General features: G+C 41.4%; 55 protein-coding genes (2 of these 55 only partly in view). 29 read left to right on the top strand and 26 right to left on the bottom strand.

From position 1 onward, the window contains the following. The 3 genes in view from ACLOAU_RS02825 to ACLOAU_RS02815 are tightly spaced (at most 10 nt apart) and all read left to right on the top strand, a layout consistent with a single transcriptional unit that may run on beyond the window. Positions 1–228 carry the final stretch of a hypothetical protein gene (locus tag ACLOAU_RS02825; protein WP_427860315.1) on the top strand. 519 nt of this gene lie to the left of the window's left edge, so 228 of the gene's 747 nt are visible here — the last part of the coding sequence; its start codon lies beyond the left edge, outside the window; it ends in the stop codon at positions 226–228. 10 nt (positions 229–238) lie between these two features. Further along, entirely contained in the window at positions 239–718 is a 480-nt protein-coding gene (locus ACLOAU_RS02820; protein ID WP_427860314.1) for a ribonuclease H-like YkuK family protein, read from the top strand. Then, on the top strand, positions 715–1,785 hold the full coding sequence (locus tag ACLOAU_RS02815; RefSeq protein ID WP_427860313.1) for an AAA family ATPase: 1,071 nt from the start codon (positions 715–717) through the stop codon (positions 1,783–1,785). The genes ACLOAU_RS02820 and ACLOAU_RS02815 overlap by 4 nt, the downstream gene beginning before the upstream one ends. Before the next feature lie 216 nt (positions 1,786–2,001). Here the strand turns inward: ACLOAU_RS02815 and ACLOAU_RS02810 are convergent, their stop codons facing one another. After that, a complete protein-coding gene (locus ACLOAU_RS02810) occupies positions 2,002–3,027 on the bottom strand; it encodes a helix-turn-helix transcriptional regulator (protein ID WP_427860312.1) in 1,026 nt (341 codons plus the stop codon). Positions 3,028–3,902: 875 nt separating this feature from the next. On the opposite strand from ACLOAU_RS02810, the gene ACLOAU_RS02805 reads away from it, so the two are divergent. The 4 genes from ACLOAU_RS02805 (at position 3,903) to ACLOAU_RS02790 (ending at position 8,661) form a co-directional block, all read left to right on the top strand. Then, the gene (locus tag ACLOAU_RS02805; RefSeq protein WP_427860311.1) at positions 3,903–5,003 is read left to right on the top strand and encodes a slipin family protein; all 1,101 of its coding nucleotides are present in this window, start codon (positions 3,903–3,905) and stop codon (positions 5,001–5,003) included. A gap of 140 nt (positions 5,004–5,143) precedes the next feature. Further along, positions 5,144–5,911: a nucleotidyltransferase domain-containing protein gene (locus ACLOAU_RS02800; protein WP_427860310.1), complete on the top strand. Its 768-nt coding sequence runs from the start codon at positions 5,144–5,146 to the stop codon at positions 5,909–5,911. Next, the gene (locus ACLOAU_RS02795; RefSeq protein WP_427860309.1) at positions 5,883–6,944 is read left to right on the top strand and encodes a nucleotidyltransferase domain-containing protein; all 1,062 of its coding nucleotides are present in this window, start codon (positions 5,883–5,885) and stop codon (positions 6,942–6,944) included. Before ACLOAU_RS02800 ends, ACLOAU_RS02795 begins: the two co-directional genes overlap by 29 nt. A gap of 265 nt (positions 6,945–7,209) precedes the next feature. Further along, complete coding sequence (locus tag ACLOAU_RS02790; protein WP_427860308.1) at positions 7,210–8,661, top strand: RtcB family protein; 1,452 nt, start codon at positions 7,210–7,212, stop codon at positions 8,659–8,661. Positions 8,662–8,987: 326 nt separating this feature from the next. Here ACLOAU_RS02790 and ACLOAU_RS02785 read toward each other — a convergent pair whose 3' ends face one another. The 7 genes from ACLOAU_RS02785 to ACLOAU_RS02755 form a co-directional block, all read right to left on the bottom strand. After that, positions 8,988–11,399: a TonB-dependent receptor gene (locus ACLOAU_RS02785; RefSeq protein ID WP_427860307.1), complete on the bottom strand. Its 2,412-nt coding sequence runs from the start codon at positions 11,397–11,399 to the stop codon at positions 8,988–8,990. A gap of 95 nt (positions 11,400–11,494) precedes the next feature. Continuing rightward, the gene (locus tag ACLOAU_RS02780; RefSeq protein ID WP_427860306.1) at positions 11,495–11,833 is read right to left on the bottom strand and encodes a PepSY-like domain-containing protein; all 339 of its coding nucleotides are present in this window, start codon (positions 11,831–11,833) and stop codon (positions 11,495–11,497) included. A 67-nt stretch (positions 11,834–11,900) separates the two neighbouring features. Next, entirely contained in the window at positions 11,901–12,638 is a 738-nt protein-coding gene (locus ACLOAU_RS02775) for a COG4705 family protein (protein WP_427860305.1), read from the bottom strand. A gap of 55 nt (positions 12,639–12,693) precedes the next feature. After that, positions 12,694–13,377, bottom strand: a complete 684-nt coding sequence (locus tag ACLOAU_RS02770; protein WP_427860304.1) for a phosphatase PAP2 family protein — start codon at positions 13,375–13,377, stop codon at positions 12,694–12,696. 84 nt (positions 13,378–13,461) lie between these two features. After that, the gene (locus ACLOAU_RS02765) at positions 13,462–15,447 is read right to left on the bottom strand and encodes an LTA synthase family protein (RefSeq protein WP_427860303.1); all 1,986 of its coding nucleotides are present in this window, start codon (positions 15,445–15,447) and stop codon (positions 13,462–13,464) included. Positions 15,448–15,558: 111 nt separating this feature from the next. Continuing rightward, positions 15,559–16,845 carry a sensor histidine kinase gene (locus ACLOAU_RS02760; RefSeq protein ID WP_427860302.1) on the bottom strand — a complete coding sequence of 429 codons (1,287 nt, stop codon included), beginning with the start codon at positions 16,843–16,845 and terminating at the stop codon, positions 15,559–15,561. Continuing rightward, positions 16,842–17,516 (bottom strand): response regulator transcription factor, encoded by a 675-nt coding sequence (locus ACLOAU_RS02755; RefSeq protein WP_427860301.1) that lies wholly within the window; start codon positions 17,514–17,516, stop codon positions 16,842–16,844. Before ACLOAU_RS02755 ends, ACLOAU_RS02760 begins: the two co-directional genes overlap by 4 nt. Before the next feature lie 309 nt (positions 17,517–17,825). Here ACLOAU_RS02755 and ACLOAU_RS02750 point away from each other — a divergent pair, with 309 nt between their 5' ends. Then, complete coding sequence (locus ACLOAU_RS02750; protein WP_427860300.1) at positions 17,826–18,233, top strand: PAS domain-containing protein; 408 nt, start codon at positions 17,826–17,828, stop codon at positions 18,231–18,233. A gap of 158 nt (positions 18,234–18,391) precedes the next feature. Here ACLOAU_RS02750 and ACLOAU_RS02745 read toward each other — a convergent pair whose 3' ends face one another. Then, complete coding sequence (locus ACLOAU_RS02745) at positions 18,392–19,519, bottom strand: hypothetical protein (protein WP_427860299.1); 1,128 nt, start codon at positions 19,517–19,519, stop codon at positions 18,392–18,394. 292 nt (positions 19,520–19,811) lie between these two features. Between ACLOAU_RS02745 and ACLOAU_RS02740 the strand changes: the two genes are divergently transcribed. The 9 genes from ACLOAU_RS02740 (at position 19,812) to ACLOAU_RS02700 (ending at position 27,813) form a co-directional block, all read left to right on the top strand. After that, complete coding sequence (locus tag ACLOAU_RS02740) at positions 19,812–20,804, top strand: SDR family NAD(P)-dependent oxidoreductase (protein WP_427860297.1); 993 nt, start codon at positions 19,812–19,814, stop codon at positions 20,802–20,804. 23 nt (positions 20,805–20,827) lie between these two features. Then, positions 20,828–21,556, top strand: coding sequence for an SDR family NAD(P)-dependent oxidoreductase (locus ACLOAU_RS02735; protein ID WP_427860296.1), 729 nt, complete (start codon positions 20,828–20,830; stop codon positions 21,554–21,556). Then, entirely contained in the window at positions 21,540–22,484 is a 945-nt protein-coding gene (locus ACLOAU_RS02730; RefSeq protein WP_427860295.1) for a helix-turn-helix domain-containing protein, read from the top strand. The genes ACLOAU_RS02735 and ACLOAU_RS02730 overlap by 17 nt, the downstream gene beginning before the upstream one ends. Before the next feature lie 207 nt (positions 22,485–22,691). Then, positions 22,692–23,099 carry a VOC family protein gene (locus tag ACLOAU_RS02725; RefSeq protein ID WP_427860294.1) on the top strand — a complete coding sequence of 136 codons (408 nt, stop codon included), beginning with the start codon at positions 22,692–22,694 and terminating at the stop codon, positions 23,097–23,099. Between the two features lie 447 nt (positions 23,100–23,546). Next, positions 23,547–24,845, top strand: a complete 1,299-nt coding sequence (locus tag ACLOAU_RS02720; protein ID WP_427860293.1) for a spondin domain-containing protein — start codon at positions 23,547–23,549, stop codon at positions 24,843–24,845. Between the two features lie 43 nt (positions 24,846–24,888). Next, positions 24,889–25,578, top strand: a complete 690-nt coding sequence (locus ACLOAU_RS02715; RefSeq protein ID WP_427860292.1) for a peroxiredoxin-like family protein — start codon at positions 24,889–24,891, stop codon at positions 25,576–25,578. Between the two features lie 5 nt (positions 25,579–25,583). Further along, entirely contained in the window at positions 25,584–26,069 is a 486-nt protein-coding gene (locus tag ACLOAU_RS02710) for a thioredoxin family protein (RefSeq protein WP_427860291.1), read from the top strand. A gap of 115 nt (positions 26,070–26,184) precedes the next feature. Then, positions 26,185–27,027, top strand: a complete 843-nt coding sequence (locus ACLOAU_RS02705; RefSeq protein ID WP_427860290.1) for an AraC family transcriptional regulator — start codon at positions 26,185–26,187, stop codon at positions 27,025–27,027. A 486-nt stretch (positions 27,028–27,513) separates the two neighbouring features. Next, the gene (locus ACLOAU_RS02700; RefSeq protein ID WP_427860289.1) at positions 27,514–27,813 is read left to right on the top strand and encodes a hypothetical protein; all 300 of its coding nucleotides are present in this window, start codon (positions 27,514–27,516) and stop codon (positions 27,811–27,813) included. 385 nt (positions 27,814–28,198) lie between these two features. On the opposite strand, the gene ACLOAU_RS02695 is transcribed toward ACLOAU_RS02700, so the two are convergent. From ACLOAU_RS02695 to ACLOAU_RS02650, 10 genes are all read right to left on the bottom strand, one after another. After that, positions 28,199–28,585 carry a VOC family protein gene (locus ACLOAU_RS02695; RefSeq protein WP_427860288.1) on the bottom strand — a complete coding sequence of 129 codons (387 nt, stop codon included), beginning with the start codon at positions 28,583–28,585 and terminating at the stop codon, positions 28,199–28,201. A gap of 24 nt (positions 28,586–28,609) precedes the next feature. Then, positions 28,610–29,374, bottom strand: coding sequence for a DUF6597 domain-containing transcriptional factor (locus ACLOAU_RS02690; protein ID WP_427860287.1), 765 nt, complete (start codon positions 29,372–29,374; stop codon positions 28,610–28,612). Positions 29,375–29,764: 390 nt separating this feature from the next. Next, complete coding sequence (locus ACLOAU_RS02685) at positions 29,765–30,595, bottom strand: hypothetical protein (RefSeq protein WP_427860286.1); 831 nt, start codon at positions 30,593–30,595, stop codon at positions 29,765–29,767. Between the two features lie 52 nt (positions 30,596–30,647). Beyond that, positions 30,648–31,157, bottom strand: a complete 510-nt coding sequence (locus ACLOAU_RS02680) for a hypothetical protein (protein ID WP_427860285.1) — start codon at positions 31,155–31,157, stop codon at positions 30,648–30,650. A gap of 18 nt (positions 31,158–31,175) precedes the next feature. After that, the gene (locus tag ACLOAU_RS02675) at positions 31,176–31,721 is read right to left on the bottom strand and encodes a hypothetical protein (protein ID WP_427860284.1); all 546 of its coding nucleotides are present in this window, start codon (positions 31,719–31,721) and stop codon (positions 31,176–31,178) included. 45 nt (positions 31,722–31,766) lie between these two features. Beyond that, a complete protein-coding gene (locus tag ACLOAU_RS02670) occupies positions 31,767–32,234 on the bottom strand; it encodes a hypothetical protein (protein WP_427860283.1) in 468 nt (155 codons plus the stop codon). A 20-nt stretch (positions 32,235–32,254) separates the two neighbouring features. Beyond that, positions 32,255–33,019: a hypothetical protein gene (locus tag ACLOAU_RS02665; RefSeq protein WP_427860282.1), complete on the bottom strand. Its 765-nt coding sequence runs from the start codon at positions 33,017–33,019 to the stop codon at positions 32,255–32,257. Between the two features lie 40 nt (positions 33,020–33,059). Then, positions 33,060–33,854 (bottom strand): hypothetical protein, encoded by a 795-nt coding sequence (locus ACLOAU_RS02660; protein ID WP_427860281.1) that lies wholly within the window; start codon positions 33,852–33,854, stop codon positions 33,060–33,062. Positions 33,855–33,971: 117 nt separating this feature from the next. Beyond that, complete coding sequence (locus tag ACLOAU_RS02655; RefSeq protein WP_427860280.1) at positions 33,972–36,101, bottom strand: tetratricopeptide repeat-containing sensor histidine kinase; 2,130 nt, start codon at positions 36,099–36,101, stop codon at positions 33,972–33,974. Continuing rightward, positions 36,101–36,817, bottom strand: a complete 717-nt coding sequence (locus ACLOAU_RS02650; protein ID WP_427860279.1) for a LytR/AlgR family response regulator transcription factor — start codon at positions 36,815–36,817, stop codon at positions 36,101–36,103. The genes ACLOAU_RS02655 and ACLOAU_RS02650 overlap by 1 nt, the downstream gene beginning before the upstream one ends. Before the next feature lie 685 nt (positions 36,818–37,502). Here ACLOAU_RS02650 and ACLOAU_RS02645 point away from each other — a divergent pair. After that, positions 37,503–37,910, top strand: a complete 408-nt coding sequence (locus ACLOAU_RS02645) for a transposase (RefSeq protein ID WP_427862671.1) — start codon at positions 37,503–37,505, stop codon at positions 37,908–37,910. Positions 37,911–38,381: 471 nt separating this feature from the next. Further along, positions 38,382–39,857: an aminotransferase-like domain-containing protein gene (locus ACLOAU_RS02640; RefSeq protein WP_427860278.1), complete on the top strand. Its 1,476-nt coding sequence runs from the start codon at positions 38,382–38,384 to the stop codon at positions 39,855–39,857. Between the two features lie 72 nt (positions 39,858–39,929). On the opposite strand, the gene ACLOAU_RS02635 is transcribed toward ACLOAU_RS02640, so the two are convergent. Further along, positions 39,930–40,673, bottom strand: coding sequence for an SDR family oxidoreductase (locus tag ACLOAU_RS02635; protein ID WP_427860277.1), 744 nt, complete (start codon positions 40,671–40,673; stop codon positions 39,930–39,932). 975 nt (positions 40,674–41,648) lie between these two features. On the opposite strand from ACLOAU_RS02635, the gene ACLOAU_RS02630 reads away from it, so the two are divergent. The 10 genes from ACLOAU_RS02630 to ACLOAU_RS02585 all read left to right on the top strand — a co-directional run bounded on the left by ACLOAU_RS02630 (position 41,649) and on the right by ACLOAU_RS02585 (position 49,883). Continuing rightward, positions 41,649–42,575: a helix-turn-helix domain-containing protein gene (locus tag ACLOAU_RS02630; protein WP_427860276.1), complete on the top strand. Its 927-nt coding sequence runs from the start codon at positions 41,649–41,651 to the stop codon at positions 42,573–42,575. 116 nt (positions 42,576–42,691) lie between these two features. Next, the gene (locus tag ACLOAU_RS02625; RefSeq protein ID WP_427860275.1) at positions 42,692–43,465 is read left to right on the top strand and encodes an SDR family NAD(P)-dependent oxidoreductase; all 774 of its coding nucleotides are present in this window, start codon (positions 42,692–42,694) and stop codon (positions 43,463–43,465) included. Positions 43,466–43,589: 124 nt separating this feature from the next. Further along, the gene (locus tag ACLOAU_RS02620) at positions 43,590–44,330 is read left to right on the top strand and encodes an SDR family oxidoreductase (RefSeq protein WP_427860274.1); all 741 of its coding nucleotides are present in this window, start codon (positions 43,590–43,592) and stop codon (positions 44,328–44,330) included. A 43-nt stretch (positions 44,331–44,373) separates the two neighbouring features. After that, positions 44,374–45,126 (top strand): SDR family oxidoreductase, encoded by a 753-nt coding sequence (locus tag ACLOAU_RS02615; protein WP_427860273.1) that lies wholly within the window; start codon positions 44,374–44,376, stop codon positions 45,124–45,126. 106 nt (positions 45,127–45,232) lie between these two features. After that, the gene (locus ACLOAU_RS02610; RefSeq protein ID WP_427860272.1) at positions 45,233–45,556 is read left to right on the top strand and encodes a hypothetical protein; all 324 of its coding nucleotides are present in this window, start codon (positions 45,233–45,235) and stop codon (positions 45,554–45,556) included. A gap of 36 nt (positions 45,557–45,592) precedes the next feature. Then, on the top strand, positions 45,593–46,315 hold the full coding sequence (locus tag ACLOAU_RS02605) for an SDR family oxidoreductase (RefSeq protein WP_427860271.1): 723 nt from the start codon (positions 45,593–45,595) through the stop codon (positions 46,313–46,315). Positions 46,316–46,443: 128 nt separating this feature from the next. Beyond that, complete coding sequence (locus tag ACLOAU_RS02600) at positions 46,444–47,280, top strand: SDR family oxidoreductase (RefSeq protein ID WP_427860270.1); 837 nt, start codon at positions 46,444–46,446, stop codon at positions 47,278–47,280. Between the two features lie 22 nt (positions 47,281–47,302). Beyond that, positions 47,303–48,109: an SDR family oxidoreductase gene (locus tag ACLOAU_RS02595; RefSeq protein ID WP_427860269.1), complete on the top strand. Its 807-nt coding sequence runs from the start codon at positions 47,303–47,305 to the stop codon at positions 48,107–48,109. Positions 48,110–48,157: 48 nt separating this feature from the next. Beyond that, positions 48,158–48,934 carry an alpha/beta fold hydrolase gene (locus tag ACLOAU_RS02590; RefSeq protein ID WP_427860268.1) on the top strand — a complete coding sequence of 259 codons (777 nt, stop codon included), beginning with the start codon at positions 48,158–48,160 and terminating at the stop codon, positions 48,932–48,934. 34 nt (positions 48,935–48,968) lie between these two features. Then, on the top strand, positions 48,969–49,883 hold the full coding sequence (locus tag ACLOAU_RS02585; protein ID WP_427860266.1) for a helix-turn-helix domain-containing protein: 915 nt from the start codon (positions 48,969–48,971) through the stop codon (positions 49,881–49,883). Positions 49,884–49,902: 19 nt separating this feature from the next. Here ACLOAU_RS02585 and ACLOAU_RS02580 read toward each other — a convergent pair whose 3' ends face one another. From ACLOAU_RS02580 to gwsS, 6 genes are all read right to left on the bottom strand, one after another. Then, a complete protein-coding gene (locus tag ACLOAU_RS02580; protein WP_427860265.1) occupies positions 49,903–50,097 on the bottom strand; it encodes a hypothetical protein in 195 nt (64 codons plus the stop codon). 102 nt (positions 50,098–50,199) lie between these two features. Further along, positions 50,200–51,045: a DUF6597 domain-containing transcriptional factor gene (locus ACLOAU_RS02575; protein ID WP_427860264.1), complete on the bottom strand. Its 846-nt coding sequence runs from the start codon at positions 51,043–51,045 to the stop codon at positions 50,200–50,202. A 182-nt stretch (positions 51,046–51,227) separates the two neighbouring features. Next, positions 51,228–52,481, bottom strand: coding sequence for a hypothetical protein (locus tag ACLOAU_RS02570; RefSeq protein WP_427860263.1), 1,254 nt, complete (start codon positions 52,479–52,481; stop codon positions 51,228–51,230). Between the two features lie 153 nt (positions 52,482–52,634). Beyond that, complete coding sequence (locus ACLOAU_RS02565) at positions 52,635–55,457, bottom strand: lantibiotic dehydratase (protein WP_427860262.1); 2,823 nt, start codon at positions 55,455–55,457, stop codon at positions 52,635–52,637. A gap of 295 nt (positions 55,458–55,752) precedes the next feature. Further along, positions 55,753–56,817 (bottom strand): hypothetical protein, encoded by a 1,065-nt coding sequence (locus ACLOAU_RS02560; protein WP_427860261.1) that lies wholly within the window; start codon positions 56,815–56,817, stop codon positions 55,753–55,755. 2 nt (positions 56,818–56,819) lie between these two features. Further along, on the bottom strand, positions 56,820–57,671 hold the 3' portion of the coding sequence (gene gwsS, locus ACLOAU_RS02555; protein WP_427860260.1) for a grasp-with-spasm system SPASM domain peptide maturase. The gene runs 219 nt beyond the window's last position; the window shows 852 of its 1,071 coding nt (coding positions 220–1,071); its start codon lies off the right edge, out of view; its stop codon occupies positions 56,820–56,822.

The following is a 57,671-nucleotide window of genomic DNA, read 5'->3' as shown; positions in this document are numbered from 1 at the left end:
AATATGATCGATAAACGAAGAAAGCTGGACACTGCATTGGAGGCTGAAATAGATTCGATCGATCGATACATGACAACAAGACATCTATACCCCTACCTGGTCAGGCTGGAAAAAGGCAGGTTTAAGTACAAAGAATGGAAACGGGAACCCAAAGCTCAATATATCCGGTTCATACGGAAGCATTCTACTCATGAATGGTTAAATATGATCGAAACAGGAATGATTTAATACTAAAAACATGAAACAGCAATGGCGTACATTAAACGGAACAAGATTGCAGCTTTCTATTAAAGAGGCTGTAAAGCACCGGCTGGCGCTGGAAACGGCTGCCGGTCATGAAATAAAAGTATGTATAGGTACAGACAGCCAGGTTAAAGGCGGTGAAACCGACTTTGCCACTGTAATTGTATTTATCAGAAAAGGGAACGGAGGATTTATGTTCGTTCGCTCCGAAAAGACCAGTTACAAAATGAGCGTTAAGGAACGGATGTTATCTGAAGTCATGAAGAGTATGGAGACTGCTTTTGACTTGTGTGACGTTTTCACGGCATACAATACAGCGTTAGAAGTACATGCCGACATCAATACTGATCCGGCCTTTAAAAGTAATGATGCATTAAAAGAAGCAATGGGCTACATAGCAGGACAGGGTTTTACATTCCGTGCAAAACCAAATGCGTTTGCCAGCACCAGTTGCGCCAATAAAATTGTACAATGAGACCAACAGAACAAAAAATAATGAACCTGAATGGCATCTTTGACGGAAGCCAGATAGACACACGCGTACTGTATATGCACGAGTTCAGCCATATACCCAGCACACACTACATGCATCAGGTAGACGGAGCCAAGGCTTTCTCTAAAGTAAAAGAATTGCTCATGGCATATACGACTCAGATATACCAGCAACATTGGTTTAAAAGAGCTAAAGGAAACTATCAATACAGTAAAGCTGTCTTCCTGTTAAATAATGCCTGTATCGTAGAACTCGATGATAGCTATTGCGAGATATTGCATGATGGCAACCAGGATGAGTTGATCATGAAACTTACTACTTTATTGAAAAATTTCCAGGAGCGTAACAAAAGACAGCCCCTGGAGATCAACCTTGTTATTCAGCAGGGAAGCCGTATGTTCTTAAGAGAAATGGAAATAAAGAAGACCCGGTTAGATTTGAACCTGTTTTACGAAGATGAATTTAAAGCAGTAGATGCGACTATAGTGAAGCGCCTGAGGAATAAAAAAGACAAAGGTATTGTGCTATTACACGGTTTACCTGGCACCGGTAAAACCACCTACCTGCGACACCTGGTTGGGAAAATAAAAAAGCGGGTGTTGTTTCTTTCTCCATCTGTTGCCGGCAATATTACTAATCCGGATTTTATTGAACTATTGGTCGATAACCCGGAAACGGTACTTATTATAGAAGATGCAGAGCAGATCATTACGAGCAGGAAATATAGCAGTAACAGTGCGGTATCCAACCTCCTGAATGTATCAGATGGTCTTCTGGCTGACTTTCTCAACGTACAGATCATTTGCACGTTTAACAGCTCTTTATCGGCTATAGACAGCGCGTTATTAAGAAAAGGAAGGTTGATCGCCCAGTATGAGTTTGGAAAGCTGGGCATCAATAAAGCACATGTGTTAAGCAAGCATTTAGGGTTCGACACACTGATCAATGAGCCGATGACCATCGCAGAGATCGCCAACCAGCATACGGCAGCCGAACCAATTGAAGATAAAAAGGTAATTGGATTTAGAATGAGTGGCTCAAAAGCGTAATTAAAGATATGATGAGGCATTGCTGATTAAGGGCCACGAATGCACAAATGTGGTTTTGAAGTTACCTTCTGAACCACAGGTTTAAAGAGTTTTCAAACCTTTGTAGCAATTACTTATTTAATAATTTGGATAGTCTGAATAATGATCTTTTGTTTTGATTGCTAATATTTTTAAAGCGTATTTGTGTATTTGTGGCATTTTAATTCGGGCTACTGATCATTCGTTGGTTTCTGCAAAATAGTTATCATACAGCGATCTTACCTTCTTCTTGATTCGCTGAACAAAAAAACGGGGAGTCAGAACAGTAAGACCTTCACCAAAGCCGATCAGTTCCCGCTCCAATTCAAAATTGGGGATCACGGTGATGGAAAAGACGACGCCATCTTTGGTTTCCTCCACAATAGTTTGAGACGAATGAATCGGTTTGGTTTTGATATAGGGCGCCTGAACAGCGTTTGCTAAAAAAGTAATATCGATAGGGTTGTCGCCTATGTTACGGGTTACACCAATGATATCTTTAAAGTACTCCTGTGGATGAAAGCTGCGGTGTATGCGATAGGGCTCATCAGGCAGTAAAGTGATGGCTTGTATCCTGTCTAGTGCAAAAATAGCGATCTCTTTACCCTTCCGGTTCATAGCCAGCAGGAACCAGCGGTTACGGTATTCTTTTAATAAATAAGGATACAGTACTATATCCGCTGCCTGCCGGGCTTTGAAGGACTGATAAGTAAGCTTCAATGTTTGTTTATTGATAATCGCTTTATGCAGGGGATCTAACCAGTCAATGCCGGTAAGCTGTTCATTTTTCTCAAAATCGATAACAGCATGTTGATCGTGGTGCTCGCTGTAGATCTTATCCTCCAGCTTATACAGCATTTCATTCATTTCACTAAAATGGCTGAAACCTTTGAACTGGCGGAGCAACTGGGATATTTCCTGTAATACACCCAAATCCTGTGCGGTAAGGGGAATATCGGTGATCGCATAATCAGGATCATCGTAAGTGTAATACTTTTTATCGACGACAATGATAGGTGCATTGTAACCCAGCTTATCACTTCGCATGGCGTTTAAGTCCATTCGAATGGTACGCAAACTAATCGGCTTATCAATGCCTTCATAGTCGTATAAAGCGTCGGAGCAAGCGTCCATAAGGTTTTCAATGGTCCATTTACGACGACGGTTCTGGAGGCATTTATCAATCGTTCTATAACGGATCAATGCATTTCGATTAACAGGCATGAACTTTTTTTAAGAAAAATAAAGAATAATTTTTACTGTGCAAAATGATTGCATAGCAGAAGACAAATCTTTGTTCACAAAGCAACGCTTTTTATAATAAACAGGTATCAAAATTATTATTACATATAGTTTACCCCCCCTTCCAGCCAGTGGAGACACTGGTCAGGGCTATGCTGAGGTTTGTATCTCACAAACCAGTCGGATGCATTTCAATAAAATTGATACCGGTTTGTTATTAGCATAAAGGAGGTACAGCAGGAAGCGAAGTATGGGTTCGAATCCCATAAGAGTGACAAAAGTTCTGTGATCAAAGATATTGCCGCAAGGCAAAACTAGCTATCGCTACGGTACACATAAACCGGGTGGCTGTTTTAAAGGCAGCGCAGTGCAGGCGTAGTAACGTTTTGTATGCTGTTATGGATACACGAAGCATAGCGCCAGGATCTGTGGGTCGGGGGTTCGACTCCCCCTTTCGTTTCATACGAAGTAGCTCAATCAGGTAGAGCAACAGAGTTTTATGCGGGTTCGAATCCCGCTCCGATCAATTCGGGTAGTTCAACGGTAGAACACCAGACTTAAAATCTGGAAAACAGCAGCACGCACTGCTTTACCAACGCGTTCAGTAAAGCGCCGGGCGGCCGGGGACTATTTCTTAACCAAAGAATTATAGTCTCCACCGGAACGGGCCTGTAGACAAGATGACCCGGAAAGAAAGGCATTAGCTTCTTCATTAGAATACCACAACAACTATTGCTGTTGTATATTTTGAAGAACCCAATTATTGGAAATTCCAGTTCGCTTTTCTCCGCCGCGTAATGGTTGCCGCTCCGGAATGCTTACTGTATTGATAACTTTCAAAACCAAAAACAATATATATGAAAAGGGTAAAAATCAATGCTTATCAAGTCGGGCTTGTATTTAAGAATGGCGTATACGACCGACTGCTGACCGAAGGCAATTATTGGATATGGAGCGAAACGGTTACCATTTATAACCGGCAGGGAGCGTTCACACCACCTATAGCCTTGAACCTGTTATTGCAGGACCAGGAATTGGCCGCCATGCTGGAAGTGTTTACCGTAAACGACCAGGAACTGGTATTGCAGTTTGAAAACGGCATCCTGAAAGCAGTGTTAAAAGCCGGAGAATATGCATTCTGGAAAACGCTGGCCGTTAACTACAACTTTATAAAATTGGATACCTCAGTGTTAGATATTCCAGCTAGTATAGAAAGAAGCCTTTTGCAACATGCATTGGTGCAGCCTTTCGTAAGAACAGCAACCATTGAAAGTTTTGAAAAGGCGGTGTTATTTGTAGATGGAAAATACAATAATCTGCTTGACAGTGGTGTATACTATTGGTGGAAAAACGCGGTACCGGTATTTACTGCGAGGGTCGATACCCGGCAGCAACAGCTTGAGATCAACGGGCAGGAAATTCTAACCAAAGATAAAGCAACTTTACGTATCAATGCCTGGGCACAGTTCAGGGTTACCGATATTGAAAAAGCCATTCTGCAAAACAAAGACTACGACAAGCAATTATATGTTGCGCTTCAACTGGTACTGCGGGAGTACATTTCTGGCTATAACTTTGATGAGCTACTGGAAAAGAAAGACGCCATCGGAGCTTTCGTAATGCAGTCAGTTCAGGAACAGGCTATGGTATTAGGCATTGAAGTCCTGAGCTTTGGCATCAGGGATATTATACTGCCAGGAGATGTAAAGGAGATCATGAACCAGGTATTGATAGCTGAAAAGAAGGCACAGGCAAACACCATTACCAGGCGGGAAGAAACGGCCAGTACCCGAAGCCTGTTAAACACGGCAAAATTAATGGAAGAAAACGCAGTATTGTGGAAGCTGAAAGAACTGGAATACGTTGAAAAAATCGCTGATAAAATCAGCACTATCAGCGTCAATGGCAACGGGGCTTTGGTAGAACAACTCAAGCAGATCTTTATGCCGCAGCAATAGAGTACATCCGATACGAAAGTGTCGGATGTTTTTTTGAAAAAAAGAATATTTCCACCATGAACATGCCGGATGGATCACATTTTTTTATAGTAATACATTCTGTGCAAAACTATTGCACAGTTGAGTTATAATTTTATTTTATGAGAGAGATACAAAACAAATTAAAAGAGATAGCGGCCGATAAGAACATACATTTGTTATATGCCTGCGAAACAGGCAGCCGGGCATGGGGATTTCCATCTCCGGATAGCGACTATGATGTACGATTCATCTACCGGCACGATACCCAATGGTATCTGTCTTTGAGCAAGCATAAAGATAGTATCGAGTTAATGGAAGACGAACTGGATGCAACCGGGTGGGATCTGAGAAAGTGCCTGTTACTATTGAACAGATCAAACGTACCGCTGATAGAACGTTTTCAATCGCCCATAATATACTGGGAAGAACCCGGTTTTAAAGCTGATTTTAAAAAACTGATAGCCGGGTATTACAACCCGGTAGCCGTCTTTTTTCATCACTATTCTTTAGCTATAAAATTTTGGGAGGAAATAAAAGAGCAACCCGATTATAGGTTAAAGTCTTTATTTTACCTGTTCCGCTCGTTATTATCCTGCAACTGGATCATACATGATGACAGCGTACTACCAATGGATATAGAAGGATTAATGAAATACAGCCGTGAAGAGGTGAATACAAGTATAAGGGAACTTATAACCCTAAAAAGCGCCCAACCCGAAAGCTACAGGCATCCCTGGGACTTTGATATAAAGGAATGGATCATCCACTCCTTTAGTGTGCTGGATCGGGCGAAGCCGTCTCTAAAGGTCAATAAACCAGGTATGAATGCCTTAAATGATTACTTTTTAAAAACAGTATATGCAAACCATAACCATAGAAACAGTTAAGAAAAATGGCTGGCTTATTTTTGAAGGTATTGCTGGAAGCCGTGCCTATGGATTAGATACGCCCTCGTCTGACACCGACATAAAAGGCGTATTTGTTTTACCTAAAGAGCTTTTTTATTCATTGGATTATGTTCAGCAGGTTTCCAATGCAACCAATGATATCGTATATTTTGAATTAAAAAGATTTATAGAGCTATTAGCCAAAAACAATCCGAATATACTGGAGCTGTTAGCGTTGCCCGATGAGTGCATCCTATACCGGCATCCGCTGATGGAGAAGATACAGCCTGCTGTTTTTCTTTCCCGGCTTTGCGAACAAACCTTTGCCAACTATGCTTATGCTCAAATAAAAAAGGCATGGGGACTGGAAAAGAAAATGGCCAACCCGGTGGAACCTGAAAGAAAATCATTATTGGATTTTTGCAATGTATATACCGGTCATCCAAGCATGTCGCTAAATACTTTCCTGTTGCAAAGGAATTGGCAGCAGGAAAATATTGGTTTGCGCAGTGTATCCCATTTGCGGGATTGTTACGAGATGTTTTATAGCATGGATGGTCATTATAGCGGCATCCTTAAAAAAGAAAGCGCCAATGATGTGGCATTAAGCAGCATTAACGCGCAGGCAATCCCTGTGGGCCTACTATATTTCAACAAAGACGGATATTCTGTTTATTGTAAAAAGTACAAAGAGTATTGGGATTGGGTGGCCAAAAGGAATGACACCCGGTATACCCAAAATCAACAACATGGTAAAAATTATGATGCCAAAAACATGATGCATGTATTCAGGCTACTCATGATGGCCCAGGAAATAGCTTTGGAGCAGTGCATCAATGTTCGCAAAACAGATCGCGACTTTTTATTGGCTATAAAGCGGGGAGATTTTGAATATGAAGATTTGCTGGAACGGGCAGGAACAATCCAGGCAAAGCTTCCTGAATTATTTAAACAATCGGGATTACCCGACAGTCCCGACCTTTCCCTCGTTAATGAATTATTGATCAATATGAGGATGGCTTATTATCAGTAAAGGCTGCCGCGGCAGCCCTTATTTATGCAATAAGAAAACCAACACTAATATAAGAAAAATTGACTTATTTTTCAGGGTTACCTAATTCCCAATCCCGTATTAATCTCCGCTATGCGTGTACTATAACTACATATCGAACAAACACCGGCAGTGTAAGCTAACATCTGCCAATAAAAAAAATTTACTGTGCAAAAACATTGCACCGTAGTACTTCAACTTTACATTATCAAACAGAGCGGACACAATCCCGCTTAAAAAATATTTTATGAGCAAATTAAGCTTAACCGGAAAGGAATTAAGAAATATCGGCTATCCCGAGGGACCTGTCATTTCTATCGCTATGAACATCATGCAAAAAGCCTACAAACATGAAAGCAAGGAAACAGCCCTCAAAGTTTTAGGTAATATATTGGCTTCGCCTCAGGACTATAGTACCGATGATGTTTTTGGCTCCATTGCCCATCAACTGCTGCCTCAACAAGAGTTGGAGCACAATGGCATTTCACTAAATCAAACGGGAATTCAGTTCAACATTTTTGGACAGGAACATATCGAGGAAGGCGCTATGCACCAGATGTATACAGCAGCTAAATTACCGGTAGCAGTAGCAGGTGCACTGATGCCCGATGCCCATCACGGCTACGGACTTCCTATTGGTGGTGTGCTGGCAACTGAAAACGCTGTAATACCCTACGGTGTTGGCGTGGATATCGGTTGCCGGATGTGCCTGAGCATTTTTGACATCGATCCCCGCGAGCTGGTACAACGCGAGCATTACTTCGCCAGGGAGATCAATGAAGCGACACTATTCGGTAGTGGCGCCCAGTTCAAACAGGCCGCTGATCACGAAGTGATGGATCATGAAGCCTTTAGCTTACTGCCTTTGTTAAAGCAATTACATGGACGAGCCTGGAAGCAACTGGGTAGCAGTGGAAGTGGGAATCATTTCGTTGAATTTGGAGAAGTAAGCATTGACGAAACCGACGACACATTGCAATTACCTGCGGGTAAGTACCTGGGACTTTTATCGCACTCTGGCTCAAGAGGTTTGGGCGCCAATATTGCGAATCATTATACAAAAGTAGCAATCAGCAAAAGACGCTTACCACAGGAAGCCAAAAACCTGGCATGGCTGGATATGGCCGAAGCAGAAGGGCAGGAATACTGGCTGGCTATGAACCTGGCAGGCGACTACGCTTCTGCCTGCCACCATATCATTCATGATAAAATAGCACGCCAACTGGGTCATAAGCCACTGAAGCGGGTAGAAAACCACCACAATTTTGCCTGGAAAGAAATGCTCGACGGTAAAGAAGTAATTGTACACCGTAAGGGAGCTACACCGGCAGGTAAAAATGTGCTGGGCATTATACCAGGTAGCATGACAGCGCCAGGTTTTATTGTAAAGGGCAAAGGTGAAGCAGCATCTATCTACTCTGCGTCACATGGTGCGGGCAGAAAGCTGAGCCGGACCAAAGCGATGCAAAGCATCACCGAAAAACAGCTAAGAGATGAACTGGTGAAGCATAACGTTACTTTGTTAGGTGGCGGTTTAGACGAAGCACCATTCGCCTACAAGAATATCGAAGAAGTGATGAAGGGACAAAAGTCGCTGGTGGACATCGTTGGACGCTTTACGCCTAAAATTGTAAAGATGGACGGCACTCCGGTACGCACCCGGAAATCGCAAAAGCAGGATATCGTTGAAGGAGAGTAATATAAACCTGATCACATCAACGGGCTGTCTGTTAAGGACAGCCCGTTCTATTTTACCCGAAATGAAACCGATCTGGCTTTGCTAATCCCTTCCTGGTTCATGTAGGTATTTATATAACCACAATCATGAAACGGGCAGCAAGAGTGAATTTACCTAATTGCGTTAGCGCAAAACGACAATCCCCGGTAACTTCTATCACTGTCTTCACCACTTCACACACATATTCCTTTTGGGAGAGAATATCCCGCTGAAGTAATTTACCGGATATAAGATGCGGCACGTACACCCCTCCTGACTCTATAAATCTTCACCTTTTATGGGTTTATTTAAAACTTATAACTATATCCTAACCGGATAACCTGTGTTTCATAATAGTCATTACTGGTGTACCTAAAACCCATTCCGTCAATCTTTCTTTTAATGACCATTGTGTTTAGCAAATCAGTTGCATTGAAGAATAATTCGCCCTTGCCTTTCTGTACTATTTTTTTCGCCCCCGCATCAATCGAAAATCTCGATAAAATCTTACCCTGAGAAATAATATCAGGTGCCAGGTATACAGCTGTTAATTGTGCATCCCACCCTTTTGCAAAACGCAAGGTATTGTTCAGTTTCAGGTTGCCCGACATGGCAGATCGCTGGTCAGCGGAAAAGGTATTCGGCGCAGGATACTTGTTTTGTACGGTAAAAGCATTTATCTGGTTTCGGTAAATATTACCGTTGATGTTGAAAGAATAGGCATCAGATACCTTTTGGTTCACAATGGCTTCCATGCCAGTGTTATAGCTTCTGCCGGCATTTTGGAATATGGCATATATAAGTGTACTACCCGGAACTGTGCTTGAAATTCTTGTAATGGTTCCATTGGCAAAACGATGGTATAGTGCAGCATAAAAATAACCGCGGCTCCAGGTATTCTTATACCCTAATTCTATGGAATTGGTAAATTGCGGGCGTAACGCAGGGTTCCCGACTTTGATAATTTCTGCGTCATCATATTTAGGAAAAATGCGAATGTCCACTTCGTTCGGCCTGTCCACCCTGCGATTATAGAATACAGAAAGTTTATTATTCTCATTCAATTTATAAGCCAGCCTCATATTGGGGAAGGGTTGTGTATAGTTGTAACCATCACTTTTGTAAGTACTGTGGTTGGGGTTTACATCGTACCGGATTTTCACGTATTCCATTCGCAGGCCTAATTCAGCTTCCCATTTTTCATTTTCAAAAACATAGTTCCCATACACGGCTGGTATCAGTTCTCTATAGTCTGCCCAGCCTCCGGCCTCCATATCCAAAACGGAATTGGCTCCCGGCCTGAAATCCATATTGGTGGGAATGCTCCGGTTACGCAATTTGATACCTGTTTCGATACGGCCATATTTCAAGGGCCTGATGTAGTCTATATTGAAATCATATACCTGTTCATCTGACAGCAATTTGAATGCATCTGTTCCTGTAGACGAAGGCAGGTAATTATCGTAAAAATATTGCTCGTCCTCCCTGTGAAAGGTGTAATTAAAACCGACGTTCAATAAGTGTCCTGCCTCCTTAAACCTGTGCATGTAAGATGCTGTAGCCATTGCAGTAGTTTTCAGTTCATCTTCAAGGAACTGCCAAAGACGTAACCGTTGTGAGATAGCCCCGTTAAAAAATGGCTGGTCTCCACGGTCTATAATCTTCTCACTTCCGTACATTCCCGAAACGGTCAATGTATTTTGCTCATTAATGCTCCAATCAACGCCCGCTTTGGTAGTCAGGAAATTAGTGTTCCTGTTGCGTTTCAATTGCGAATTGATAATCGTACCATCATCATAACTCCTGGTTACAAACTCATTTTTGTTCAGCGTTTGTGTATATAAGTTATCTGCCTGAAGAAAGAGATTTACCCTATCTTTTCTATAATTGAGCGATACTGATGGATTGATTTTCGGCGTAAAAGTGTATTGGGGTCTTATGCTCGGCAGGTTTTCTTTCCGTACCCAAAGTGAACCCAGTCCCGAAGTCAAACTCACTTTGCCGTTAAAGCCATTCTGCTTGTTTTTCTTCATTATAATGTTGATGATACCTGCATTGCCGTTAGCATCATACTTTGCGGAAGGGTTATTAATAATCTCTATTTTATCTATGGCAGATGCGGGAATATTATCCAAACCTGTTTGGCTGCCAAAACCTGTTAAAGCAGTTTGCTTACCGTCAATTAAAACCGTAACCTTATCGTTACCCCTTAATTGTACTTTACCGTCCTGTACCGTAACACCGGGCAGATTTTGCATACTCTGTAAAACCGAACCTCCGCTTTGGCTGATATTGTCGGCAACAGAGTAGGTTTTCTTGTCCAGCTTGTTACTTATACCGTTTGTTTGTGTTGTAACGGTTACCCCCTCCAAAACCGTCGATTGCTCGTTTAACTCAATGAGCGGAAGATCTAAAAACGCTGAAAGGCTGCCAACAAACAAAGGTTGTTCCTTAGGCTCAAATCCTGTAAAGGAAATGTACAAACGATAGTTTCCAGGCTTAATACTGGCAATGAAAAACCTGCCTTCATCATTAGTTACTGTTCCGGCTACAAATGAACTGTCCTTTTCATTTTTCACAACAACGTTTACATAAGGAAGAGCCGATTTATCTGCCTTATTTCTTATTATACCTGAAATAGCAATGGATGAAGCTTGTGCATTAGCTACCGAAGCTGTAATAATCGAAATGAGTACAAAAAACAACCTGACTTTAAGCATCTCCTTAGTCTTTAACCTCTTTTAAAAATTTACCTGAGTTATCAAAAATCAGCTCCTTGCCTTTTACTTCTACCTCGTAGGTAACAATCCCTTTATCATCTGTGATTTTTTGCTGTCGCTTTGATTTTTTGTCCTGCATAGTATTTGGCAACATGGGCTTTGGCGTTAGCAGGCAATTCGTCCTTTTTGATTTCTGTTTCTGTTTCAAGTATCTTTCCCGAAGCATCCATCAATACAGAATAACCAGTCGTTGCCACTTCAAATCCTGCTTCATAGTTGCCATTCTCTCGTTCCCATTTTAACACCTTCGCATTAGGATATTTCTCTTGTAGCGATGATTTTACTGCTACCGGAACTACCTTGTCTGAAACTTTTTGTGCATTGGCCAATAACACATTTACCAACGCTAATAAGACAAAAATCACCTTTCTCATTTTTTTTATTTTTAGGCCTTAAAATTTCAAAATGATTTTGAAGAAATTTGGAATGGCTTAATGTAACTCATTCACGTTTCATAGTTTTCCGGGTTATGAATATCATTAGAAACATTAAAAAAATACAAATAAGAGACGCATTAAGCGTTCCGAGTTCCATTCCTCCTTTCGCTAACGGTTTTGTGAGAAAATCACCGAATGTTGCGCCAAAGGGCCTGGTAAAAACAAATGCGATCCAGAATACCAGAATATGATTAAGTCTGGTCAAATAATGTAATAACATTACCAGCATTATAACGATCCCTGTTACCAAGGCACCAAGCAAATAATTTAGCCCTAAGTTGTCGGTTAAGAAATCACCAAACGCTGTCCCCAAACTATTGGAGATCAGAACAGTTGTCCAGAATAGTAATTCTTTCTGCTTTTCAATAATTGGATATACTTCCAGGCTTTTATACCATCTATACCAAATAAGTAAAACACCAGCAAGACTGATCGCCAATAATATGCTTCCCAACAGATATCCCACTTGTAGGGTTCGATCAATAAAATCAGAAATCTCAGTACCTAATGTCGTGGTTCCGATTATAACAAACCAATATTTTACAGGATTATATTCTTTGGCATTAAGTTGTATTAACAGCGCAATAATTATAATTATTGAGGTAATACCTAACCCGATCACATACCCGTAATTGAGGGTCATAGCAATGAAATCCCCCAGCGTTTCCCCCAAGGTTGTCGCTATCACTTTCATTAGCCAGAATAATAGCGTGATGGGAGCTACCTTATTTAATCGCTTCATCTTCTTTTACAACAAAGCTATCGTTCAATTTAGAGGAAATTTTGAATGGCACAGATCAACGTTTCCGCTTTCCCCATTTGTACTGGTGTGTCCAATAGCTTAGCTTCATAGAAAGGAAGCCCATACCTGCACCAACCAGCACATCGCTTATGTAATGCCTGTTATTGGCCATTCTTAATATACCTACGGTACCCGCTATACCGTAGGCAGCATAGGGCATCCATTTAAACCGGTGTTTGTATTCCTCGCTCAAAAAAGTAGCTGCCGCAAAGGCATTCGCCGTATGACCCGACGGGAAGGATAAGTAATTGGAACCATCGGGTCTTAGCTGGTGTGCATATTTTTTAACAATACCAACGGCTACAAGGTTAAACAACTCACCTTTTAACAATATAGCAGTGCGGTTAGCCAGGTCGGTTTTAGATTTAACCCCCAATGCATCCAGTCCGTACGCAATGGCGATAGGACTGTGTTGTAAATAGTCGTCAATATGAGTGCCAAAATGAAACAGGTGCTCATTGCGTTCCTCTGCAATTTCGTTTTTGAAAGATTCCGGCTTATTGCTGTTAAGCGCGATGCCAAGGCCGGTTAACGCCACAGGCACATACAGTTTTTTTATTTTGAACTGTTCTATTTGTAACTGTATCGTATCCTTTACATGGGTACTGTCTAATGATTGCGCGTTAATCCTAGAGAACGGGATTAGCAACATGCATACACACAGCCTCAAATTTCTCATTATTAAAATTTACAGGTATTTTTTATATTTCTGGCTAAACCTTTGCAGGCTGTAGTACTGCCGTTGATATCACAATGACAAAAATCACCTTGCCCCCATCTTTCCATTTTTGAATCGCTCGCTGGCGGTTTGATAGTTCGCAACGGTTTCGTCGGCTAATGTTGGATCCAGCTTTTTTTGTTCTGTTAAAGATTGATTAGCCGTCGTAAATACAAACTGTTTTATTCGCTTACGGTCATCTATTTGCGTAAACAGGTTATTTTTTAACATGCCCAGCGTTCTGTAATTCCCTATAAAAGCCCGTTCTGCACCGGGTTTTACCTGGTTAATATCTTTGCCGTACAAAGCAGTATTATAGCTCCACCCCAAATATCCAAACAGTGTAGGCAGCAGGTCTATTTGCGATACCAGGCGATCTATTTTTTGTGCAGGTTGTTGCAGGTTATAAATAATAGCAGGTATATGGTGCTTATCAATATTGATTTCCCATTTGCCCGCACTGCTGGCACAATGGTCTGCCACAATCAGGAACACTGTATTTTTAAACCAGGGTTTTTGCTGCACTACGGCAATGAATTTACCTAAGGCATAATCTGTGTATTTTACTGCTGCATTCCTGTCGCCCTGTGGCAGGCTAATCCTCCCTTCAGGAAAAGTGTAAGGCTTATGATTGGATGTTGTCATTACAAACTGGAAAAAAGGTGTGCCGGCACTACTACTTTTATCCGCATATTTAATTGCCTGTTTGTACAAATCTTCATCACAAATTCCCCAGGCATTTTCAAAGCTCACTTCATCGGTGGGGATATTGTACCGCTGTGTTTCAATCTGATCGGACAATGGATTTCCGCGATCTCTATCTACTATATCAAAGCCCTGGCCGCCAAAAAAGTTATTCATATTATCGAAATAGCCATCTCCGCCATAAATAAAATAAGGATGGTAGCTTTTTTGTTTAAGTATTGTAGCAATGGAAAATATATGTTCGTTGTGGGGCCTTCTTACAATACTATTGCCCGGCGTAGGCGGAACGCAAAGTGTGAGCGCTTCCATTCCTCTTACTGTTCTTGTGCCTGTTGCATACAGGTTGGTAAAAAAGATACTTTGATTGGCAAGGCTGTCATAGTTCGGCGTAAGGTTATCTTTATTTCCAAATGCTTTCAGAAATTCCCCGCTGAAGCTTTCTATCGTAATCAGGATAATATTGGGATGGATTTCATTTTTTCCCTTTGTTATCCTGTTAATATTGTCCCATTGCCCGGAAGTGTATTGCTGATTCTCCTGTAAAAGTGTTTTCTTCAATACAGCATACGCCTGCTGATCGCTGAGCTTAGGATAAAAAGTATCGTAGTCCAGCTCATTAGACCTTAAGGCGGCAAAGAATGAAAACACTCCGTTTTTGCCCAATTCATTTATCACCAAATTATTGCTGAAATCAGCCTGTTTATTTTTCATTATGCCCAGTAACAGAAAAGCAACAGCCAATACAGGAAGCATATAAATTGTCCTGACGCGCATAGGCAGTTTGTCGGAAAACGCATTTCTTAAAATGCCTTTCTTGTTTAGCAAGATGAATATACCTGTTACAAAAGCAATTAAAACGGCAATGATTAATGGTAACGGATAAGACTGATTGATATTGGACACCACTTCGTAAGTGTATATCAGGTAGTCAACTGCTATAAAATTGAATCTCACCCCAAACTCGTCCCAAAACGGGAATTCGGCCATCAAACTAAAAAATATAATGATAAGGACTATGGAAAGATAAAAGTAGGTAAAGACCTTATCCGCCCATGACCCAATCCATCTTTTGGGGAAAAGCAGGAGATAAACGGCATATAGTAAGAGAAAAGATAGTCCTGTGGTAATGTCGAAAACCAAACCCGTAGCAAACGCTCTTAAAAGGTAGATAAAATTAAAATCCAAATCTTTTGCCGACCAGATAAGAAATACAACCCGGGTCAGAAATGAGAGGGCTATATACAAGCCTAAAATAATAAATAATATGGAAAATCTGCCGCTGGTAAGCTTACCCAATAAACCAGCTAAACTTTTCTTAATATCCATGCCCGACTTGCTTTTAACATGTAAAGTACCAATGTAATTTAGAATAAATTTAGAATTTCTGTATGTGTAGCATACTTTTAAAGAACCGATAAAGTTAAAACAACGATTTGCCTAAAATGTAACCGAAAAAATATGCGCCCGATCTTCAAAACGATATGTGGCATGCCACCCCTGAAGATTGCATATTTCCTGAATGATAGACAAGCCTAGTCCGCTACCGCTATTGTCGGCAGACATCCTCGAAAATCTTTTAAACAAGAAATCGGTATCAAGTGCCTGATCCCCCGAATTTCTAACTACAAAAGCCGATGTCGATAAGGCTACCTGTATGGCTCCTCCCAGCGAGGTATGACGAATAGCATTAATGAGAAGATTATTAATTAGAACTTCTGTTAAACCTATATTGCCTTTCTTCTCAATTCCGGGTTGGAGATCAGTACTAACCTTGATATTTTTCTCCTTAAAATGCTCCTGTAGTCCATCCATACTTTGAGCAACCAAAGTATCGAGGCTAACAAGTTCGGCTTTATCAAACTGGCTATTTTCGATCTTGGCAAGCAACAGCAAGTTTCTATTGATGCGTGCACTCCTTATCAGGGCTTTGTTCATTTCTTCAGCAATATGGTATTGCCTTTCGGTCAGGTCATCGTTCTGCAGCAGAATGTCCAGCTTGTTTTTCAATACGGCTAAAGGAGTCTGCAATTCGTGGGAAGCATTCTCCGTGAATTCCTTTTGGCTTTTATAAGCAGCTATATTATGCTGAAGTAGCTTGTCAAGCGTCGTATTCAGTTCAGCAAACTCAATGGTATCTGTTTCCTGAAACTCAATCCGGCTTTGACTGCTTAATTGAAATGATTTTAGTTTCTGTAAAGTATCCCGAAACGGTTGCCATAATTTTTCAGAAAGCCTCCTATTCAAAATCCAAAAACCGACTACCAAAATCAGGAAGAATAACAATGTAACCATAGCAATGTAGGTTACAGTTTCTTCGGTTTCTTCCACGTTGGTTTCTACAACCAATACATAGTTTCGGTTATTTATTTTAATATTGGTTTTTAAACCACGAAAGCGATCTACGACCTCTTTTCTGGAAGGATAAGTATTTTCCCGCCTGACGGTATACAAACTGTCTTTCGATAAGCTTCTTCGCACATTTTCTATTTTGCTTACCGGCTGTATTTCGTTCCAGAATTGAATGCTTTCGGCTAATTTTTCATCGCTGATCTTTTGCTCATTAAATTCATTTTCTATCCGCTCTGCAATAAGTTGATTGTTTTCGTCCAGCTCCTTCAGCCAAATCCAGTCTACCAAAAGAAAATACGAGGGAACGCTCAATGCAAATACAATAAATGCAAAGAGGGTTAGTTGTTTGCCCGATTGATGTAATAAATTTTTCATCCTTCCCATTTGTAGCCTGTACCGTAAACCGTCTTTATACATGCTTCACAACCGGCATCGCTCAGTTTCTTCTTAAGGTTTTTAACGTGCGCGTAAACAAAATCATGATTATCGAGCATATCGGCGAAATCACCTGAAAGATGTTCAGCCAACGTACTTTTGGAAAGTACCCGGTTCTTATTCCCGATAAAATAGATAAGCAAATCAAATTCTTTTTTGGTCAATGTAACAGGTTGGCCATTCACAGCAACCGTTTTCGCCAGAAGGTCAATTTCCAATTCGTCCTGCTGTATCACATTGGAGTTATTAAATTGTTTTCTTCGGATGAGGGAATAAATACGCGCCGTCAATTCTGACAAATGAAAGGGCTTTGATAAGTAGTCATCGGCTCCTATCTGCAAGCCTTTTATTTTATCATCTACAGAGTTTTTTGCCGAAATGATAATAACACCATCTTGTTTATTTTCCTTCTTCAGTTCTTCTAAAATCTTAAGTCCGTTTCCATCCGGCAATGTTATATCCAACAAAATGCAGTCATAGTTAAATACATCTATTTTGTTCATGGCTTCGCTAAAGCCGGAAGCAAGTTCACACAGATAGTTTTCCTCGGAAAGATATTCTACAATACTCTGGGCGAGCTCCTTTTCATCTTCAATAATTAATATCTTCATTCGATAAATTTACAATTTCAATTTTGAAGAAATTTGGAATAGCCTATATATGATTTCTATCGCGGAATAGATTCAGGTAAGATTCACTTAATTAATCCGGTAACTTTTGATTTTACACGGCTGCCTATTTTTTCTTTTCTGTACAACATTTTCGGGCAGAACTTTTGCTACTATAGGGCAAATTGAACATTGAGTGCTGAATCTGTCAACACCTTTAGTATCATTAACACTTGAATTATTTCACCCTGGGGCAATATGGTCGGGATTCTGTGGGCTATAGGCTTTCTTCCTCCCTACTATTGGCACTACATGAATCAGAAAATCCAGTATTTACTCGCCTCCATCCTGGAATCCTCTCGGGATTCAATCGTTTCTATCGATCTAGACCGAATTATTACGAGTTGGAATCAAGCCGCAGAGGAGTTGTATGGTCATCCGGCGAAAGAAGCCATAGGAAAACCATTGCATATGGTTATGCGCCCCGAAGACATACATGACCTTATAGAAAAAGTCAACAACATTAAACACGAAATTACTGTACAGGTATACGAAACCATAAGAGTTCATAAAAATGGACTGCAAGCCGACCTGGCGATATTTCTCTCTCCTGTAAAAGACGAAGACGGCGAGGTTGTCGGCGTCTCAACCATTGCGCGGGACATCAGCATCCGTAAAATGCAGGAAAAACAAAAAGATGAGTTCATTGAATATCGCTAGTCATGAACTTAATGAATGAATGAATAAGTCTTTTGAGAAACTGCTATGTTTTCGCATACATTACATAGCTGATCACTTGTTTATATGCAAGTACCCTAAGATAATTATTTTCATAACCCGCACTTCAGCCAACTTAGCCGAAGCGGGTAACATCATTGTCAATCGATTTGAGCTTTTACAGTAGACGACGAGGATTTTGCTCCGTCCTTATCTGTCTGCTGAATTTTTATAAATATTCGCCCTGACCTGATCAACACCTCACCCTGGTGTTTCCGGCATGAAAAGCCAGAAATCACTAATACAAAAATCAACGGCGCACCTACCCACTGTTTAGTACGGCGGTTAATAAAAGTCAATAATAATCCTACAGCAAACAGGAATGGTATATAGGCAAAACTCATTTTATCCTGCAGGTCTGTAACTGGTAATAAGAAGCTATAGTTAAGCTTGTCTGAAGAGTTGCCGTTGATTCCTTTCGAAGCCAATTTACCTATTGATTTGAAATTTTCCCCATCTGTCGATACCAACACTTCAAAGTGATCTACGTTTGTTTCGTTAAAAGTCTGCCAGTTCACTTGTAAGCCGGAAGCTGTTGATTTTGCTGAAACCGATCCAAATGTAACAGGTAATGTTCCGTCAGGCGTAAATTCAAATTGAACCTGCGGAATGTTTTGAGAAATACTAGTTGCCGCCGGAGGGCTTACAGGATTCGGATTGTTTACATCCGTTCCATAATACAATCCTCTGGCATAGCCAGGTCCGGTTGTTGGTTGATAAGATCGCCAATATTGCCATTGAATATTTCCCAGCGGCCTGTTCTCATCTACGGCTATCACAATATTATCCGTTCCATTCCAATGAAAGGGACTACTCAGGGTTAATTCCATCCAGGTATTTGCCTGGCTAACGTTTAGGAGCGGAAGTGAAGCCTCGTAGACCTGATTTAGATTGCTAACCGGCACCCAATCGGTCTCAGTAACGAAGCTGTCCACTGTAGTGTGCCTTATGTAAATGGTCCAATAATCCCAGGTAACAGAAGGAGTGACATTGACAGTTTGATACCGAATTTTGGAAATGGTGCCCGCTGTTGTTGCCCCTGCTGCGTTCATTTCACTTTTAGTGTAAATAGCCTGGGTATAGGAATAAAAGTAATCTGAGTTAATGGGAATCGCATTTCCCAACAATATTCCCGAGCCGAGTTGGATAGTCCTTTGGGCATACGCTGTGATTGAAATAATTTGAAAACACAGAAATAAAGAGGTTAGACCAATTATTTTCTTTTTCATTTTTGTTTGGTTTGATTATTTAGAGGGAGCCAAAAATACGAGTGAAAATGAATCAAACCTTGTTTTAAGTTTTCCCAAGAGCTTTCCGGTACCCGTCACCAGGAACCAAAGATCTGGTCGCGCCTGTCGTTATGAATAGGCGTTGATGCCCATTGGAATCCATCTTCAATAAAAAAGTTTATCAACTCCCGTGCAATTTTTACCTGGTCTTTTAAACAAACAAATCAGGACTTTTAAACAAAGTCAGTGGTTGTAAGGCGTTCTACTTTTGTTCCAACAAAACAAATTAAAAATGGAACAGAACAATTATCAGGGAGCCTTACAACAATCAGCTGGTTCAGGCTTCAATGCAAAATCAACAACCGATGATGTCATTAAAGGAATTGACCTTACAGGAAAAATTGCCATAGTTACCGGCGGCAATACGGGCATCGGACTGGAAACTACCCGTACGCTTGCCGCGGCTGGAGCAACTGTGATAGTGCCTGCACGGGACATGGATAAGGCCGCTAAAAACCTGCACGGTATTGACAACGTAGAGATAGCGGCTATGGACCTCATGTCACCGGAATCTATTGATGCATTTGCAGACAGGTTTCTTGCTTCCCGAAGGCCACTGCACCTGCTCATCAACAATGCGGGTATTATGTGGGTGCCTTTGCGCAGGGACCGCCGCGGTATAGAATCGCAATTAGCCACCAATTACCTGGCACCGTTCCAGCTTACGGCAAAGCTTTGGCCTGCGCTTAAAAAGGCAAATGGCGCCAGGGTAATCAATGTTTCTTCGCACGGGCATCATTTCGCCCCCTTCCATTTCGAAGACCCCAATTTCCTGCACAGAACATACGAAACACTTCTGGGCTATGGCCAATCTAAAACAGCCGTTAATCTTTTCTCCATGGAGCTGGATAATCGTGCCCGTGATTATAATGTAAGGGTATTCGCCGTACATCCGGGTTCTATCGGCGGGACCGAGCTGGGAAGAGAAGCTCCGTTAGAACTGTTTCAGAAAATGGGATTCGTCGATGCAGATGGACAAATGCTGCCCGAGGTTGCTGCATCATTGAAAACAATCCCGCAAGGCGCTGCCACAACGGTATGGTGCGCCACATCAACATTATTAAACACTATTGGCGGTGTGTATTGCGAGGACGCAGACATCGCTCCTTTGTGTGCTGATATTGCCAGCCAAAAGGGTGTACATCCCTATTCCCTGGATGAAGCCAGTGCCAAGCAGCTCTGGATGCTAACAGAAGACATGACCGGTTTGAAGTTTAATTTATAATACTCACTTAAAAAAACAGAACAATGAAAAATCTGGAAAATAAAGTTGCTGTAATTACCGGGGGCAATAGTGGTATCGGGTATGCCGCTGCGAGAAGACTAAAAGAAAACGGTGCCCGGGTTGTGATTACCGGGAGACGAAAAGATGCAGTAGAGAAGGCTGCGAAAGAACTCAATATAACGGGGCTGGTGGCAGACCAGTCCAGGATACCGGACATTGAGCAGCTTGCAGCAGCAGTGAAAGCGCAATTGGACAAAGTAGACATCCTGCTGATCAACGCCGGCATTACCAAATTCTCTACCATTGAACAGGTAGAAGAAAGCCAGTTTGATGAAATGATGAACATTAATTTTAAAGGCGCCTACTTTACGTTGAGCCGGTTTATTCCTTTGCTCAACGAGGGAGCCTCCGTGATCATGCTTTCATCCACTTCAGCCACCATATCCCCACAAAGTGCCTCCGTATATGCGGCCAGTAAAGCTGCCGTAAATGCAGTGGTAAAAATAGCCGCACTGGAACTGGCCTCCAGAAAGATTCGTGTTAATGCTGTAAGCCCGGGACCCGTGGCGACTGAGATCATGAACAAAATTGGCTTAAATGAAACGTTGGAAAACCAATTGCTGCAAAGTATTCCTGCAGGAAGAATGGGCAGGGCTGAGGAGGTCGCCAGTATGATTCATTACCTGGCAGGCGAAGAGGCATCCTTCATAACCGGTGCTAACTTTTTGGTAGACGGTGGGCAGTCTATTTAACAACAGGGAAAATAATATTAATGATGCACCTTCCTCTTTCAAAGCCTGGCCTTTTAAACAAGCTGAGTCTACGCAATCCGCTATCTTTGATTTACTGATTCCTAAAAAAAATAAAATGATGGAATACCAGGCCCGGTATATTACCGAAGATATAAAGCTATCCAGTTACGAGGATAAATTTTTCAAGTCGGATATTATGTTTGACCACCACATGCTGGTGTGGTTTCTTTCCGGCGAAACGAAGATCGTACAGGCAGATGCAACTTATTATTTTAAAAAGGGAGATATTTTTCTTATTCCCAGGAACCAGTTAGCCACTATTATCAATTATCCTAAAGATGGACAACCGCATAAGACAGTAGTCATGCACTTATCGGTAGACAGGCTCGGAAGTTTTTATGCCGGCAAGGATATAAAACCCAGCCGGCCGAAATCGCCGAAAATCTACAGTTTCAGCAATCATCCCCTACTGGAAAGTTGCCTCGCTTCGCTGATCCCCTATTTTGATATGAAGGACATACCGGAAGATATAGCATCTATTAAGATCACGGAGGCTATCAGCATTCTCAGAACACTCAACAACGAGATTGACCAGGTACTTGCTAACTTTGAAGAGCCTGGCAAGATTAATCTCACTGACTACATGGAAAAAAATTTTATGTTCAATCTGCCAATCGAAAAATTTGGCTACCTGACAGGCAGAAGCCTTACCACTTTTAAGCGCGATTTTAAAAAGGCCTTCAGCACAACACCGCAACGCTGGCTGACGCAAAAGCGATTGGACCTGGCTTATTACCAGCTGGCGGAAAAAAAGAAGAAGCCATTGGATGTATGTTATGAAGTAGGTTTTGAAAACCTGTCTCATTTTTCGTTCGCCTTTAAAAAGCAATTCGGCTTAGCGCCCAGCCAATTGTTTGAACAAAGGTAAACAGTTGATGTAATATCTGATTTTTAATGCAATGCTTACTATATTATTTATGTTGCAACTACTTCACCATTACTTCATCAGCATGGCTGCCAGCGCAAATTGGGCCCGGGTGATTGTCGAAAGCATACTAGCGTAAGAAAATTCAGGCCTCCTGACAGACAGTTGTCATACCCTCGTTAGACCTTCACGGCTTAAAATAAAAAAGCTATGAATTTAATGTCTGTAAGGATCATCACCTCAAAGGTTGATGAGCTGATTAATTTTTATGAAAAGCTAACAGGAGTTGTGGCTAACAGGTATACGCCCGATTTTGCAGAGATAAAAACACGAAAAGCAACTTTAGCTATTGGGAGTGTTCGCACGTTACAGTTTTTTGGCGGCGAATCCGTAGCGCAACCCGCCTGTAATCGTAGTGTTATTGTTGAATTTATGGTGGAGGATGTGCAGCAACGTTTTGACGAGTTGTCCGAACTATTGCAAGGCGAGCATTTAGTTCAGCCTCCTACGCTTATGCCCTGGGGAAATAAATCTCTATTATTAAGAGATCCGGACGGCAATTTAGTCAACCTTTTTACTCCGGTTGCCGCTGAAGCTATTGAAAGATTTAATAGCTGATTCCCATCAAAACATTCGGTGAATTGTTGCGTGAGGCTCTTTTGAAAGAGGCCCATGTAACAATCCATTTTTATTAAACCGGTGGTGGGCTGCATCCATTCCCTCCAGATAAGAATCTCTGGTGAAAAATGTCAGTTTTGGCTTGCCTTAATCCTGGCGGCAGAGATCAAACATCTTATATTATACAAGATGTTTTCACCTGGATTAGTAAATAGGTCTCTCAGCACCACCAGATTTTAAGTATTCACCCATCCCGGGATAAATCAACTCTCGAAAGTGCAAGTAAATTTTTCGTGTCATAATACAAATTGCTGTGCATTACGTCTCAAGTGGCTGGGGAGGCTTTAACGTCAATTCGGGAAATTTAGACAACTCAACGGGAAATACAGACGCCAACTCCTGCCCATGACTCATCTACTTTTGTAGGTACAACAAAAGAATGAGATTATGAAACGTAAACATTCAATCTGGCTTTCTCTGGCTGCCATGCCTCTTTTGATAGCGGCCTGCGATAAAGACAACGACAATATGCAGCAAATATCGGCGGCATCTATCACTATAGAAAATGTATTGGATTCGCGGCCCTTGGTAGAATCGGGCACTTTTAAAAATAATGGTGCATCACCGCTTATCATGCCTGGTGAATCAGTATCATTCCAATTTTCGGCCGCCAAGGGACAAGCGCTGACGTTCGCAACCATGTATGGCTGGTCGAATGATCTTTTTTTTGCACCCACGAATCCTGGCATAAAACTATACCAGGATAATGGTACACCAATAGAGGGCGATGTTTCGTCACAGATCAGGCTTTGGGACAATGGGACCCGGGTTAATCAAATGCCCGGTGCTTCAGTTTCGCATCCGGGTACCGCATCTGCTGCCCAAAACGTCACTGAAGTAAACGGGACGGATGCTCAGGGCAATAGCTATGCTTCGGCTTCTTCCTTGATGAAGGTAAACCTGCATTACGAAGGAAATTCTACTTTCATACTGACTATTACCAACACCTCGGGTGCTACATCCAATTCTACACCCTTCAGTCCCGGTGTTTGGGCAATCTCCTACATTGCAGGAGGAACGCTTTTAAATCCTAATCCACTTTATGAAGCTGGCAAGCCTGCCGCTAACGGTCTGACAAACATTGCTGAGATGGGCGACAATAGTATCCTGGGCACTTATCTTACCGGACAAACAGGCACTTTTACGCCCCTATCCCCTGTGCTGGTAGTAGTATATACCGGTTCTGAAAATCCCATTTATAAAACCGGACAAAAAGATCAGGGTAAAGGCCTGAAGGAGCTGGCGCAGAAAGGCGATGCAAGCAACCTGGCCACCTATCTCAAAACCGTTCCAGGTGTAAGGGACGTTTATGTGCTTGCAGCGCAAAACACTACCGTCTTGCTGCCGAAAATTAGCAGTCAAATGGGCGGCAGCGTTTCGCAGTCGTTAAATGTTACCCAAGGTGACCGTATAGCAATCGCTACTATGTACGGGTTCTCCAATGACTGGTTTTTTGCGTCGAAGGACAACGGCACAGATGCGATGCAAAAGGGCGATATTTCTTCGTCTATAGGATTGTTCGATAACGGTACCGCGATCAACCAATTTCCGGGTGCTGGTATCACACAGTTTAATTTATCAGGAACACCCCTGGAAGAAAGCAAGACTATTGAGGCAGTTCCGAATCCTAATATGTTTACAACCTTACCCGCAATACCTCAAATCATCAAAGTAACCCTTCATTAAATGGGCTAGCTCAAAAACATTGAACATAAAAACAAAGCTTAAAATGAATGCAATGCTGAAATGTGCTATGATAGCACTCTCGTTAACCTTTTCTATAGGTATGGTTGGCGCTCAGGACAAAGGCAATTTGTCGACATTGTCGAAGGTGATCGCCGGAAACGAAAATAATGAGGTATCTTATGTGATTCCTCAACGGCCGGAGGATATAAGTCCTTTGTTAATTGGAGAAAAAATCCCCGTGGCTATGCTGTCCGATGCTTCAGGAAGGGATATTGATCTCAATAAGCTTATATCTGAAAAACCGACTATTTTGATTTTCTATCGAGGTGGGTGGTGTCCTTATTGCTCCAGGCAACTTTCTGGCCTGCATCGGTCAGCCCCTCGACTGGAAAAATTAGGCTATCAACTAATTGCGGTTAGTACTGATATGCCGGGAGGTTTGGCGGAATCGGTAAAAAAAGAACGCCTGAACTATACTTTATTGTCGGATGCCGACTTAAGCTTAGCTAAGAAATTCGGCATCGCCTTTAAAGCGCCTAAAGGATACTGGGAGATGCTACCGAAAACTACCGGCGGGAAAAATAAAGACCTTTTGCTTCCCGTACCATCGGTATTTATCCTGGATAAAACCGGCGCCATTCAATTTGAGTACATCAACCCTGATTTCAAACAAAGAATGAGCTCCGAACTTTTAACGACGGCAGCAACAGTCATAAAAAAAGAGATTAAGTAACGGTCATGATAAACAACAAAATCCCTTTAAAGTGGACATTGATAGCCATGATTTTGCTCACGCATGGAATAACCACATCATCCTTTGGCCAGGCAAAAGGATCGCCAAAAGCTCCTGCAGCCATGGCGAAAGAAATAGGATTTGCCAAAGGGAAATGGCAAGACATAACTGTACTGGCAAAAAAGGAGGCAAAATACATTTTTGTGGATGCCTTTACCACCTGGTGTTCACCGTGCATACAGCTACAAAAATTTACTTTTAAAGATGCTGCCGCCGCGGAGTATTATAATACCCATTTTATCAACTACACTATTGACATGGAAAAAGGTGAAGGCCTGGCTTTAGCTGAAAAGTGGAACATTAATGAATATCCCACGCTGTTATTCTTTTCTCCGAAAGGCAAACTGGTTAGAAAGCAAATCGGCTATATAAACGGTAAGCGGCTAATTGATCTTGGAACGGACGTTCTCACAGCAATTGAGAAAAAATAATTTTGCTAAATTGAGCAAAGTGAGGAAACCGGCAGGGATTATATCCAGTGCACTTTGATAATTTTGGAAGATAGCAGTACTTATAAAATTTGAGTACGGTAAAGAAACATCTGGTATGATCAAGGAATATAGCGAAAACTCAACGGCTGCGCGATTCGTCATGCATAGTGGCAATAAGCTTTTCGGAGGGCATGGATTAAGCAATCCGGCCCCATATCCGATCAATACATTTGTTTACAACAAAGGCACAGCCCAGCAGGTCACTATTGACGAAATAGTGTACACCATGCCAAAGGGCTGTATTCTACCGCTGGTATCCAACCAGCATTTCAGATTTGAGCATCCGGAAACTTTGACGGCCTGGCAGTTTAACCGGGAGTTTTACTGCATTGTTGAACACGATACCGAAGTAGGTTGTGTTGGTTTTCTTTTCTATGGCATCAGGCATCCGATGTTCATCTTACTAAATGAGCAGGAAACCGAGGAAATGCTGCACCTTGAAAAGGTTTTTTCCAATGAGATGGCGCTGAAGGATAATTACCAGGGAGAAATGCTTCGTACACTGCTAAAAAGAGTCATCATAAAAGCAACAAGGATGGCGAAGGCCCAATGTGAAAGCTATATGGAATTCCCGCACGAAAAGATGGATATCATCAGGCGATTCTCCTTATTGCTGGAAGGTAGTTTTAAGGAGCAGCATGAAGTTAAGTATTACGCTGCAGCGCTAAATAAATCTCCCAAAACGCTAAGCAACGTTTTTAGCCTCCTTAAGCAACCAGCACCTTCCGTTATCATTCGGAACAGAATTGTGTTGGAAGCTAAACGCTATCTCCATTATACCGAAAAATCTGCAAAAGAAATCGCTTTTGACCTGGGCTTTGAAAGCCCGGCGCATTTCAGTAAATTCTTCAAAGCGTATACCGGAACAAATGTTTCAGACTTCAAAAATCAACGATAACAATCTGAATTGGTAAAGAAAGGCAATGGAAGGCTTGAAGACTTTCTTCACTAAAATTAAGTTTACATTTGTGAGCAATGTTATGTGGTATTGAATTTTCATAGTTGCGGGAGCAGCCGCTTCGATTGGAGCGCTAATACTCCTTGACCACTCTGTACATTTTGTAAATCGAAGCCGGTTAGTTGAGGGCTTTGTAACCCAATTCGATACCGTTAATAGTGGCAACGCAGGAAGGAGCTATATTCTGGTATTCAAGCTTACAACAAGCGATGGTCGGCAGATCAGGTACGTTCACCATTCATCAAGTGCACCTCCGGCTCACCCAGCTTCGGCCCGGTTTCTTAGTTATGCTATATTTAAATTTACCATGCTGCTGCTAGATATTTCTATCACTTGTATAGTAATAGGTGCCGGCTATTTTGCAGCCGGCTTTTAATCGAAGAAGATTAAAGCTTAATTTGCGGATTTATTAACTGCCTAAAAAATATGATGGACTTTTATATCATTGGTGACGATCAGGCAATACCTAATTACCCGGAAGAATTGGGATTACAGTTTGTTGGGGGCATAGATTACGGGACGTTTAAAAATCTTCAAAGCAAAGGAATTCTTGACAAAGGATTCGATTACTATTCGGATTTCCGGATGGATACTGTTCTCTTAAAACAAATTCAAGAGAACATTTTACAAAAAGAATTGCAGACTGATACTGATGTAATAAAGTTGCTGCAACTCTTCAATATTGCAAATGAAAAGAACAGTGGGCTTATAGCTTTTGGCGATTGAACACGAATAACCTGTAACAGCCCGGAAGCTTATCGGAGTTTGTGAAATGCCGGCATGCAAAGTCGGACCATATTGAAAACCGGCAAGCATGGTGGGCGCGCTGTAAGCAAACGAGGGCATGTGCATTGGCGCCGACGGCAGGTAATCCGGCGATCTCGCAGTGCCTGCGATATTGCGTGCTGGAACACAAAAGTACTCCAAGGTTATAAAGGTTATGAGAGAATATCCAACATAGTCAATATCCTCCGATTGGGATTAGATTTTTTCCTGACGCCTTCGAGCGTTGTTGATTGACAACAAGGAGCTTTATTATGTTGTTACATCACTACCTGTTTTGCGGCCTTCTGAAGTTCCCATTAGGCTTTTAGTTCTCATTGCCTCTATATTACCCAATACCTGCTGTAAATGGGTTCACACTTATTTCAATCATTAAATTTTCAAAAAAGAAATAGAAACCAAATGTATTCCTTATTTTTTTTGGTTTACTTTCCAATTGCAGGCCACCCTCTGCTTTTAAATTTTCATAAACATTCCAAACAGCGTCCTCGTCTTCCTGATAAAATCCTACATGGAAATTCCGGGGATATACCGGTACATTTTCTTCGTTGTTCAATACCTGTCCCCAAATAACCAGGGCAAAATTATTCCCGTTTTCCATTACCGCCATTTTACTGTTTCGGTTTACAATTAAATTGAAACCTAAATGTTTTTCAAATAAATTGACAGCTCTATCTACATCTTTAACGATTAGATTGATGTGATTCAAGTTCATATTGTTTTCTTATTTGAATCAAAATTACTTTTCAGGCATCAGGCTTAATTGGATAAATCGGTCGTTTTCATTTTTATTCAGGACGATTGGTTTCACTCCGGAGAACTTCTTCACTTCCCTTATAAAATGAGATTGGTCTGCATAATCCAACTCCGGGTAGAAAAGCCCGTTTTTTAGCTGCTTCAGTGAATTGGAGAAACGGATAATGTTGATGTATGATTTTAGCGTTAGCCCTAACCATTTATGGAAATACCGGTTCATTTGCCTGCTGCTCCAAAAAACTTTTTGCTCTAGTTCTTTGACGGTAATTTCTCCTTTAGATGCATAAATGAGTTCAAATAACTTTTTTTTCCGGTTGTCAATTTCTTCATGCGATATCGAAGAAATGATGTTAACAGCTTTTTGGTAAAATTTTTCAAAGTCGATCAGGTCATTTCTTGAAAATCCCCAATAATTAGCTGGTAGCATTTTTTTGGTATTGTTCAATTCAGCAAAAGATTGTTTAAAAATGTATTCGGCAGCGACAGGATAAAAACTAATAGCGAACATAATGGTTTTGGGAAATGGCGGCTTACTTATAGGAACTGAACAAATGCCGGAAGTGAATATCTCAAATTTTCCATTTTCATCGTCTGAAAGAAACAAATCTATTTTCCCGTCGGGAACGACAACACCTTCTTTTTCTTCATCAGAATGGTTTTTTACCATCCAGATACTTTCCACAATGTTTGTTAGCGGTTTACCGGGCTTAAGACAGAAATATTCTAATTGATTTCCTTGAAAAAACATCGTCCATCATTAAAGGATTAGGTATACGTTTTGTAAAAATACAAATTAAACTCCTGGAACTAAATCGTGACGCCAAATCCTGTCGGTCTCATGGATTAAAATGAAAAATGAAATCATTGCCGAGTTCATTCTGTGATTCCACTTGGAACCGAATATCAAGCAGCTACGATGCTGCAAATTAAATAATTATTATCTTACTACTTAGATACGTTCACCGAAAAGCTTCCTATACTATTTAGGTTAAAGCAATGCAATGACCTAATACACACCCAACGACAATCGCCGATGTTCAGAAAAGTCTCGTCGAGGAATAGGAAAATGGATCACGGCAGTCTCTACACCTGAAGGATAAGACTTTTCAGTATTCCAATTGTCACCGAGTTTAACATTCTACTTTTTATTTTCTACAATAATATCAAACTTGATGCTTCCGCCTTTCGCGCTTTTGGGTATTACATTTTTTACACGCATCAGCGCTCTTAATGAATTGCTGAACTTGATGCAATAGACTCCTGTACTAGGATTTGTATAGTTAGCATACTGACCGTCCATATTATTTGAATAAGCTGCATTAAAAGCTTTCCAGCTATTATCTTCCATTAATTTTTCAAATGCTGCATTGCTCATGCTTCCTTTGTACAGCTCTCCGGAGTTAATGTTTTCCTGCTCCCAGCCACCCATACCATCTTCCTTAAATATATCAATTTCATCATAGCTCGTGCTTAAATCGGCTTCTTTGGCATTCGCTGGAAATGTAAGGATCATTGCCCCGGCATATCCGCTAAAAAATACCATGGCTACATCTTGTTGTATTTCGTTAGCAGTTTCTATATCTACACACTGGCCGGTGGAGGGTACAAAAAAGGGTCCGAATTTTGTATTTTTTTGATCGCCCATCATGATGTCCTGGAATAAAGTGACATACTTACCCGTTTTTTCCTTTGGAGATGAGATGCCGACAGGTTCAGCGGTTTGCCCAATGCTACCTTGGCCTACCGTCTGATTATTGTTTATTACTTCTCCTACGCCTTCCGGGTCAAGTTTTTCTGTTTTGCTCTCATTTTTCTTTTTCTTCTTTTTAGAAAAAAGGTCGTTAATGTCAATTTTGTCAATAACCTTATCTATACTTTCATTGGCTTTATTCTCTAATTTTTTTCCTACAGATTGTGCGGGTGCTGTAAAGCTTGTTGCGAGCAGTAGCAGGAGGATATAAGTTTTCATTTTCATTGTTTTATGTTGGAAAATTTCTGTGTATGATTCTTTTTGAAGCCCGTTAATTTTTTTCATAAGTGCCGGCGTGCCATCTTGCCGTATTACCAACGTAAATAACAAGGTTTCCGTCACTTTGAAGCACAAGCGTACTTTGTCCCGGATAAAATTTATCACCTCTTAGCACAAAGCGTTTTAGCCCTTCGTTGTCTTTGTTTTTTTGGTCGGTAAATGCATCCCACTGCGCTTTGCCGTTGTAATCATACAATACCAGGTTGCCATCTGACTGAAACACACATTTTTTTATGGCCTTTCCATTGGTATGCGTGTGCCAGAGTGCCTTAAACTTATTCGCACCCACTACTTTGTAAAGCACCAGGTTACCATCGCTCTGCATTTGTATAAAATAGCGGTTGTCTTCGCTGTAATATTTTTGATCTTTATTGAAAACAGTACCGCCACTGAATGAGCCCTGGGGCAGGCTGATTTTAGTTCCCGGCTTTGGCCGTGCCGTTATTTGGGCCATTGCGCTCATAGCAAAAAGAATGATTAATACCGTTAGAAAACTTTTCATATCTACTTATTTTAATGGTTAAAAACTAATTGTTGCATTCACTGTTTTCATTGCCCCATCGCGGTTGTAAAGCGTAACATCTTTTAGCGTAATGGTTCTGCCTGATACGCTGATATTGCCCGTAGTTTTATCGGTACCTGAAAAAGATTTGGCTTTAATAAGTCCATTGCCACGACCAGACAGTGTTATAGTCGCAAACCCGGGCTGAGAATCTGACATGGCTAATGTGGGGCCGTCAAATACTTTCAATGACGGATTATTAATAGCATCACTTTCATTGAGAAAGGTAATTTGGAGCAGCGCAAAATCGGGGTTTCCGGATCCGCCTTCATTATCATGTTGACAGAGTACCGAAAAATTTCCTTTTACTTTATCCCCCAAATATTGTGTGCTTACTACTCCTTCTACTGATTTTCCATCGAAGGAGAAACTACCCGTTTGGGCATCATCGTTATTTGTGGTAATGCTGTTCAAAGCTGCATCTTCATCAGAAGATTTTTGCCCATCTGTACATGCTGCAAAGAGTGTGAGCAATGCTAAAGAGATTATCGTAAGATTTTTCATCTGAATATTTTTAGAAATGAGTATTTTTCTAAGTGCCTTTTTGGGTTATCTTCCGGCTGTATTCGTATGGAACATTGCTACATATCTTGGTTTGGGCTTGGTAGGGGCAACACAGTAAATAACCACGTTGCCATCGTCCTGCACTCGAAGCTCGTGGCTATAGAGAGTTTCTAATGGCGTATTGCCGCTTGCATCTTTCCATTTATCCTTAGCATCCCAAACGGCTTTGCCGTTGTCATAATAGATTACCAGATTACCATCATTCTGAAAGATGCATTTTCCACTAAAATAGCGGCCGCTGTTCCAAAGAGGAACTATATTTTTGGGTCTGATATGTTTGTACACAACCAGGTTGCCATCAGCTTGATAGCATAAAGAAAATTTTCCGTTAGGGCTAAAGTAATGTTTGTCTTTTACAAGAACCGTTCCCTGGGGAATAACGCCGGTGTTCGACTGAGCGTTTAATATTGCTGCAAAACAAATAGTAATAATTAATAGCATAAATTTTTTCATACCCTTATTTTTTGATTGGTTTATTTTATGATGTATTCGTAAGTGGTAGTACTGCTTAATGTACCATTCGATGTTTCCTGCCTGCTGGTGGGGTAGCCATTGGCATTAGCTACATAGGTATAGGTATAAGTATAGGTAGCAATGTTTGCCGGATCATCGTAATCTACTGTAACAGCTTTTTCCATAAGATGAATACTGGCTGTATAAGGTGTTAGTGGCTGTATAGCGTGCTTGGGGTCTTTAATAGTAGTGTAGGTATACGTATTATCTACCCATACCCTTCCATTTACTGTGTATAGTTTAAAATTGGCAATGTCTTTTTTATCGGCAGCATAGGTAAACAAGCGTTTACTGCTGTTGCCCGATTTATAAGTCAGCACTTCTTCAATCCGGTCATCGAAATAAGTATAGGTTCTTTTCTCATCCATGCTGCCATCTGTTGAGTACTTCTGTGAAGAAGTCATTCGGTTTTGATTATCATAGGTATATTCAATTCTTAAACTGCCGCGATTAGGGAATTTTTGGGCCGCAATATTTCCTTTGCTGTCATAGGTGTAGGTAATAAGCTGTTCATTGCTTGTTCCTTTGTTTTCCAGTTCGCTAATGATGCGTCCATTATCATCGTAGGTATATTCGGTTATCATAGTAGAACCGTCATACGTGTAAGTGGCATTGGTGCGGGCCAGCAATACTTTCTTTTCGTGGGACTGTGGATTATTATCGTTTTTTTTGCAGGAGATAATACTTGTTACTATCAGTAGACCGAGAATTAAAAATTTGTTCATTGCCTTAAGATTTAATTGATGCTTTTGATTAATAGATTTTTTATTTTATCAATTCCCGGTAGGTATAATCATATATATATACTAAAGTTGACTCGACAGTCGGATAGTTCGTATATGTTTTATAGGTGTAGGTGACTTTAGATTTAGTGCCATTGGCTACATATACATTTTCATATTCGTGTGTTGAAATTACTTTGCCTGCAGCATCTTTTGTTTCGGCGCTTATTGCATTCCTTTTATTTACAAAAGGCTGTGTACTGCCAAACGGCCCCGGAATAGCTTTTTTATCATCATAGGTAAACCGGGTTTCACTCTGCAGCACATCTGCGGCATTATAAGTACGGGAAAGGGCAATGCCGGTTTTATCGGCATTGTAATACTCTACAATTGTACTGGTAATAGCATTGGAGGAGTTGTACGATTCTGTTACAACCCTGTCGGTATAATACTTATATTGTTTGGAATTGAGTGAACCGGAAGGATAGGTATTCACTACACGCTTTATGGTGCCATCTGTGTTATAATCGTAAGTACCCGTTGCATAATTATTACTTAAAATACGCTTAGATATTTTGCCTGCCGCATCGTATTCCACTGTACCCTCATAGTTGGGGCTGGTTGTTGTGGTGGACACGAAACTTTCACTAATTACTTTGCCAGCGTTATTGTATTGGTAATTGTTTGTATAGGTGGTTGAGCCAGAAGTTTGCACCATTTTTTCCAATAGAAACGTTTTTTGCTCAGGCTCGTTTATTTTTTCTTTGTCTTTTGAGCAGGAAAACAGAAATAGGCTTATGCTAGCCACAGCTACATGAAATAAGCTAAAATGTTTCATCAGTGTAAGTTTAAATGGTGCTAACTAAAATTGTTACATCAAACTTACCGCTGAAGCACAGCGCTTACCAGTTCTTATTGACGAAAATGTAGTTTAAATTGACGAAAGTAAAAGAGGTCAACTTTCCAGGGGAAAAGTAACTTCTACTAGTGTGCCTTGGGGTAGGGAGGTAAATAAAACAGTGGCTTTCATTTTTTCAGATAACTCTTGCACTAATTGTAAGCCCAGTCCATTAAGTGTTTGCATGGTACGCCCAAGCTGTACCTGCATTTCAAAATCTTCCTGTGCAAAAGCACTACCGCTATTTTGGATAGATAATGTAGTCTTACCGTTTTGAATAGATGTGTTTACAATAATCATTTCGCCCGGTGCTGAAGCCTTGATGGCGTTTTGCAAAAGATTGCGGTAAATCGTTTGCAGAAAATTTTCATCGGCCCAAACGATAGTACCTGCCACAATATTGTTTTGTAAGCGGATGTTTTTTTCTTCCAGGTGCAATTGCAGCAGGAGTTCTACCGGTTGCAAGGCGGGCAATAATTCCACTGGTTGTATATTGGGTTTTAGTGTACTCATTTGTGTTTTACTCCATAGCAGCAGGTCTTCCATTGTTTCCAGCAGCGACTCGGTGGCTGTTTCCATTTTGGCAGCACGCTCCGCTTTTTCCTGCTCATTGTGCACATTTAATTTTTGCAGTTTTAAAAACTGGTATACCTGCTTCACCGGGCTGCGCAGATCATGACCAATAATGCCAAAGAGTTTAGCTTTGGTATGGTTGGCTTCTTCCAGCTCATTGTTCAACTGTGATAGCCTTTTGTTTTTATCGTCCAGCACATCTGCCGTTCTCTTCTTGTTCCTGTAAAATACAACCAGCATAGTGGCAATAATACCCAAGAGTAAAAGCCCGGAAATGAACCACAGACGTTGCTTTCGCACAAATCCCAGGTCTTTTTGCTGTGCCTCTATCTGTTGTTGCTTTTCTTTATTTTGAAATTTAGCTTCGGCATCAGCCATGCTTTTTTGTATGTCCACAGCATATAAAGAATCACGTATAGGCAAATACTTCTCATAATACAATGCTGCCTGTTGCCATTGACCTGTACCGGAATAGCATTTGCCCAGTTCTCGCAATACATTGCCGTATTGTTCCGGCCCCTGATCCAGGCCTATTTTTTCGGCGTTCTTCAGGTAGCCGAGTGCAGCAACGTAATCTTTTGCAGCCACCAGTGTTTGCCCCATTGCGTAATTAAAGGAGGTGATATAAATGGTATCGGTAACAGATGCTCCTATCAATGATTTTGCAATATTCATGTACAACAAAGCGCTGTCTACTTGTTTATTGCTCAAATAATAATCTGCAAAAGATAAATCAGCCAACATCCTGATGTCCCAATTGTTATTTTTATCTGTAGGCGGGCCATATTCTTCCCTTGTAAGATTGGTTAGCGAATCATAATATATTCTTGCCATACCCGGTTGAAATAATTGCAAATAAGCATTGGCTGTATTTTTGTAATAATGAATGATGGCGTTTCTATAACTGTACAAGAATTCTTTTGAGGGTGTCAAATATTCCAATGCTTTTCTAGGTTGTTTCAATTCTAAATATAACGCGCCGATGTTGATATAACACACGCCCATATTAGCCGAATCTGCTCCTTCAAATTTTCCCAGAGCCAATTGTTTTTTATTAATTTCAAGTTCTGCAAGCAGCATATTCATTTGTTGTTCGCGCCGTCCCAATGTTTCATAATACTTATTAAGTGCATTATACAAATTTTGTTTGGTATCATCATTACGTATGGTATCTACAATGTAATGCACCTCTTTGGCAGTTTTGTCGCGCTGGCCGGCATAACCGTCCATTGCACTATACATATACAATAAACGCTCCAGCCCGTTTATTACTCGTTTGGAATTGCCGGCACGGCGAGCATAGGCTACAGATTTTTCTAAATAAACAATAGAAGAATCTCCATTACTGCCTTGGTAATAGACCCCAATGTAGAAATTGAATAAAGACAAATTATAGTAATCATCTGCGGGGGTAATGTGTAATGCGTAACGGGCCGTTTTAAATGTTTCCTTATACGCTTCCATTCTGTTTAAAGAATCGCAAATATTCGACAATGCTTTAAGTCGTTCTTTGGAAGTTTTGTACTTCGTTGCGTCAAAACCTGGTACAGGTTGTTGAGCTGCAACACCACCAAATGTTACAAAACAAAGAAGAGCAAGCAAGGCGTTTTTCATTATCTGAAGATTTCATTTTTGATGGTATCCTTATAAGTTTTGCCAATTGGAAGCGCAGTGCTCCCACAAATAATTTCATCGGAAGCATTGAAGCCGCTTATTTTATTTCGGGCAACAGCGTAGCTACGATGAATACGTAAGAAGTTGCTTTGTGGCAATTTCGAGAAAAAGTTATTGAAACCAACCAATGTAAGATAACTCTGGTTTGCAGTAACTACTTTGGTATAGTTTTGCATGGCCTCCAGGTAGACAATTTCATTGATTGTCACTTTTGTTTTATTGCGCCCTTCACTGATGAGGAGGGTACCTGTTTCCTGCTGCAACTCATAAGTAGCTGCTTTCTGCCGCATACTCCAATAATCCTTCAACCGTTGTGCCGTATGATTAAACCGTTTTTCCGTAATGGGTTTCAATATATAATCAAATGCAGAAAGTTCAAAACCCTCCAATGCAAATTCAGGATGGGAGGTAACAAAAACTGCCAGTTCAATATCACTGCGCAATAGTTTTAAAATCTCCAGCCCTGTAACCCCGGGCATTTCTACATCCAAAAAAACCAAATCAGGTTTTAATGAAATGATCGCCTGAAGGCCGTCGGAGGAAGAAGAAAAATCACCTACACATGTTAATGCGGGTTCTGTTTTTATCCACTCATTGAGTAACAACAAATCGTCCCGTTCATCGTCAATACATATACAACGGATCTTGCCTGTCATTGGAGATGTTTAATTCATTCAAATATAGCAAATAAGGGAATTCAATTAAAACATGACAATATAACATACTATTGAAAATCAACGCTTCAGATAAGTGTTGTACTATAGTATTCAAAACCTTGTTTCTGCCAATATTGTCACCCGACTTAAATGAGATTAGTGATTGGCCATTGATCAAGCTTTTATTCGTCAATTCTTTTGTCCATCAACTGGTTTGAAAAGTTATGGTGCTTTGATTGGGTAAAAATACTGGCTATGTTTAAGCAAAAATTAAACAACGATATTGACGAGGTATATACACATCTGCCATTTATAAATTGAAGTGATCATTCTCGTTGTCATTTTTCTTTTTTACATCCTGACATGTTATTGCCGGGTGTAAAGCGCTGAGAGATTGCTGTTGAGCTTGAATATTTGACCGCTAGACGTATTAATTATGAAAAGTAGCAGAGGAGTACAGGACGAAAGCTATAACTACGCCTACTGAGAAAACCAAATTATATAAGTTAACATGTGGTTCTCGAATTGTGCATCAAATAAATCCAAATTTTAAATACGTAAACTGAAATTTTTCAATAAGTGCCTTGCAACAAGCGACTCCGTTAAATCCCCAACCGGTCTTCAACATAAGCTTCCTCTTCGGCTTCAATACGCAATGCCTCAACAAGAATAGGAGCATTGTCATATCGAGAGTAACATATATCTTCCATCTTATCCACCAAGTCCGAAGAATGATTTTGCAAAACTGGAACCTTGTAGTTCGGGTATAGCGATAACAGGGGGTGTTGCCCGAGGTTTTGATTTATCTCAGAAACTAAGTAGTATTTACAGGTATTGCACTTGCAAAGAACAGGCGTTTAAAAAGCTGGCCTTGTGGTATAATGATGTAGAAGCATCTGCAATTGAATCGTTCAGAACTGTATCGAGAACCATTGAAACGCATTACCTTGGTATCCTGAACTTCTTCAATAACAGAAGTACGAACGCTTCAGCAGAATCTTTCAACGCCAAAATCAAAGTTTTCAACGCTTCTGTAAGAGGTGTGAGAGATATCAACTGCTTTCTTTTTCGATTAGCTAAAATTTATGCCTGAACCCTACAGCCCCCAACTTTTCAACCTGATCCCCTGATCCCTAAACTGTGCACGCCGCGCCCTTGCGCAAAAACGGACATAAAAAAAGCGCATCTTGCGATGCGCTTTCTGAGTGATTCCGCTGGGAGTCAAGATCGCTCTCATTATTGTAAGTAAATCAACGAATTAGTCTTTAATAAAACTCATTAGTCCCCTTTTTAGTCCCCTCTTTTTTTAAGCCAGAATAAATCAGATATGGTAAACTTTTATCCGCACAAAGTTACAAACACATTTCATTGAAAAGTGCTTTTTTTTACTGATCAAACAGCGTGAGGATAAAGTCCGAAACCAATCGTCCAGTGAGACAGTACTTGTAAAAATATTCAGTAATGCTTTACTATGCCAACAAGAACTTGCGATAAAATATCGGCGCTTCAAAATTTTTCGTAAAATTATACCCTGTTCCTCTAAAGTTAATTAAGAAGAATCAACATGACAGCCCAAACATTACCATTTAGTACACTTATCCCGATCGATCGAAAATCCCCGACTCCAGTATTCAGACAACTCGCAAATGGTTTGATTGATTTGATCAGGAAAGGACAACTTAAGACCGGCTATCAATTGCCGGCAAGTCGGGATATGGCCTCAATGCTGAAAGTAAACCGTGCAACGATTGTAGCTGCATACGAAGAATTACAGGCTCAGGGCTGGGTTGAATCTGTGAAACGAAAGGGGAATTTTGTTTCTAAGTACTTACCTATTAGCAGTCCCAAGTCCTTCCAAACCCCCGATCTGAGCGGGGTTCCCGCCAGGCAACCTAACAAATTTTACAGAACCATCGCCGCTCCACCATCCGGAACAAGGAAGCTGATGGCTCACCAAATGATGATCAACGATGGTTATCCTGATGCCAGAATTGCTCCCTTAGATTTGATAATTGACCGATACCGGTTTCTTTCAAAGAGGGTGAATACTTATAATAAACTGCTATCTGAAGGCTCGCTGGGAAGCAACTCGTTGAGAACCGAGCTTGCCCTGTTTTTATCTAAGACAAGGGCTTTGGATATAGCCCCGGAACAGGTTCTGGTTACCCATGGCGCACAATTGGCGATCTCCATAGCAGCAGGTATGATCCTTCAGCCAGGCAGCTCGGTTATTGTTGGTGACATGAACTATGTTTTAGCCGACAGGCTTTTTGAGCAGTTGGGTGCCAGGCTTATTAAGGTCAAGGTAGATCAGGATGGGATCGACGTAGAGGCAATAGAAAACATCTGTAAACAAGCAAGGCCGAGCCTTCTATATATCATTCCCCACCACCATCATCCCACAACGGTAACCTTGAGCGCAGAAAGACGGGTTAAGCTTTTAGACATCATTCAACGCTACCAGCTTCCGGTGATCGAAGACGATTACGACTATGATTTCCATTACGAGAATGCTCCGATACTGCCATTGGCCAGCGCAGAACATAATGGCTATGTTCTTTACATAGGATCTATTTCTAAAACACTGGCACCCACTATTAGATTGGGATATCTTATTGGAGGGCAAGATTTCGTATGGCAGGCCTCTAAGCTTAAACAAGTGTTGGACATTCGTGGCGATGTGTTATTCGAAGAATCTGTTGCCCATCTGTTCACAACAGGCGATATGCAGAGACATCTTAGAAGATCTGTGAAAGTATATAAAAAGAGGCGAGACCAGTTCTGTGAGCTTCTTCAATCTTCTTTGGGAGACGTCGCCAAGTTTATCGTGCCCAATGGTGGTATGGCTGTTTGGACATTATTTGATCCCGGATATTCAATACCCAAGCTCGCAGAAAGATTGGCGACCAACGGCATTTATCTGAATGACGGAAGCCTTCATAAGTATAAAGATGACGTCAACGGGATCAGGTTGGGTTTTGCCTCGTTAAATACAAATGAAATGCAAACTTTTGCCCATTCCCTTAAAAAATCCCGTTGAGCAGGCCCTTCGTATCTATAAACTATTGGGTCGTGTCATCTTTTAATGAGACGTAACTGGAAAAACGTATGTTTATTGTATTTTGACCCAGTCACTAAACCTGATCTTACCAGGGAAAAATTCACCTGAAGGCACTAACAAAGATCTCGGAATATCTTCAAACATGTACTTATCATTGTCGTTGGCTATTACTATTATATCCGCTCCTTTCTCCCTCAGGTAACCTTCCACGAAATCAGTCATCAATCCGCGGTCAGGACCGGCTATTTCTACTATCTTGTTTTTAGGCTCCTCCAAAGAAAACCTCACTACATAATCTACAACGTCTTCCAATGCTATGGGTTGATAGTCTACTGTTGACACATGTACATTCTTCCCGTCCGCCTGAACATCGATAATTGTGCCTACATGTTCGTGGAATTGAGTTGAGCGGATAATGGTGTACGGTATGCCAGATTCTACCACCGCATCTTCCTGGTGTTTTTTTGCTCTAAGATACCCGATATGCTGTGCCCTATCTGTACCAACGATTGAAAGGACGAGGTGGTGCCTGATACCAGCAATTTTTACAGCCTTAACCAGATTATTGGCTGCCGTTTTGAAAAAGTTCAAGGCGATTTGCGCTTCAGGCGATGGAGAATTGGAAAGATCAATTACAATATCAGTTCCCTCTAAAGCATTTGCAAGCCCTTCTCCTGTCAGAATATTGACGCCATTTGACGGCGTTCCCACAATTACTTCGTTGCCGGTATTTTTCAGTTTTTCACATACGCCTTTACCTACCAGGCCGGTTCCTCCGATTACTAAGGTCTTCATGACTAAAACATTTAAGTAAAAAATTTGTGCAATAGAAACAGACGCCATTAATAAGCAAAGCGGCTGCCGTTTTCAATGTCAAAATAATAGATAAAAATGACGACCCCGACCATCCAAAAACCAGATTTAAGGCCGTCCAGACCATATACTTTCTGAAATATCATAGAATGCTTCTTTTTTGCAAAGACGGCACCAGAAAGGCATTTAACAGGTTGACGATGCGTTATCATATCGAATAATTAACTAGCCTGGTTTAAGAACCGATAGTTCCGTCGCCGGATGAATAGCCGGCGCAAATGATTATGTCTAATTTTCGATAATTTTGACGAACCGAAATGATACCTAAAGAAATACTCAGGGCCAGAACTTCTTAAGCAACTTCGTTTAATAAGGACTTGAAACAGGTGACTGAGTTTTTTGATTTTGTCTACAAGAGACAATAATCGCAATAAACAAAAGCGAAAATATAAAACAACCTGCCTTTCTCAGAGCTTATCTATTACTGAGCCAGATATCACTTAACGAATTTCAGGGTTTCTGCAAGAGGTGTAAGGGATATCGACTTCTTCCTTTTCCGATTAGCTAAAATTTATGCCTAACCTCACCGATCCCCCAACTTTTTAACCTGATCCCTGATCCCCTTTTTGATCCCGGCCCCGGTGGCTAAAAAAAGCACAAAAAAAAGCGCATCGCAAGATGCGCCTTCTGAGTGATTCCGCTAGAATTCACTACTTCACTAAATATATCCAGTACATCAAAAATCTAGGTTCGCTAGCAGTCTCGAAGCCCTCTTGGGTCTCCCTTTTTTTGATACCGTTTCAAATAGAATCAGAAGAACTGTTGCTTAGGGAAAAATACGATTAATACTTAAATCACACATGACAAATGTAAAAATTCACCTCGCAACCATTCAATGTAAAAGTAAATTTCAAATCAGTAAATTTGGGCAGATCAGACATAAATTTTTAAATAAACGTGGACCTCACAGACCAAATCGAATCAAACTCATTATTTGAACTTTACAAGGCTTTAAATCTATCGGTAAGTCTCTTTGACCTTACAGAAGGGTTTACCATTTTCAACCTGAACGAAGTTGGCTTCGAACTACCCTATAAATCGGCATCTTTTCGACCTAATTTCTTTTCATTTTTATTTGTAAAAGAAGGGAAAGGACAATATTGTATTGATGAACATGTTTTTGAAGTAGAGCCCCATTCTATCTATTTCACCAATCCAAGCAATTACCGAACGTTCAGCTGGCAGGAAATTGAGGATATATCATTAATTACTTTTGACGAAACCTTCCTGAAACAATATATCGGTGAAGGCGTTTATACTGATTTTCCTTTTTTGCTTTCAGAAGTAGTTCGGCCAAAAGTTGTAACGGACAATTTTTTTCTGGAGACTGATAGTATCAACCAGCAAATATTGAAGGAGTATAGAAAAAATACATCTTCAAGGTACAAAATTATTGGTCATTTGCTGGCAGTGCTGCTTTTTAAAATAAAGGAGCATATATGGAAAGATTACAATCCTATCTATGAGGGTAACAGGAGCTCCCAGATTGTCATTTCATTTAAAAGACTATTGGAACAGCATTACCGTGATCTGAATTCAGGTAAAATTGATACGGCTTTCAGAGTACAGGATTATGCCAATGCTCAAAACCTGCACCCCAATTACCTGAGCAGCGTGATTAAAAGCAAGACCGGGAAAAACATAACGACATGGATCGCTGAAAAAACACTTGCAGAAGCAAGGTCACTGTTGCAAAATGCATCCATACCGGTTAAGGAAATTACTTATAAACTGGGATTTACAGAAACCGCCCATTTCAGTAACTTCTTCAAAAAACATGAAGGCATTTCCCCGATCCAATACCGTAAATCCCATCATCTTTAAAATTCGCAACTCTTCCTTTTATTGACGTAAGAACAGGATGATTCGTCCCAAATACCTTTGTCTTGTAAAAATAATTGAAGCAAAAATTATTGTTGAACAAGATAAATACAAACAAAATGGGACGAATAATCATTACAGGCTCTTCGGATGGGCTCGGTATGATGGCCGCAAGCCTGCTGATAAATGCTGGGCATCAGGTAGTGTTGCATGCCAGAAACGAACAGAGAGCTGAAGATGCACTTAAAGCCAACCCCAAAGCCGAAGCTGTACTTACAGCAGACCTTTCCAGCATAGCCGAAACAATAGCTCTGGCAGAGAAAGCAAACGCAACAGGCCGTTTCGACGCCGTTATCCACAATGCGGCTGTAGGATACAGAGAATCCCGAAAAATAATAACCGAAGACGGCCTGCCGCATGTTTTTGCCATAAACAGCCTGTCGCCGTACATTCTTACTGCCCTTATAGAAAAACCGAAAAGGTTAATTTATACGAGCAGCGGGCTTCATCGTGACGGCGATAGCAGTCTCAGCGACCTGTTGTGGAAACATAAAACATGGAATGGATTTCAGGCCTACGCCGATTCCAAACTGCATAACGTCCTGTTAGCTTTTGCGGTGGCAGCCCGATGGACGGGGACAGCGGCAAATGCTTTAGAGCCGGGGTGGGTAGCCACGAAGATGGGTGGCCCAGGTGCTCCCGACAGTCTTGCTGATGCTCCGCTGACACAGGCATGGTTGGCTACATCAAGGGATCCGCAAGTGTTACAGTCCGGAGGCTACTACTACCACAAACAGCCACGGGAAGTGCATCCTGATTGCATAGATCAGGAGATACAAGAACGCTTTATTGAAAAGTGCGCGGAGATTTCCGGAGTTAAGCTTCCGTCTTAGGACACCGGCTGGCTTATCGTTGTTGCCCACACTTTAAAATTTGCAACTCCTGCTATACCCTGCGCAACAATGAGTTGCCCTCCCCCTGCCAGCTTTGCATCAACAAATTTAAAAACAGATCAAAATGAAAAATTTATCAGGAAAAGTGGCCGTGGTCACCGGCTCATCAAGGGGAATTGGCGCCGCTATCGCTTTAAAACTAGCCGAAGCCGGTGCAAAAGTAATTATAAACTATAGTGGTGATCAAGGTGCCGCCTATGAGGTTGTTACTCTGATCGAATCCAATGGCGGAGCCGCGTTTGCGATAAAGGCAAATGTTAGCAGCAAAGAAGAAATCATCCGCCTGTTCGACGAAAGTATTACCCATTTTGGCAAAGTGGACATTTGGGTAAATAACGCCGGTGTGATGCTGAACAATTTCATTCAGGACCTCACTGAAGATCAATTGGAAAAGCAATTGGGTATTAATTTCAAAGGCGTTTTTTATTCGCTTCAACAGGCTGCTACCAGGCTGGCAGATAACGGAAGCATTATCAATCTTTCGTCTACAGTTACCCGTACTATTTTCCCCACCTACGGTGTTTATGCCGCGACAAAAGCAGCGGTGGAACAAATGAGCCGTGTATTTGCCAAAGAGATCGGTGCAAGGGGCATCAATGTCAACTGTGTATTGCCCGGCCCTACAGGAACCGATTTATTCCTTAATGGCAAGTCGGAAGAACAGATAGCACAGCTCGCTGCTACCAACGCTTTCAAACGCCTGGGTACCCCCGAAGATATAGCCAAAATAGTTGCGTTCCTGGCTACTGACGAAGCTAAATGGATTTCCGGACAAAGCATCGGTGCCAACGGTGGAATGGCTTAGCGAAATACAAACAAATAATGTCAGCAATTAAATTTTTATAAAAATGAACACTCTTAATAACAAAGTAGCCTTGATCACAGGCTCAGGAAGGGGCTTGGGAAAAGCCATAGCGGAACGTTATGCTGCATTGGGCGCTAACATCGTACTGAATTACTCCAGAGATAAAGCTGCCACCGACCAGGTGGAAAGTACCATCAAAGCGATGGGCGTAAAAGTTATCTCTGTGCAGGCCGACGTAAGTAAGGTAGCCGATATCAAACGCCTTTTTGAAGAAGCGAAAAATGCTTTTGGTAAAATAGATATTGTTGTAGCCAATGCCGGTATTGAAATGGTAGAAACGCCCGTCACCCAATTTACCGAAGAGCAATTCGACCGCTTATTTTCCATCAATACCAAAGGTGCTTATTTTACCATGCAACAGGCCGCTCTGCATGTGGAAGATAAAGGGCGTATTATCTACATTGCTTCCAGTACTACTGCATTTCCTGTTCCAGGCATGGCGGTGTATGGTGGCAGTAAGACCACACCAAGATACCTGGTAGACGTATTGTCAAAGGAAATAGGCCATCGGGGTGTTACCGTTAATTCCATCATCCCTTTTGCGGTAGACCATTCCGGCATTTTTGCAGAAGAAGGCAGTTATCCGGAACTACGTAAATCCTTATTAGAAAGTTGCCCGATGGGGCGATTGGCGGAAGTGGAAGATGTGGCTAACGCCGCAGAATTTTTTGCCACTGACCTATCTTCTTTTGTGAGCGGCCAGCAGTTGTTGGTAAACGGAGGGGCTACCCAATAAGCTGTACATGAGGAATAATTTAAAATTTATCTTACCGGTGACGCTCCTGTGTGCTTTACAAGCCTGCGGGCAGACCGGTAACCATAACCATCAAACTGTTAAAGAAATGGAATTTACAAAAATGAGCAACACAAAAGTACAGGCCGCCATTGAAACCTGGCAAAAAGGAGACACGGTGATGTGGCTTTCCTTTTTTACTGCTGACGCCAAGCTCCTGGACGATGGACATCCAAGAGATTTTAAGAAATTCTCTACCGAAGCAATAGGGCATGAACGCTTTATTAGTATTGACAGGGTGGAAAATAACGGACTGGATATTTACGGTAGCTTTCACAGCGACACCTGGGGCGATTTTAAAACCTATTTTAAATTCCGTTTCAACGAAGATGGGAAATTTCACCGGCTGGAAATAGGACAAGCTAAATATTGAGATTTTAATTCAAAAACAATTAAAAGCAACATTGAAATGAAAACATTAGCAAATAAGAAAGTGATTGTATTGGGCGGGAGTTCAGGATTAGGGTTCGCTACCGCCCAGGCCGCAGCAGCAGACGGTGCGGAAGTGATAATTGTATCCAGTAACCAGCAAAGGATTGACAAAGCATTGGAAACTTTGCCTGAAAACAGCAAAGGATTTGCGGTTAGCCTTGATAAGGAAGAAAACATAAAAACGTTCTTTGCCGGTACAGGCAACTTCGACCACCTGGTGTATACCGCAGGTGAAAACATATCCATGAGTATGGTAGATGATACGGAGATAGAAAAGGCAAAGGATTTTTTTGCCATTCGCTTTTGGGGCGCCTTTGCGGCCATTAAATATGGAAAGCAGCATATCAACGAAGGCGGAAGCATAAATTTAATGAGCGGCAATTTCGGGCAACGTCCTGCCGCTGGTTATAGCTTGGGGGCCACAATTTGCGGTGCAATGGATGCTTTTACTAAAGCGATGGCGATAGAGCTGGCTCCGATACGGGTAAACAATATAGCCGCCGGAATTATCGACACCAATCTTTGGGGTAATATGAACGATGCCGACCGGGAAGGCTTTTTCAAGCACCTGGAAAATACCCTGCTGTTAAAAAGAGTGGGTAAGCCGGAAGACATCGCACAAGCATTTGTTTACCTGATGAAACAAACTTATACCACGGGTCAGTCATTAGTTATCGATGGGGGCGCTGTATTGGTCTAATTTATAACCCGGGAAAACTGTAATCCTCATTTTGGATAATCATTATCGCATTTTGGTTCATTGAAGCTTTGGTATCCATAGGACATTTGCCCTACAAATAAATGTCCAACAATAAAAATATCAAGATCATGAACAAAACAGTATTGATTACGGGAACATCATCGGGGTTTGGTGCTTCGGCGGCCAACTTCTTTGCAGAAAATGGCTGGAATGTTATCGCCACGATGCGTGATACCGGCAAAGCATCAGGTTTAAGCAATTCGGAAAACATTTTTGTGACCCGGCTGGATGTAGAAGATACAGCTTCCATACAGTCAGCCATTGACGCCGGTATTAAGCGCTTCGGAAAGATTGATGTATTGGTAAATAACGCGGGATACGGGCTCTTCGGCATTTTTGAGAGTGCCGGCCGCGAAGCTATTCAAAACCAATTTTCGGTAAATGTATTTGGGGCTATGGACGTAACCAGGGCCATACTCCCTCATTTTCGTGGAAACAAATCCGGGGTCATCATCAATGTAAGCTCGGGTGCAGGGGCCATTGGCTTTCCGATGGCATCCATTTACAGCGCCTCCAAATTTGCCTTGGAAGGGTGGTCAGAGGGACTTCGTTACGAACTGGCTTCTGTAGGAATCAAAGTAAAAGTGATTGAACCGGGCGGCGCCCCACAAACAGGTTTCCTTAGCCGTGTAGGCGGCGAAAGTGCAGGATTGCAACCGATCAATGATTACCTTCCTTTTCTGGAGCAAACCGCGAAAATGTTCCAATCGATGGCGTCAGGTTCCGATACCGATGCCGTGGAAAAGGTTGTGGCCGCGATCTACGAATCTGCTACCGACAACAGTACCCGTCTTCGGTATTCTCCGACCCAGGATATTCAGCCCATCTTAAATGCCCGTCGCTCTTCCTCTGAGGAAGCCTATCAACAGTTTACCACCAGCATTTTTACACCAGCTAATGCTTAAGATCACTTTATAAAACATTCAAATGAAAACCATCTTTATAACCGGCGCATCCTCCGGCCTGGGAAAAGCTACAGCAAAATTGTTTGCCCAAAAAGGCTGGAAGGTAATTGCAACAATGCGTCAACCTGAAAAAGAAACAGAGCTTGTGCCCCTTGCAAATATGCACCTTTTGCCATTAGACGTAACGGACGGGAAATCCGTTCAGAAGACAGTTGAAGCCGCGACTGCCATCAGCCCCGTCGATGTTGTATTCAATAATGCCGGTTACGGCTTAACCGGGCCATTGGAGGGATATGTGGATGAACAGATAACCCGACAGTTCAATACCAATGTATTGGGGGTAATCAGAGTAACACAGGCATTCCTTCCACATCTGCGGGAAAGGAAAAGCGGGTTAATTATAAATACCACATCTATAGGTGGATTGGTGACTTTCCCTTTTAGCTCAATTTACCATGCTACCAAATGGGCGGTTGAGGGCTGGAGCGAAAGCATGTCGTATGAGCTGGCAATACATAACATCCAAATGAAAACGATCGCTCCGGGAGGGATTGCGACGGATTTCATGAGCAGATCCCTGGATATGGGGAAACATGAGGCCTACGCTGAACATTTTGACCGGTTTTTAGCAGGTTTCAGCAATTCTGATAGTCCGCTGCAATTCTCATCTGCTGAATCCATTGCCACGGTAGTTTATGAGGCTGCCACCGGTGGCAAAGACCAGCTCAGGTATCTTGCGGGAAATGACGCCATAGCTATCTACCAACATAGGTTAAAGGTGGGTGCCGAAGCGTTCAGAAAGGGTGTTGCAAAAGGACTGGTTAACTAATCCGTTCGGCGTAATTTTTTTAAATTTATCATTGAAAATAACGTTATCATGATGAAGAGCATAACCACAACCATTGCGCTGATCGCTGTCGCGATAATACTGCTTTCCCTGACACCGGGGAAAACCGATCCTGATGAATCCGTCAAAAACATTGTACTTGTGCACGGAGCCTTTTTAGATGGTTCTGGATGGGAACCTGTGTATAACATCCTTATAAAGAAAGGATACCATGTATCGGTAACGCAACATAAATTACAAAGTTTAGAAACGGACATTGCAGAGGTAAACAGGATTATTGATCAGCAGGCCGGCCCTTGTGTTTTGGTGGGTCACAGCTATGGAGGTGTTATTATATCACAGTCAGGTAATAACAGCAAAGTTTCGGGACTGGTGTACATCGCAGCTCATGCTCCCGAAGCCAACGAAAAAAGAAGTGAGCTTTTCCGGAAATATCCTCCGGCCTACACTTCACTGATAAAAGGCGAGGATGGCTATGACTATATCGATCCAGAACGCTTTCCCGAAGACTTTGCTGCTGATTTGCCGGCGCCCACAGCAAAATTTATGGCCCATGCTCAAATGCCGACAGCGGATATCTGCTTTCAGGGATTGATTGATAATCCGGCGTGGAAGCTAAAGCCCTCCTGGTATATGATCGCTAAATCGGACAGAATCATTAACCCTGAGCTGGAACTCTTTTATGCGCGAAGAATGAAAGCAAAAAAGATCGTAGAGATTGAAGGCGGAAGTCATTCTATATACGCTTCCCGCCCGGAAGACGTAGCCCATATAATAGATGCCGCAGCAAAGGCTTTATCTAAATAACTAATAACCGTTTATCGGTTCAGAAAAAAGAATTATGATAGATCAGTCAGTTCCCAAAAAAGAATTACGATATTATAAATCTATTTCGGATTTATGCAAAGCACTCGGCGTTCCCAAGCCTGCCCACCCTTTGATTGCACTGATTAATCACGATGAAATATCTTCAAATGAAGTGCGTTACCTGGTTCATGACTTCTACATGATTTCGTATAAAAGTAATTTGCACGGCAAGCTAAAGTACGGCCAGGGTTATTACGATTTTGACGAAGGTGGGCTGATATTTGTTGCCCCCAACCAGGCACTGTCAATTATTGATGAGGATAGATGTCAGGGCCGAAGCTTATTTGTTCATCCCGACTTTTTTGCAGGGCACCCCTTGTTTAAATCGATAACTAAATATGGATTTTTTAGTTACAATATTAATGAAGCCCTGCATCTTTCTGAAAAAGAAAGAGACAAAATTCTGCATGTGTTTGGGGATATTAATGACGAATTAGAGACCTCCATTGATGATACCAGCCAGGAACTGGTGATTTCTTATATAGAAGTCCTCTTAAATTACAGCAACCGATATTACAAACGACAGTTTATAACAAGAAAAGCCGTTAACAGTCCGGTGATAGAGCGATTTGAAACCCTATTGAATAGTTACTATGCCACTGGACTGGCTTTGGAAAACGGAATGCCGTCCGTAAAGTTCTTTTCTGATCAACTTAACGTTTCCTCCGGGTATTTAAGTGATTTGTTGCGCAGTCTTACCGGCCTTAATACTCAGCAGCACATTCACGCGAAATTAATAGAAGTCGCCAAACAGAAACTCTCTAATTCAGAACTCACCGCAGCAGAAATCGCCTATGAGCTGGGCTTTGAATATCCGCAGTCTTTCAATAAACTGTTTAAAAACAAGACCGGCATGACACCGCTGACATTTAGAGAAAAGCTTAATTAAGTCATCTTCCATCTACTTTTTAATTAGTGATTTCGCTGGTGTCACTACTTGTTTCAGTGAAATCAGAGGAGCTGTTGCAGATGTAAAAAATACAATTATCTTTATTGAGTTGGGAATAAGTGATGGATCCTTTTTCAATAAGGATGTCTACGACTACGCAAAAAGGCTGCCCTTTGGGAACAGCCTGATCTCCGGGGGTACCATCGACTTGCATTGGGTTTGGGTTAATTTAATGCCCGAAAGACTTACGTAAAGGTAGGATTGACCTATACGAAGAACCTAGATAAAAGGCGACACCCAATACTTTACCTTTTCTCTAACAAACTTGTACATTTAGTCTTCCTTCGATACCGGTAAGCATTTTAGCAGCAATTTGCTCACTAATTCCTGTTGGTGTCGTTCCGCAAAATATTTTGAAATCATCTACCAGGTGCATCTGGTCAGCATAACCAAATTCATGTGTGATTCTATACCAGGAAATATCTGGATGCGCTTCTCTATAGAGCCATGCATTTGTAAATCTTAGAACTCTCGAATATAGTTTAGGTGACACTCCCAAACTAACTATTGCCTTTCTTTCGAATTGCCTCATGCTTAAGGAAGCAAACTCTGCAACCTTACTGATCGGTAGACTTCCGTTGCTGGCCGCCAGCATTTCAACAGCTTTATCAAAAGGGGTCATTGGCTTGATATCCGGTAGTCGCCGTAATAAGAACTTTTCTATTTTTCCAAATACCTCATTATCATTTTGGGCGTGTAATAGCTGCTCTGAAAGCTCTCTTGTTTCCTTAATAACCAGGTTTAAGTCTAATTCTTTTGCAAACTCTTGCATCGGAATACCAAGTAGCCTATAGAGCCCGCCAGGTTTGAATGTAATGCCTGCCACTCGGCGATAAGGTCCGAGGTCTATTATATTATTTTCCAATCGTGGGCCAACCACGAAATTTTCAGGATAAACGCTAAAATCTGAAGCCTCGTTTTGCTTGACCATTAGATGCCCACCACTGATTACAAAGTAAATTCGAGTAGTTACTGACCAGGGATATTTTAGGACCGCTGGGAGTGACAAACTCTTAAGATCGACATCTATTATGAAAATAGATTCCACCCAAGCACTCAAGCTGGGGGAAGCGGGCAAGATCGTATAAGTATAGGGTTGCATAAGCCACAGTTTTGATAAACTAAAATTATTGGCTTGTGCAATGCTTTAAAAATTTCTAAGATATTATTAACACAGTTAGATTACGACCAACAATAGTGCAATGTTCTTTACTGACCAGAGCACGATATTGTTATAGCATTCCTTACCTTAAATAAAAAGCAATACTAGATAAAGTGTAAATATTATTCGACAACCGCCTGGACGATTTTCGAGTAATTAATCTTCCCGTCAATATCTTGCTGGGCAATACGAATGAATATTTTCGACGAAGTGGTAAGCGTTTCCCGATCATTATCTTTAGCGCACCCTGCGAATATTACTGTAACAGTCACTGCCAAAAATAAAATGCTATAGTTTTTTCTTCTGCTTCTTGCTAATAGAAGCAACGTTGCCAGCCCCGCAAAAGAAAAAGTGATTTGAGAAAGATCAATTGCCAGTTCATAAGACAAGGGGGATGAAGAATTTCCCTTGGTAGCTTTTGAAGACAGAGTACCTATACTGATCCAGTCATTGCCATCTGAAGAAGCTTCTACAGCATATTCTTTGCAATTCGTTTCTGAGGTAGTCTTCCATTGCACAGACAGCCTATTGTTTTTGGCAAACGCGCTAATTTCGTCAAAGGTCACCGGAAGTACAACATTACCACTGTTTGAGGGAAGCGAGTAGGCTGTGGAGGCGCTGTTAGATTCCCAGTTGGAAGCGTTGTAAATAGTTGCCCTGGCAACTGCCGGGTCAGTACTGATCCTCACTGTAGATTTTAATCGCATACAATACCCTGATCCATTGGGAGGCAGCACAGCAAAAGCGTAGTTCCTGTTTCCATTCAGTGAATTGTTCAACACATTGGGAAGCGACGACGCCGTCGGCGAGAGGTCACAGTTATTGAGCGCAGTAGCCCATCCGTTTGGGCTAGCGCAAATCCCGCTAAGAAGTGTAGGAGTGGCTAAGCTGCCGGTAAACGCGAAAACAGATTCCCCGGGAGAGGCCAGCGTAACAAAGTTAGTGCTGGAGTTAAAAGTACCTTGAGTACCGGTAGCGGTGCCGACGTTTGATTTAGGGTTCGTAACGCACCGAACAACTATTTGCGTACCGTATGGCAGCGTACTGTTTGCCTGCCACCTCACCACTCCGTCGGTTAATGCGCCTGAAGGAGTTGTGCAACCAGCAGGATTGGCACTTTGAAAAGCCTGGGCATCCGTTCGCCAACCATAGTCTGTAAAAAATATAGTCGTGCCTGCAGTTACTTGCTTCAATAAAATAAAGCAAAACTCCCTGTTGCTTTCGCTTTGAGGGGTATTTACAAAATCGTTGGTGGTGTTTGAAGCTGAATTAACTCCGGTAAAAGCAATATCTCCTGCAACAAGTGTTGTTTGAGCGTTTAATTTTAACAGCATGAGGCAACCTATAAAGGGTAGCATCAGTTTCTTGATCATCATGATTGCAAATTTTGATTTGTATTTGAGGGTTATTTGTTAGGGTTTGCAAAACGTCACGGTGTTTATTGCTTTGTTTAGCCTTTAATAATCTGTAGCAAATATAGATACCTACATATACAGGTAAAATATTTATAATGTAATTCGGCAGTTGGACTATTTAACCATTGTTTCTCTATCGGTCTTACCTGAATATTTTTTGTTCTTGCGTTCTAGTGCCAGGAAGTTGTAGAACACCATTTCATGTGTCCGTTGCTCAGTGGCGAAAAGCCTGTTTATATGCATATGCATAAGATCAGCAAATATTTTAGGCCTAACTAGCTTAGGATACCCGTTTAATGTTTCTATCATTGACTGCTTCATTCTTTCATATAGTGCGGTGCTATTGATATTGAGAGATGGCATCGTTTCTTGACGGAAAGCCTTATAACGGCTGTTGATTGCCTTAAACTGCGGTTGTCTTATCACATGTTCAGCGTTGTAGCTGTCTGCCAATTTACCTATAAGATGCTCAACGTTTGCTGGTTCGATGAGCCCACTGTTAGCTACACAGTCAAAGAGTCCCATACACAATTGATATCGATGATTGTCGGACAGCATGGATTGAATCATAGAAATCACAAATTCACTGTCCGTATAAAAATGATGTTCTACCTGCCCCATATTGCCGGGCAAATAGCGGTGTGTTTCTTTTTTGTAGGTACATAACTTTATATCTGAGACAATGCCGCTTTCAAGTTCGGGTTCGAGAACTGTTGCTAATGCGGTGATCATCGTGGCTGTACTTGACAGATCTTCAATTTGCAGGCGCAACCGTAGGTGTTGCCCATTCTCATTGTAGCGAATAAAAAACCATTTAGCGATGCCTGACCGAAATTGGTCCAGGTAATAGCGAATTTTTCGCACCAACAGGTCATTGGCGATATTAGGGCTACTGTATATTTCAAAGTAAAGCCAGTCAAGACCTGGAGGAATCCACTGTCTTTTTGAAAGTGATGGAAAGGTTCTTTGCACTACAGTAAGAGGCGCGACAACCGGCTCAGCGTGTTGCAATGTTAGAATTAATTGTGCCAGATAAGGCCTGGATAGTTCGTCGATAACAACCGGGCTTTCGGGCAATGCCACTTCTTCAACATGAATTTTTCCTTTCGGGTCCTTCAACAATATTGACAATAGCAATGCTACGTCATCAACCGACCTGCTGTCGAACAGCAAGGTCTGGTCCGCTATGCCGGTTTTCAAAAATCTGCTGGGAATTGTTGTTTGAAGATAATTGGTAAGTACAGAGAGCTTAGGGGCTTGGGAATTAATTCCTTCGAATATTTGAGTCGAAAGTTGCCAGCACGCAGGAGCGACAATTATATTCTTAAATTGTATACGCGGATAATGTGGTAAATCCGGTATCAGGTTGACCGGACGGAAGCTCAATGCCGTAGAAAGTCCCTGGTTTTGAATGTCCATTAACAGACGAAATAGCGGTAAATCGGAACGCTGGTAGTTATAGGCAGTTGCCAATCTTGGCATAAGCCGCGTATTAAGTGTTTGAGAGCGTAATATGATTTCATCCCGGTGTATGCTAACTGTCAAATCAAAAACTGAAAGTGGCGAAGCAGAAGTATCGTAATTTAGAATGTTAAGCTGAAGATCATAAATTGCCGGTCTTCGGTTTACATTATCAACCGCATCTTCTTTAGTGTAACCAACGTCAAAGAACAAAACACCGGGGTTGGCGGCCTTTTCCCACTCAGCCAACTCATTACAATATTGCCCGATTCCTGGTACAGCCAATGCAAACCTTCCCAAAATACTATTGGCGGTGGCGCCGCCCATGTATTCTAAAAAGACCTGATCGTCTGCAACTACTACACCGGCGCTGATAGTATTGGGTAATATGGTGCTTGGTTCTTCTCCAGGTATGAGTGATTCCAGGTTGATCGCGTCTCCCCTTTTACAGCAAAGCATTGACCGGAAGAGGCGATCGCGTAGCCCACTATAATCATCCCCTAAGACGCTGCTGCCCTCTTCAATTAAAAAAGGGGAAAGCGCCTTGTCGCTATCATGCTGTGCCATATTACCGTAACCGATACCGATATCGGGATCGAGGGCTTCCATAACAGGTATTTCTGCCTGTTCATATTTTTTAATAAACTGATTTTTGAATGTTAACAGGTTGCGCGAAGCCTTTACAGATGTTATTCTCTGCAGCGTTGCAGCCAGTTCGGGTAAATAGTGCAGTGGCTGCTTGCTGATGGCACCACCTAGGGAGGTTCGTTCCGCAATAATGTATTGCTTATTATGATTGCATTTTGATTGTGTTCGATTGAAGTAATCTTCTCCTATAATATTTCTGCTCCGGTTAGTCAGCACAAGTTGTACCTCATACAATTCAGAGAGGTACGTTTCCAAATCAACTTGGGAGACTTTGTACCTTATCTCTGTCAATAGCGCCGAAAACGATATTGGCTTTTGGCATGAGACAAGGATGTCAATGATAAGCGGATCAAAGTCGATGGCAGCCATGACGTAGTTTTCACCCTGCCTTTGGATAAAACGTAGTTCATCCAAAACCCTATAGTAGCTGGTATTAGCAAAGAATAGCAATTTTGTGTCACTAATACTATCGATATCTTGGGGTGTTGGAGTGGTCCAATCCGTGAAGCTGTGAATAATAGGCTTTTCAGCTAGTTCTATACACCCGGCCGATGTGTTACTAAACTTGTTAAGGCTAACGGTGGCAAATGCACCAAAGGGCGTGCTCCGGAATCTTGCTCGGTTAAAATATTTATTAACGGCCAGTCGTACTTTAGCGTCTGCCGTAACTAATGACTGATAATCTAGATTCTTAATCACAGAATATAGATCTGGCGAAGCTTCTTTAATCAGCAGTTTCAACTCGTCCCATTTGTCGGAGAGACGATCGGTAAAGGAAAACCTCGGCGTTCGGATAAGCACCTGGTCGTTTAATTCCAGCTTTGTCATGTACATCGATTTTTGTAGCATGGCTAACTTACTGGAACGGAAAGGGGTCGTGAAATTAAGTTCGTGAAATGTAGTCTGTATGCCGTGAAACGGCTGAATGAGGTTTACTTCGGAGTTCCTCGCTAGGATTAGGCGAGCGTTAGATTGAAATAAGGAGGCGACCAGGGATTAAAATACTTACCGAGAATTTTAGAGTGACAAAAAGTTCGGGTACTAGTACAGGCTTTACCTAGCACTCAAGCAGCCGAAGTAAGTAAGAACGGCTAGTTTAATCATCTCTCAGAGTATAAGTTTGCTATTCTAAATTTGTACAATTAGGTATATTGTCTACCATCACTATATTTTCCTTTAATGCTAGCTCTTCTGATTCTTTATCAGCATAGCTTCCTAAGATTGACAACTGTGCTGTTATTTTAAACTCAGTGCCAGGATTAGAAATTCGGTAAACAACTTTTTTCAATAAGTCATCAGTGGAACATAATCCAATACTTGCTCGGTTGCTGTCGATGGTTTCTTTTCTTTGCTTATTATAAGGGGTTAAAAGCAGTTTACACTTATACTGAAAATAAAATTTTACGGTGCCGTAGTAAGGCCTTGATCCATTATTTGTACCCATATCCTGAATCGTCGCATAATAATCGGGGCTGATTTCACCATTAATCAGTGCCTTTCTTAAACTAGGAGTAAACACTGTATCTCCATTTTGACGGCTTTGATAATTGTGCACCATAATTACATCAAACGGAAGCATAGTGCTCAATAACCCACTTTCATTTAACGGTGGCCCAATAATATCTTCTGACAAGAATCCCCTACTTTCAAACATAGACTTTAAACAGTGAGAAATAGTATCTCCAGTTAGGTACATCATGTCTCTTTCCTTAGTAGCCATTCCGGATTCCCTCCATACATGATTGACAAGTTGATCTCTGATAACTAAACTGTCAATTTTCATAAGAATGTTCTTGTTTTTTCTAAGAATGGAATCCCGCATATTTTTTGCATATATCATATTGGAATTCCATTCGCGGTGTTTGTGCAGCTTTGAATATGCGGAAACGTTTTTAAAGAAATTACTTCCAACGCCTTTGACTGCAAGCTTTTTGCAGAGCGCCATAGAAGCATCTAATTTACCTACGTAGGCCGCACAAATACTGGCGTTGTAAAGATCAGCCGCAAAGGGGTTTTCTTTAACATCGAAGGCAAGGTTGTATATTTCCAACGCTTCGCCATATTTTGAGTCGATAATTTTAAGCTCAGCCTGGTTAACTAGCTCACTATACTTTTTATAATCGATCACGCCTGCCCAGGATATTGTATTTCCTAACAAAATTGCAAGTGCCAAAAGAGTAGTTCTCATGATTAATGTTCTATTTGATAATAGTTAATTGCATCCATTTTTAAGGGATGGTTACTCCATTCCTCCCATTTGCAATTGTAGGGATCATAGCCGCACTTTAACGGCTTACTTTGTTGTTCATGGGGATTATCTATATACGCCCGGCAATCTGTACATACGTGCCTGAATTCACAATCTTGGCAAACCTCAACTGTATCCTTGTTAATATTCCAAAACTTTTTGAAGTCATTTTCAGATAGAGCTTGCTGTAGTGTTTTGGTGGCTATATTGCCAAAGGCCAGCTGCATGGATGGACAATTTTTAATGTATCCATGTCTGTCGATACTGATCTTCCTGTTTAAGCAAGAGTTATACTGTAGGGACTCCATAAAGTTATCGGTATGAGCCACAAAATAGCCTTCATTTATAACGCCACAGCATGTTTCATTATGAATTTGTTTGGTTGAGAAGATTATTGGGACGTCGAATTCATTTGTTGCGTTTTCTTTTTGAATAGGGCTGCTATGTATTGAGAGGCCAGTTATTTGTTTGTAACTATCACATAATATTCCCCATTCGTGTTCTGATACTTCTTCACTGAACTTTAAAATTAAATCAATTGATGTAATGGTAGTGCCTTTTGTCTCGTTTAGTATGGCAACAAAGAAGCTTAATGGAAAAGTTGAATAGCAACGAATTTGCAAGTATTTGCAATTAAGGTCGTTTAGTTGATCTACAATATTTGGGAAATCTAATGCACAATTCTGATCAATGTCTATGATACAACTCTTTACTTCAAAGGGATAACTCCATTTCTTTTCAAGCTCAGGAAACCATTCTGGGGCATGAGTGTGAAATATTAAATCCTCCTGCTT

Origin of the sequence: Paraniabella aurantiaca (genome assembly GCF_050309965.1) — a bacterium.
In the GTDB taxonomy this organism is placed as follows: domain Bacteria; phylum Bacteroidota; class Bacteroidia; order Chitinophagales; family Chitinophagaceae; genus Niabella.
This window is presented reverse-complemented; position numbering and strand designations above follow the sequence as displayed.

Excerpts from the sequence above, each read along its gene's own strand:
- ACLOAU_RS02820 (WP_427860314.1), top strand. The coding sequence starts at position 239 with ATGAAACAGCAATGGCGTACATTAAACGGAACAAGATTGCAGCTTTCT.
- ACLOAU_RS02815 (WP_427860313.1), top strand. The coding sequence starts at position 715 with ATGAGACCAACAGAACAAAAAATAATGAACCTGAATGGCATCTTTGAC.
- ACLOAU_RS02810 (WP_427860312.1), bottom strand. The coding sequence starts at position 3,027 with ATGCCTGTTAATCGAAATGCATTGATCCGTTATAGAACGATTGATAAA.
- ACLOAU_RS02805 (WP_427860311.1), top strand. The coding sequence starts at position 3,903 with ATGAAAAGGGTAAAAATCAATGCTTATCAAGTCGGGCTTGTATTTAAG.
- ACLOAU_RS02800 (WP_427860310.1), top strand. The coding sequence starts at position 5,144 with ATGAGAGAGATACAAAACAAATTAAAAGAGATAGCGGCCGATAAGAAC.
- ACLOAU_RS02795 (WP_427860309.1), top strand. The coding sequence starts at position 5,883 with ATGCAAACCATAACCATAGAAACAGTTAAGAAAAATGGCTGGCTTATT.
- ACLOAU_RS02790 (WP_427860308.1), top strand. The coding sequence starts at position 7,210 with ATGAGCAAATTAAGCTTAACCGGAAAGGAATTAAGAAATATCGGCTAT.
- ACLOAU_RS02785 (WP_427860307.1), bottom strand. The coding sequence starts at position 11,399 with ATGCTTAAAGTCAGGTTGTTTTTTGTACTCATTTCGATTATTACAGCT.
- ACLOAU_RS02780 (WP_427860306.1), bottom strand. The coding sequence starts at position 11,833 with ATGAGAAAGGTGATTTTTGTCTTATTAGCGTTGGTAAATGTGTTATTG.
- ACLOAU_RS02775 (WP_427860305.1), bottom strand. The coding sequence starts at position 12,638 with ATGAAGCGATTAAATAAGGTAGCTCCCATCACGCTATTATTCTGGCTA.
- ACLOAU_RS02770 (WP_427860304.1), bottom strand. The coding sequence starts at position 13,377 with ATGAGAAATTTGAGGCTGTGTGTATGCATGTTGCTAATCCCGTTCTCT.
- ACLOAU_RS02765 (WP_427860303.1), bottom strand. The coding sequence starts at position 15,447 with ATGGATATTAAGAAAAGTTTAGCTGGTTTATTGGGTAAGCTTACCAGC.
- ACLOAU_RS02760 (WP_427860302.1), bottom strand. The coding sequence starts at position 16,845 with ATGAAAAATTTATTACATCAATCGGGCAAACAACTAACCCTCTTTGCA.
- ACLOAU_RS02755 (WP_427860301.1), bottom strand. The coding sequence starts at position 17,516 with ATGAAGATATTAATTATTGAAGATGAAAAGGAGCTCGCCCAGAGTATT.
- ACLOAU_RS02750 (WP_427860300.1), top strand. The coding sequence starts at position 17,826 with ATGAATCAGAAAATCCAGTATTTACTCGCCTCCATCCTGGAATCCTCT.
- ACLOAU_RS02745 (WP_427860299.1), bottom strand. The coding sequence starts at position 19,519 with ATGAAAAAGAAAATAATTGGTCTAACCTCTTTATTTCTGTGTTTTCAA.
- ACLOAU_RS02740 (WP_427860297.1), top strand. The coding sequence starts at position 19,812 with ATGGAACAGAACAATTATCAGGGAGCCTTACAACAATCAGCTGGTTCA.
- ACLOAU_RS02735 (WP_427860296.1), top strand. The coding sequence starts at position 20,828 with ATGAAAAATCTGGAAAATAAAGTTGCTGTAATTACCGGGGGCAATAGT.
- ACLOAU_RS02725 (WP_427860294.1), top strand. The coding sequence starts at position 22,692 with ATGAATTTAATGTCTGTAAGGATCATCACCTCAAAGGTTGATGAGCTG.
- ACLOAU_RS02720 (WP_427860293.1), top strand. The coding sequence starts at position 23,547 with ATGAAACGTAAACATTCAATCTGGCTTTCTCTGGCTGCCATGCCTCTT.
- ACLOAU_RS02715 (WP_427860292.1), top strand. The coding sequence starts at position 24,889 with ATGAATGCAATGCTGAAATGTGCTATGATAGCACTCTCGTTAACCTTT.
- ACLOAU_RS02710 (WP_427860291.1), top strand. The coding sequence starts at position 25,584 with ATGATAAACAACAAAATCCCTTTAAAGTGGACATTGATAGCCATGATT.
- ACLOAU_RS02705 (WP_427860290.1), top strand. The coding sequence starts at position 26,185 with ATGATCAAGGAATATAGCGAAAACTCAACGGCTGCGCGATTCGTCATG.
- ACLOAU_RS02700 (WP_427860289.1), top strand. The coding sequence starts at position 27,514 with ATGATGGACTTTTATATCATTGGTGACGATCAGGCAATACCTAATTAC.
- ACLOAU_RS02695 (WP_427860288.1), bottom strand. The coding sequence starts at position 28,585 with ATGAACTTGAATCACATCAATCTAATCGTTAAAGATGTAGATAGAGCT.
- ACLOAU_RS02690 (WP_427860287.1), bottom strand. The coding sequence starts at position 29,374 with ATGTTTTTTCAAGGAAATCAATTAGAATATTTCTGTCTTAAGCCCGGT.
- ACLOAU_RS02685 (WP_427860286.1), bottom strand. The coding sequence starts at position 30,595 with ATGAAAACTTATATCCTCCTGCTACTGCTCGCAACAAGCTTTACAGCA.
- ACLOAU_RS02680 (WP_427860285.1), bottom strand. The coding sequence starts at position 31,157 with ATGAAAAGTTTTCTAACGGTATTAATCATTCTTTTTGCTATGAGCGCA.
- ACLOAU_RS02675 (WP_427860284.1), bottom strand. The coding sequence starts at position 31,721 with ATGAAAAATCTTACGATAATCTCTTTAGCATTGCTCACACTCTTTGCA.
- ACLOAU_RS02670 (WP_427860283.1), bottom strand. The coding sequence starts at position 32,234 with ATGAAAAAATTTATGCTATTAATTATTACTATTTGTTTTGCAGCAATA.
- ACLOAU_RS02665 (WP_427860282.1), bottom strand. The coding sequence starts at position 33,019 with ATGAACAAATTTTTAATTCTCGGTCTACTGATAGTAACAAGTATTATC.
- ACLOAU_RS02660 (WP_427860281.1), bottom strand. The coding sequence starts at position 33,854 with ATGAAACATTTTAGCTTATTTCATGTAGCTGTGGCTAGCATAAGCCTA.
- ACLOAU_RS02655 (WP_427860280.1), bottom strand. The coding sequence starts at position 36,101 with ATGAAAAACGCCTTGCTTGCTCTTCTTTGTTTTGTAACATTTGGTGGT.
- ACLOAU_RS02650 (WP_427860279.1), bottom strand. The coding sequence starts at position 36,817 with ATGACAGGCAAGATCCGTTGTATATGTATTGACGATGAACGGGACGAT.
- ACLOAU_RS02640 (WP_427860278.1), top strand. The coding sequence starts at position 38,382 with ATGACAGCCCAAACATTACCATTTAGTACACTTATCCCGATCGATCGA.
- ACLOAU_RS02635 (WP_427860277.1), bottom strand. The coding sequence starts at position 40,673 with ATGAAGACCTTAGTAATCGGAGGAACCGGCCTGGTAGGTAAAGGCGTA.
- ACLOAU_RS02625 (WP_427860275.1), top strand. The coding sequence starts at position 42,692 with ATGGGACGAATAATCATTACAGGCTCTTCGGATGGGCTCGGTATGATG.
- ACLOAU_RS02620 (WP_427860274.1), top strand. The coding sequence starts at position 43,590 with ATGAAAAATTTATCAGGAAAAGTGGCCGTGGTCACCGGCTCATCAAGG.
- ACLOAU_RS02615 (WP_427860273.1), top strand. The coding sequence starts at position 44,374 with ATGAACACTCTTAATAACAAAGTAGCCTTGATCACAGGCTCAGGAAGG.
- ACLOAU_RS02610 (WP_427860272.1), top strand. The coding sequence starts at position 45,233 with ATGGAATTTACAAAAATGAGCAACACAAAAGTACAGGCCGCCATTGAA.
- ACLOAU_RS02605 (WP_427860271.1), top strand. The coding sequence starts at position 45,593 with ATGAAAACATTAGCAAATAAGAAAGTGATTGTATTGGGCGGGAGTTCA.
- ACLOAU_RS02600 (WP_427860270.1), top strand. The coding sequence starts at position 46,444 with ATGAACAAAACAGTATTGATTACGGGAACATCATCGGGGTTTGGTGCT.
- ACLOAU_RS02595 (WP_427860269.1), top strand. The coding sequence starts at position 47,303 with ATGAAAACCATCTTTATAACCGGCGCATCCTCCGGCCTGGGAAAAGCT.
- ACLOAU_RS02590 (WP_427860268.1), top strand. The coding sequence starts at position 48,158 with ATGATGAAGAGCATAACCACAACCATTGCGCTGATCGCTGTCGCGATA.
- ACLOAU_RS02585 (WP_427860266.1), top strand. The coding sequence starts at position 48,969 with ATGATAGATCAGTCAGTTCCCAAAAAAGAATTACGATATTATAAATCT.
- ACLOAU_RS02580 (WP_427860265.1), bottom strand. The coding sequence starts at position 50,097 with ATGCAAGTCGATGGTACCCCCGGAGATCAGGCTGTTCCCAAAGGGCAG.
- ACLOAU_RS02575 (WP_427860264.1), bottom strand. The coding sequence starts at position 51,045 with ATGCAACCCTATACTTATACGATCTTGCCCGCTTCCCCCAGCTTGAGT.
- ACLOAU_RS02570 (WP_427860263.1), bottom strand. The coding sequence starts at position 52,481 with ATGATGATCAAGAAACTGATGCTACCCTTTATAGGTTGCCTCATGCTG.
- ACLOAU_RS02565 (WP_427860262.1), bottom strand. The coding sequence starts at position 55,457 with ATGACAAAGCTGGAATTAAACGACCAGGTGCTTATCCGAACGCCGAGG.
- ACLOAU_RS02560 (WP_427860261.1), bottom strand. The coding sequence starts at position 56,817 with ATGAGAACTACTCTTTTGGCACTTGCAATTTTGTTAGGAAATACAATA.